Source organism: Micromonospora sp. TSRI0369 (assembly GCF_001905625.1).
GTDB classification, from domain to species: Bacteria; Actinomycetota; Actinomycetes; order Mycobacteriales; family Micromonosporaceae; genus Micromonospora; species Micromonospora echinospora_A.
Window position 1 is genome coordinate 322,167 of record NZ_LIVU01000003.1, and the last position, 55,997, is coordinate 378,163.

Annotated in this window: 53 protein-coding genes (2 of these 53 cut by a window edge); 28 read left to right on the forward strand and 25 right to left on the reverse strand. The window is 72.6% G+C overall.

What is annotated here, in order from left to right; genetic code table 11:
* On the forward strand, positions 1 to 237 hold the final stretch of the coding sequence (locus AMK25_RS10310; RefSeq protein ID WP_073827945.1) for an SDR family NAD(P)-dependent oxidoreductase. The gene continues 465 nt to the left of window position 1, outside the view; the window shows 237 of its 702 coding nt (coding positions 466-702); its start codon lies off the left edge, out of view; it ends in the stop codon at positions 235 to 237.
* Here AMK25_RS10310 and AMK25_RS10315 read toward each other — a convergent pair.
* Entirely contained in the window at positions 230 to 970 is a 741-nt protein-coding gene (locus AMK25_RS10315) for a DUF6081 family protein (protein WP_073827946.1), read from the reverse strand. The genes AMK25_RS10310 and AMK25_RS10315 overlap by 8 nt on opposite strands.
* A 194-nt stretch (positions 971 to 1,164) precedes the next feature.
* Here AMK25_RS10315 and AMK25_RS10320 point away from each other — a divergent pair, with 194 nt between their 5' ends.
* The 8 genes from AMK25_RS10320 (at position 1,165) to AMK25_RS10355 (ending at position 10,642) form a co-directional block, all read left to right on the forward strand.
* The gene (locus tag AMK25_RS10320) at positions 1,165 to 1,500 is read left to right on the forward strand and encodes a DUF485 domain-containing protein (protein WP_073827947.1); all 336 of its coding nucleotides are present in this window, start codon (positions 1,165 to 1,167) and stop codon (positions 1,498 to 1,500) included.
* Positions 1,497 to 3,176: a solute symporter family protein gene (locus AMK25_RS10325; protein ID WP_073827948.1), complete on the forward strand. Its 1,680-nt coding sequence runs from the start codon at positions 1,497 to 1,499 to the stop codon at positions 3,174 to 3,176. The genes AMK25_RS10320 and AMK25_RS10325 overlap by 4 nt, the downstream gene beginning before the upstream one ends.
* A 59-nt stretch (positions 3,177 to 3,235) precedes the next feature.
* Positions 3,236 to 4,834: an FAD-dependent monooxygenase gene (locus tag AMK25_RS10330; protein WP_198937499.1), complete on the forward strand. Its 1,599-nt coding sequence runs from the start codon at positions 3,236 to 3,238 to the stop codon at positions 4,832 to 4,834.
* A gap of 133 nt (positions 4,835 to 4,967) precedes the next feature.
* The gene (locus AMK25_RS10335; RefSeq protein WP_206744911.1) at positions 4,968 to 6,185 is read left to right on the forward strand and encodes a 3-deoxy-7-phosphoheptulonate synthase; all 1,218 of its coding nucleotides are present in this window, start codon (positions 4,968 to 4,970) and stop codon (positions 6,183 to 6,185) included.
* Between the two features lie 358 nt (positions 6,186 to 6,543).
* Positions 6,544 to 7,482: a ParB/RepB/Spo0J family partition protein gene (locus tag AMK25_RS10340; RefSeq protein WP_198937500.1), complete on the forward strand. Its 939-nt coding sequence runs from the start codon at positions 6,544 to 6,546 to the stop codon at positions 7,480 to 7,482.
* 180 nt (positions 7,483 to 7,662) lie between these two features.
* Entirely contained in the window at positions 7,663 to 9,144 is a 1,482-nt protein-coding gene (locus tag AMK25_RS10345) for a vanadium-dependent haloperoxidase (protein WP_198937501.1), read from the forward strand.
* Positions 9,145 to 9,251: 107 nt separating this feature from the next.
* The gene (locus tag AMK25_RS10350) at positions 9,252 to 9,590 is read left to right on the forward strand and encodes a PadR family transcriptional regulator (protein WP_073827950.1); all 339 of its coding nucleotides are present in this window, start codon (positions 9,252 to 9,254) and stop codon (positions 9,588 to 9,590) included.
* Complete coding sequence (locus tag AMK25_RS10355) at positions 9,587 to 10,642, forward strand: DUF1700 domain-containing protein (protein WP_198937502.1); 1,056 nt, start codon at positions 9,587 to 9,589, stop codon at positions 10,640 to 10,642. The genes AMK25_RS10350 and AMK25_RS10355 overlap by 4 nt, the downstream gene beginning before the upstream one ends.
* Here the strand turns inward: AMK25_RS10355 and AMK25_RS10360 are convergent.
* Entirely contained in the window at positions 10,639 to 12,630 is a 1,992-nt protein-coding gene (locus AMK25_RS10360; protein ID WP_073827951.1) for an acyl-CoA dehydrogenase family protein, read from the reverse strand. The two genes, AMK25_RS10355 and AMK25_RS10360, sit on opposite strands and share 4 nt — an antisense overlap.
* 176 nt (positions 12,631 to 12,806) lie before the next feature.
* Here AMK25_RS10360 and AMK25_RS10365 point away from each other — a divergent pair, with 176 nt between their 5' ends.
* The 3 genes from AMK25_RS10365 to AMK25_RS10375 are packed head-to-tail and all read left to right on the forward strand — an operon-like array spanning position 12,807 to position 17,873.
* Positions 12,807 to 14,528, forward strand: coding sequence for an ABC transporter ATP-binding protein (locus AMK25_RS10365; RefSeq protein ID WP_073827952.1), 1,722 nt, complete (start codon positions 12,807 to 12,809; stop codon positions 14,526 to 14,528).
* Positions 14,525 to 16,315, forward strand: a complete 1,791-nt coding sequence (locus AMK25_RS10370; protein ID WP_073827953.1) for an ABC transporter ATP-binding protein — start codon at positions 14,525 to 14,527, stop codon at positions 16,313 to 16,315. The genes AMK25_RS10365 and AMK25_RS10370 overlap by 4 nt, the downstream gene beginning before the upstream one ends.
* A gap of 34 nt (positions 16,316 to 16,349) precedes the next feature.
* Positions 16,350 to 17,873 (forward strand): methyltransferase, encoded by a 1,524-nt coding sequence (locus AMK25_RS10375; protein WP_073827954.1) that lies wholly within the window; start codon positions 16,350 to 16,352, stop codon positions 17,871 to 17,873.
* A gap of 41 nt (positions 17,874 to 17,914) precedes the next feature.
* Here the strand turns inward: AMK25_RS10375 and AMK25_RS10380 are convergent, their stop codons facing one another.
* From AMK25_RS10380 to AMK25_RS10405, 6 genes are read right to left on the reverse strand one after another with little or no spacing between them, the layout of a single operon-like run.
* On the reverse strand, positions 17,915 to 18,613 hold the full coding sequence (locus tag AMK25_RS10380; RefSeq protein WP_073827955.1) for a LysE family translocator: 699 nt from the start codon (positions 18,611 to 18,613) through the stop codon (positions 17,915 to 17,917).
* Positions 18,606 to 18,989, reverse strand: coding sequence for a hypothetical protein (locus AMK25_RS10385; protein ID WP_073828624.1), 384 nt, complete (start codon positions 18,987 to 18,989; stop codon positions 18,606 to 18,608). Before AMK25_RS10385 ends, AMK25_RS10380 begins: the two co-directional genes overlap by 8 nt.
* Positions 18,990 to 18,994: 5 nt before the next feature.
* On the reverse strand, positions 18,995 to 20,254 hold the full coding sequence (locus AMK25_RS10390; RefSeq protein ID WP_073827956.1) for a lysine N(6)-hydroxylase/L-ornithine N(5)-oxygenase family protein: 1,260 nt from the start codon (positions 20,252 to 20,254) through the stop codon (positions 18,995 to 18,997).
* Between the two features lie 16 nt (positions 20,255 to 20,270).
* Positions 20,271 to 21,299, reverse strand: coding sequence for an NAD(P)/FAD-dependent oxidoreductase (locus AMK25_RS10395; protein ID WP_073828626.1), 1,029 nt, complete (start codon positions 21,297 to 21,299; stop codon positions 20,271 to 20,273).
* Positions 21,292 to 22,656, reverse strand: a complete 1,365-nt coding sequence (locus AMK25_RS10400) for a class I tRNA ligase family protein (protein ID WP_073828625.1) — start codon at positions 22,654 to 22,656, stop codon at positions 21,292 to 21,294. The genes AMK25_RS10395 and AMK25_RS10400 overlap by 8 nt, the downstream gene beginning before the upstream one ends.
* Complete coding sequence (locus AMK25_RS10405; protein ID WP_073827957.1) at positions 22,649 to 23,026, reverse strand: cupin domain-containing protein; 378 nt, start codon at positions 23,024 to 23,026, stop codon at positions 22,649 to 22,651. Before AMK25_RS10405 ends, AMK25_RS10400 begins: the two co-directional genes overlap by 8 nt.
* A 298-nt stretch (positions 23,027 to 23,324) precedes the next feature.
* Here AMK25_RS10405 and AMK25_RS10410 point away from each other — a divergent pair, with 298 nt between their 5' ends.
* Positions 23,325 to 24,230: a helix-turn-helix domain-containing protein gene (locus AMK25_RS10410; RefSeq protein WP_241826318.1), complete on the forward strand. Its 906-nt coding sequence runs from the start codon at positions 23,325 to 23,327 to the stop codon at positions 24,228 to 24,230.
* Positions 24,231 to 24,279: 49 nt separating this feature from the next.
* Here AMK25_RS10410 and AMK25_RS10415 read toward each other — a convergent pair whose 3' ends face one another.
* The 6 genes from AMK25_RS10415 to AMK25_RS10445 form a co-directional block, all read right to left on the reverse strand.
* On the reverse strand, positions 24,280 to 24,900 hold the full coding sequence (locus AMK25_RS10415; protein WP_198937513.1) for a pyridoxamine 5'-phosphate oxidase family protein: 621 nt from the start codon (positions 24,898 to 24,900) through the stop codon (positions 24,280 to 24,282).
* Between the two features lie 179 nt (positions 24,901 to 25,079).
* Positions 25,080 to 25,442 carry an ArsR/SmtB family transcription factor gene (locus AMK25_RS10420; RefSeq protein ID WP_073827960.1) on the reverse strand — a complete coding sequence of 121 codons (363 nt, stop codon included), beginning with the start codon at positions 25,440 to 25,442 and terminating at the stop codon, positions 25,080 to 25,082.
* Positions 25,443 to 25,607: 165 nt separating this feature from the next.
* Positions 25,608 to 26,015, reverse strand: coding sequence for an arsenate reductase ArsC (locus tag AMK25_RS10425; protein ID WP_073827961.1), 408 nt, complete (start codon positions 26,013 to 26,015; stop codon positions 25,608 to 25,610).
* 102 nt (positions 26,016 to 26,117) lie between these two features.
* Positions 26,118 to 27,191: an ACR3 family arsenite efflux transporter gene (gene arsB / locus AMK25_RS10430; protein WP_073827962.1), complete on the reverse strand. Its 1,074-nt coding sequence runs from the start codon at positions 27,189 to 27,191 to the stop codon at positions 26,118 to 26,120.
* A gap of 124 nt (positions 27,192 to 27,315) precedes the next feature.
* On the reverse strand, positions 27,316 to 28,002 hold the full coding sequence (locus AMK25_RS10435; protein ID WP_073827963.1) for an arsenate reductase/protein-tyrosine-phosphatase family protein: 687 nt from the start codon (positions 28,000 to 28,002) through the stop codon (positions 27,316 to 27,318).
* A gap of 424 nt (positions 28,003 to 28,426) precedes the next feature.
* Positions 28,427 to 28,810: an ArsR/SmtB family transcription factor gene (locus tag AMK25_RS10445; RefSeq protein ID WP_073827964.1), complete on the reverse strand. Its 384-nt coding sequence runs from the start codon at positions 28,808 to 28,810 to the stop codon at positions 28,427 to 28,429.
* Positions 28,811 to 28,898: 88 nt separating this feature from the next.
* Between AMK25_RS10445 and AMK25_RS32190 the strand changes: the two genes are divergently transcribed.
* From AMK25_RS32190 to AMK25_RS10475, 7 genes are all read left to right on the forward strand, one after another.
* Complete coding sequence (locus AMK25_RS32190; RefSeq protein ID WP_158070667.1) at positions 28,899 to 29,048, forward strand: hypothetical protein; 150 nt, start codon at positions 28,899 to 28,901, stop codon at positions 29,046 to 29,048.
* A 13-nt stretch (positions 29,049 to 29,061) separates the two neighbouring features.
* Positions 29,062 to 29,310 (forward strand): hypothetical protein, encoded by a 249-nt coding sequence (locus AMK25_RS10450; protein WP_073828627.1) that lies wholly within the window; start codon positions 29,062 to 29,064, stop codon positions 29,308 to 29,310.
* Positions 29,307 to 30,551 (forward strand): M28 family metallopeptidase, encoded by a 1,245-nt coding sequence (locus AMK25_RS10455; RefSeq protein WP_073827965.1) that lies wholly within the window; start codon positions 29,307 to 29,309, stop codon positions 30,549 to 30,551. The genes AMK25_RS10450 and AMK25_RS10455 overlap by 4 nt, the downstream gene beginning before the upstream one ends.
* A gap of 11 nt (positions 30,552 to 30,562) precedes the next feature.
* Entirely contained in the window at positions 30,563 to 30,889 is a 327-nt protein-coding gene (locus AMK25_RS10460) for a winged helix-turn-helix domain-containing protein (RefSeq protein WP_083664719.1), read from the forward strand.
* Positions 30,889 to 31,383, forward strand: coding sequence for a GNAT family N-acetyltransferase (locus AMK25_RS10465; RefSeq protein ID WP_073827967.1), 495 nt, complete (start codon positions 30,889 to 30,891; stop codon positions 31,381 to 31,383). Before AMK25_RS10460 ends, AMK25_RS10465 begins: the two co-directional genes overlap by 1 nt.
* Positions 31,384 to 31,460: 77 nt before the next feature.
* Complete coding sequence (locus tag AMK25_RS10470; protein WP_073827968.1) at positions 31,461 to 32,876, forward strand: FAD-dependent oxidoreductase; 1,416 nt, start codon at positions 31,461 to 31,463, stop codon at positions 32,874 to 32,876.
* Positions 32,876 to 34,099, forward strand: coding sequence for an MFS transporter (locus AMK25_RS10475; RefSeq protein ID WP_073827969.1), 1,224 nt, complete (start codon positions 32,876 to 32,878; stop codon positions 34,097 to 34,099). Before AMK25_RS10470 ends, AMK25_RS10475 begins: the two co-directional genes overlap by 1 nt.
* On the opposite strand, the gene AMK25_RS10480 is transcribed toward AMK25_RS10475, so the two are convergent.
* The 4 genes from AMK25_RS10480 to AMK25_RS10495 form a co-directional block, all read right to left on the reverse strand.
* Complete coding sequence (locus tag AMK25_RS10480) at positions 34,096 to 34,878, reverse strand: DUF2470 domain-containing protein (RefSeq protein WP_073827970.1); 783 nt, start codon at positions 34,876 to 34,878, stop codon at positions 34,096 to 34,098. The two genes, AMK25_RS10475 and AMK25_RS10480, sit on opposite strands and share 4 nt — an antisense overlap.
* A 151-nt stretch (positions 34,879 to 35,029) precedes the next feature.
* A complete protein-coding gene (locus AMK25_RS10485) occupies positions 35,030 to 35,326 on the reverse strand; it encodes a DUF1540 domain-containing protein (RefSeq protein WP_013286940.1) in 297 nt (98 codons plus the stop codon).
* Between the two features lie 436 nt (positions 35,327 to 35,762).
* Positions 35,763 to 36,134, reverse strand: coding sequence for a hypothetical protein (locus tag AMK25_RS10490; RefSeq protein ID WP_073827971.1), 372 nt, complete (start codon positions 36,132 to 36,134; stop codon positions 35,763 to 35,765).
* Positions 36,131 to 36,586: a MarR family winged helix-turn-helix transcriptional regulator gene (locus AMK25_RS10495; protein ID WP_073827972.1), complete on the reverse strand. Its 456-nt coding sequence runs from the start codon at positions 36,584 to 36,586 to the stop codon at positions 36,131 to 36,133. Before AMK25_RS10495 ends, AMK25_RS10490 begins: the two co-directional genes overlap by 4 nt.
* Before the next feature lie 149 nt (positions 36,587 to 36,735).
* Here AMK25_RS10495 and AMK25_RS10500 point away from each other — a divergent pair, with 149 nt between their 5' ends.
* Positions 36,736 to 37,317 (forward strand): VanZ family protein, encoded by a 582-nt coding sequence (locus AMK25_RS10500; RefSeq protein WP_073827973.1) that lies wholly within the window; start codon positions 36,736 to 36,738, stop codon positions 37,315 to 37,317.
* A gap of 111 nt (positions 37,318 to 37,428) precedes the next feature.
* On the opposite strand, the gene AMK25_RS10505 is transcribed toward AMK25_RS10500, so the two are convergent.
* On the reverse strand, positions 37,429 to 40,149 hold the full coding sequence (locus tag AMK25_RS10505; RefSeq protein ID WP_073827974.1) for a sugar-binding protein: 2,721 nt from the start codon (positions 40,147 to 40,149) through the stop codon (positions 37,429 to 37,431).
* Between the two features lie 528 nt (positions 40,150 to 40,677).
* Here AMK25_RS10505 and AMK25_RS10510 point away from each other — a divergent pair.
* The 7 genes from AMK25_RS10510 to AMK25_RS10540 all read left to right on the forward strand — a co-directional run bounded on the left by AMK25_RS10510 (position 40,678) and on the right by AMK25_RS10540 (position 49,314).
* Complete coding sequence (locus tag AMK25_RS10510) at positions 40,678 to 41,826, forward strand: ROK family transcriptional regulator (protein WP_073827975.1); 1,149 nt, start codon at positions 40,678 to 40,680, stop codon at positions 41,824 to 41,826.
* A 250-nt stretch (positions 41,827 to 42,076) separates the two neighbouring features.
* Positions 42,077 to 43,129: an extracellular solute-binding protein gene (locus AMK25_RS10515; RefSeq protein ID WP_073827976.1), complete on the forward strand. Its 1,053-nt coding sequence runs from the start codon at positions 42,077 to 42,079 to the stop codon at positions 43,127 to 43,129.
* A 60-nt stretch (positions 43,130 to 43,189) separates the two neighbouring features.
* Positions 43,190 to 44,263, forward strand: a complete 1,074-nt coding sequence (locus tag AMK25_RS10520; RefSeq protein WP_073827977.1) for an ABC transporter ATP-binding protein — start codon at positions 43,190 to 43,192, stop codon at positions 44,261 to 44,263.
* Positions 44,260 to 46,008, forward strand: a complete 1,749-nt coding sequence (locus AMK25_RS10525) for an ABC transporter permease (protein WP_073827978.1) — start codon at positions 44,260 to 44,262, stop codon at positions 46,006 to 46,008. The genes AMK25_RS10520 and AMK25_RS10525 overlap by 4 nt, the downstream gene beginning before the upstream one ends.
* Positions 45,996 to 46,817: a creatininase family protein gene (locus AMK25_RS10530; RefSeq protein WP_073827979.1), complete on the forward strand. Its 822-nt coding sequence runs from the start codon at positions 45,996 to 45,998 to the stop codon at positions 46,815 to 46,817. Before AMK25_RS10525 ends, AMK25_RS10530 begins: the two co-directional genes overlap by 13 nt.
* A 47-nt stretch (positions 46,818 to 46,864) precedes the next feature.
* A complete protein-coding gene (locus tag AMK25_RS10535; RefSeq protein ID WP_073828628.1) occupies positions 46,865 to 48,319 on the forward strand; it encodes an argininosuccinate lyase in 1,455 nt (484 codons plus the stop codon).
* Between the two features lie 95 nt (positions 48,320 to 48,414).
* The gene (locus AMK25_RS10540) at positions 48,415 to 49,314 is read left to right on the forward strand and encodes an ROK family protein (RefSeq protein WP_073827980.1); all 900 of its coding nucleotides are present in this window, start codon (positions 48,415 to 48,417) and stop codon (positions 49,312 to 49,314) included.
* Between the two features lie 163 nt (positions 49,315 to 49,477).
* On the opposite strand, the gene AMK25_RS10545 is transcribed toward AMK25_RS10540, so the two are convergent.
* The 6 genes in view from AMK25_RS10545 to AMK25_RS10570 are tightly spaced (at most 31 nt apart) and all read right to left on the reverse strand, a layout consistent with a single transcriptional unit that may run on beyond the window.
* A complete protein-coding gene (locus tag AMK25_RS10545; protein WP_073827981.1) occupies positions 49,478 to 50,338 on the reverse strand; it encodes an HpcH/HpaI aldolase/citrate lyase family protein in 861 nt (286 codons plus the stop codon).
* Positions 50,339 to 50,349: 11 nt separating this feature from the next.
* A complete protein-coding gene (locus AMK25_RS10550) occupies positions 50,350 to 51,813 on the reverse strand; it encodes a dihydroorotase (RefSeq protein ID WP_073827982.1) in 1,464 nt (487 codons plus the stop codon).
* 22 nt (positions 51,814 to 51,835) lie between these two features.
* Positions 51,836 to 53,242: an MmgE/PrpD family protein gene (locus AMK25_RS10555; RefSeq protein ID WP_073827983.1), complete on the reverse strand. Its 1,407-nt coding sequence runs from the start codon at positions 53,240 to 53,242 to the stop codon at positions 51,836 to 51,838.
* Positions 53,235 to 54,074: a cyclase family protein gene (locus AMK25_RS10560; protein ID WP_073827984.1), complete on the reverse strand. Its 840-nt coding sequence runs from the start codon at positions 54,072 to 54,074 to the stop codon at positions 53,235 to 53,237. Before AMK25_RS10560 ends, AMK25_RS10555 begins: the two co-directional genes overlap by 8 nt.
* A gap of 31 nt (positions 54,075 to 54,105) precedes the next feature.
* Positions 54,106 to 55,305 (reverse strand): CaiB/BaiF CoA transferase family protein, encoded by a 1,200-nt coding sequence (locus AMK25_RS10565; protein ID WP_073827985.1) that lies wholly within the window; start codon positions 55,303 to 55,305, stop codon positions 54,106 to 54,108.
* On the reverse strand, positions 55,298 to 55,997 hold the 3' portion of the coding sequence (locus AMK25_RS10570; protein WP_073827986.1) for an IclR family transcriptional regulator. The gene runs 161 nt beyond the window's last position; 700 of the gene's 861 nt are visible here — the last part of the coding sequence; its start codon lies off the right edge, out of view; its stop codon occupies positions 55,298 to 55,300. Before AMK25_RS10570 ends, AMK25_RS10565 begins: the two co-directional genes overlap by 8 nt.

Sequence of the window (55,997 nt, forward strand, 5' to 3'; positions counted from 1 at the left end):
CGGACCCTGGCTGTGGAACTCTCGCCGGTCCGGGTCAACGCCCTGCACCCGAGCATCGTCTCCGACACGCCGTTCTGGAGCGACAAGCCCGCCGCGCGGGAGGCCGCCGCGACCCGTGCGCTCAGCCGGCGGCCGGTCACCATGCAGGACTGCGCCGAGGCGATCGACTTCCTGCTGACGAACCGCTCGATAAACGGGGTCAACCTGAACATCGACGGCGGGGACGTGCTCATCTGACGCCTGCGGCGATCCGCCACGGCCCCCACCACCCGGTCGCGCCCTGCCCGTGCTCCCGCTGCTCGCGGGAGTACCGGGCCAGGTCGCGGGCGGAGAAGAGCGCCATGCCGGCGTGGAATCCGGTCACCGGCACCGGGACCCGCGCCCAGTAGGCGAGCCGGCCGTCGACGTGGAACTCCACCTCCGACGTCGGCGCCCGGTAGGTGATGGCGTATCCGTGCGCCCGGCCCGGCTCGGTCGGCACGTCCAGGACCACCCGGTGGATGTAGTGCTCGTGCGGCTGGGTGACGCCGGGCAGCACCAGGCGCTCGACAGTCGCGTACACGGTGTCGTTCGTGGCGGCGGCGTTGAACACGACGCCGGTCTCCAGGTCGAACAGGTTCACCGTGCCGAACGCGTCCAGCAGGTCGTGCGGGATCTGCCGGTACGTCCGCACGCCCATCTCCACCTCGACGGTCAGCGAGCCCTCCGCCGGCACGGCGAAGCGCCGCACCGACCGGTACATCTGCTTGGCGTTGTTCTGCCGGGGATCGGTGTCGTGGAAGCGGGTGAACGGGTCGACGGTCAGCTCCAGCCGCCCGTCGCCGGTGCGGACGCGGGCGTTGCGGTCCTGGTACCTGTGGGTCTGCCCGTCCGCGCCGGCGATCGACATGATCGCCCAGCGGGCGGGGTCCAGCTCGGGGCTGGTGAAGTCGTCGTACGTCCACGCGCTGGTTCTCAGTGCCGACGTCATGCAGTCACCATCGGACGCCGGCCGGGCGCGGGCATCACCCGTTCACGCGGTTCGGCCGGACCCGGCACGCCAATGCGCCGGCCACGCCCCGGAAATCCCGTGATTAAGCCATGCCGGAGCGTGAACGGTCGCCGAGACTGACGCCGCACCCATCTCCGCATCGTCTGCGACGTTCTCACCAGGGGGAGAGAGCAATGGACACGGCAGCTCCGGCAACGGACGGCGGTCGCTACCTCGCCGTCCATCACAGCGCAGAGTTCAGGGAACTACGGCGACGATCGAGCACGTTCACGCTCTGGGCCAGCATCGCCTTCTTCGGCTGGTGGTTCCTCGGCAGCCTGCTCGCCACCTACGCGCCGGACTTCTTCCGGGAGAAGGTGGCCGGCCCGGTCAACGTGGGCCTGCTCTTCGTCTTCCTGTCGTTCGCCTTCGTGGTGACGCTCGCCGCCTTCTACCTGCGTTACGCCCGCACGCATCTCGATCCGCTCAGCGAGAAGATCCGTGCCGACCTGGAAGGAGCGGCCCGATGAGCGTCATCCTCGCCGACCCGCCGCCCCCGGTCGACAACACATGGGCGACGCCCGCGATCGCCGTGCCGGTCACCATCGTCCTCGCGCTCGCGGTGCTCTACCTGGTCCGGTCGGCGCGCGCCAGCACCACCACCGCGGACGGCTTCCTGCTGGCCGACCGGCGGATCGGGCCGGTGCAGAACGCGCTGGCGGTGGCCTCCGCGCCGCTGATGTACTCGACGATGTACATCATCACCGGCCACATCGCGCTCAGCGGCTACGACGCCATCCTGCTGATGACCGCCTTCACCATGGGCACCATGCTCGCGCTGTTCCTCTTCGCCGGGCCGGTGCGCAACGTGGGCGGCTACACGCTCGGTGACCTGCTCGCGGTCCGTACCCGGGAGCGGCCGGCGCGGATCGCGTCGGCGGTGCTCACGCTGCTGACGTACGTCATGCTGACGGTGATCATGATGGCCGCCATCGCGTTCATCTTCAACCGCTGGTTCGGCGTCGACGCCCTCGTCGGCCTGGTCCTCCCGGTGTTCGTCGTCGGCCTGATCACGGTCGGGTACGTGTACCTCGGCGGGATGCTCGGGGTCACCCGCATCCTGGTGTTCAAGCTGGTGCTGTCGGTGGTCGTGGTGGGCGTGCTGACCGCCTGGGTGCTGGCACGCTTCGACCTGAACCTCTTCAGCCTGCTGGAGCGGGCCGAGGCGAACGCGGCGCCGGTGCCCAGCGGCAGCGACCTGCTGGGCCCGGGCCGGCTGTTCGGCGAGGGCGCGACCACGCTCGTGCACCTGTCGAAGCTGTTCGCCATCGCCGTCGGAGTGGCGGCCATTCCGTTCCTGTTCATGCGCAACTTCGCGGTGACCAGCGGGCGGGATGCGCGCCGGTCGACCGGGTGGGCGTCGATGATCATCGTCGGGTTCTACCTGTGCCTGTCCGTCGTCGGGCTGGGCGCCGTCGCGATCCTCGGCCGGGACAACATCGGCGTCATCAAGGCCCACCGCGACATCAGCTTCCCCAAGCTCGCCGACGAGCTCGGCGGTCCGGTGATGGTCGGCTCCCTGGCCGGCGTCGCGGTCCTGACGATCGTCGGCGTCTTCGCGCCGCTGCTGCACAGCGCCGTGACGACGGTGACCAAGGACCTGAACGTGATCCGCGGCCGGCGGCTGGATCCGGCCGCCGAGCTGAAGGACATCAAGCGCAACACCCTGATCATCGGCGTCGGCTCCGTCCTGCTGGCGGTCGCCATGCTGCCGGTACGGACCCACATCTTCATCCCGACTTCGATCGACGTGGCCGGCGCGGTGGTCCTGCCGATCGTCGTCTACGCGTTGTTCTGGCGGCGTTTCAACACCCGCGGACTGCAGTGGACGGTCTACGGCGGCCTCGCGCTCACCGCGTTCCTGGTGCTGTTCTCCAACGGTGTCTCGGGCGAGCCGGACGCCATTTTCCCGGACCGCAACTTCAAGTTCGTGGACGTCGAGCCCGCGCTGATCACCGTGCCGGTCGGCTTCCTGCTCGGCTACCTCGGCTCGATCACCAGCCGGGAGCGCGACGACGCCGCGTTCGCCGAGATGCAGGTCCGGTCCCTCACCGGAGCTGTCGTCACGGGACCGCCGCGGCCGGCCGCCGTGGACGACGAGGACCGCGACGGCCGCCAGGACCGGGCGCCCAGCCCGGTGAGCTGAACATCCGCAACGGTGTGGGGCGGCCCCCTCCGCCGCCCCACACCCCTCGGGAGGCAACTGTGGATCCGGTACCGGTTCTGGTCGTGGGCGCGGGCCCGGTCGGCATGGTCACCGCGCTGGCGCTCGCCCGTCACGGCGTCGCCTGCGTCCTCGTCGACCAGGGCTTCGAGACGTCGGTCCATCCCAAGCTGGACTACGTCAACGCCCGCAGCATGGAGTTCCTCCGCCAGTTCGGCCTCGCCGACGACGTCCGTGCCGCCGGCGTCGCGCCCGAGCACCGGGCCGACGTCATCTGGTCGACCGGCCTGGCCGGTGAGCCGATCACCAGGTGGGGCCTGCCCTCGGTGACGCAGGAGTGGCGCCGCATCGCCGAGCACAACGACGGCACCGAGCCGGCCGAGCCCGGCCAGCGGATCTCCCAGATCGACCTGGAACCGGTCCTGCGGGCCCGCTGCCGGCGGGAGCCCCTTGTCGACCTGCGCCTCGGCGTGCGGTTCGACTCGCTGACCCAGGACGACGCGGGGGTCACCAGCGTCCTCGCCGACGACACCGGCGGCGAGGTCCGGGTGCGGTCGGAGTACGTGGTCGGGTGCGACGGCGCGTCGAGCCAGGTCCGCCGGTCCGTGGGCATCGGCGAGGAGGGCTTCGACGTGCCCGGCCTGCCGGGCGCCTTCATGGTGCACTTCACCAGCCGGGACCTGGACAGCCTGCACCGGCACGGCCGGTTCTGGCACTACTTCGCGTTCCGGTACGTGATCATCGCGCAGGACGAGGTGGACACCTGGACCGCGCACGTCAACGGCGTCGACCCGAACGAGTTCGACGAGCCGCCGGCCGACCCGGAGGCGTTCCTGCTCGACACGATCCGCACCGAACTGCGGATCGACAAGGTGCTGCTCACCTCGCGCTGGCGTCCCGGCTTCATGCTCGCCGACAGGTACCGCGCCGGCCGGGTGCTCCTCGCCGGTGACTCGGCGCACCGGATGTTCCCCACCGGCGCGTACGGCATGAACACCGGCATCGGTGACGCCGTCGACGTCGCCTGGAAGCTCGCCGCGGTGCTCCGGGGCTTCGGCGGCCCCGCGCTGCTCGACAGCTACGACGCCGAACGCCGCCCGGTGGGGCGGCGCAACATGCACACCTCGCACCGGCACCTGGGCGTGCACCTGCGGGCGGGCGAGCTGCTGCGCGGCGGCGCCCCGCTGCCGTCCGTCGCGGCCTTCCTCGACGCGGAGCGGGGCGAGAACGAGTACCGGGGGATCGAGCTCGGCTACCGCTACTCCGGCTCGCCGGTGCTCTGGCCGGAGGGCCCGGGGGGACCCCCGGACGACCCGCGGGCGTACACCCCGACGACCTGGCCCGGCGCCCGCCCGCCCAGCCTCCTGCTGAGCGACGGGCAGCAGATCTTCGACCGGTTCGACCCGGCCTCGTTCACCCTCGTGGACTTCACCGGTGACGGCGCCGCCGGCCCGCTGCTGGCGGCGGCTGCCGCGCGGGGGCTCCCGGTCACCCACACCGTGGTGACCGACCCCCGGGCTCGTGAGCTGTGGGAACGCGACCTCGTCCTGCTGCGGCCGGACCACCACGTCGCCTGGCGGGGAAACACCGCGCCGCCGGACCCCGACGCCGTGGTCCAGCGCGTGCGGGGTGGCGGATAGGCGCGACGTGCCGTCACCGGCGGCCGGGTCACGCGCACACGCGACGGGCCGGTCCGGCTGACTCTCGACTGGAGGACAGATGCAGCAATCCGGTTCAACGGCGGAACGCAGCCCACTCGGGCCGTGGGAGGGCATGCCGGCGGTCCAGCAACCGGACTGGCAGGACCACCCGGCGTACGCGGAGACCTGTCAGGCGTTGGCGTCGGCCCCGCCGCTGGTCCCACCCGGGGAGGTACGGGGGTTCCGGCAGCTGTTGTCGGAGCTGGCGTCGACCGACGGGCTCCTGCTGCAGTTGGGCGACTGCGCCGAGAGCCTCTACGAGTGCACCCCCCGGCACACCTCGGACAAGATCGAGGTCATCGACCGGCTGGGGGACCGGCTCAGCGAGCTCACCGGGCGCAACGTGCTGCGGGTGGGCCGGATGGCCGGGCAGTTCGCCAAGCCCCGGTCGCAGGCGACGGAGTGGCACGACGCGCTGAGGATCCCCTCCTTCCGCGGCCACATGATCAATTCCGAGCTGGCCGCGCCCGGTACGCGCAAGGCCGACCCGCGCCGCATGTGGTGGGCGTACGAGGCGAGCGACCGGGTGCAGCGGGTCCTGCGCGCCCACCGGGAGGGCAACCGGCGTGCCGCGCGGACCGAGGGGCCGTGGTCGAGCCACGAGGCCCTGGTCGTCGACTACGAGTCCCGCCTGATCCGCCGGGACCCGGACACGGGCGAGCACTACCTGGCGTCGACCCACCTGCCGTGGGTGGGGGAGCGGACCCGCCGGTCCGCCGAGGCGCACGTGGCCATGCTGTCCACAGTGGCGAACCCGGTCGGCTGCAAGATCGGGCCGGACGCCGACCCGGACGACGTCCTGCGGGTGTGCGAGGCGCTCGACCCGCGGCGCGATCCGGGCCGTCTCGTCCTGATCCCGCGGATGGGCCGGGACCGGATCCGGGAGTCCCTGCCGCCGATCGTCCGCGCGGTGGTGAACGCGGGGCACCCCGTGCTCTGGCTGAGCGATCCCATGCACGGCAACACCGTCAAGGCCTCGGTCGGCCTGAAGACGCGCCACCTCTCCGACGTGGTCAGCGAGGCACTGTGGTTCCGCGACATCCTCGACCAGCAGCGGCAGCACGCCGCCGGGCTGCACATCGAGGTCGCCGCCACCGACGTGACCGAGTGCGTCGGCGGTTCGGTGGCCGGCGAGGAGGACCTGGCGCGGCACTACACCTCGCTGTGCGACCCGCGGCTCAACCCAGGTCAGGCCACCGAGCTGATCGAAGCGTGGGCCAAGGACACCGCGACGGTCGGCCCGGGGCCGCGGCGCTGCGGCCCTTCGGCGCGGCCAGAGGTCGCCGCCTGACGTCGCCGGTCTTTGCGCCGGCCGTTTCCGAACTGCGGGAAAATTGACAGAAGGAGACCTGCCGGAGCAAATTCGGCCAGGCTAGCCGCGCCGTAGTTCGTCGTCCACTACTTGCGTGGGTAGTGTCAACTACCCGTGCCGGGACCGTCGGTGGTGTTGCTCAGCAGGAATCCCATCGCAATGATGTGTGAGAAGGCGTAATCCTTCGATCGGTGACGCGCGTACCTCATCCTATCCGCACTGAATCCTGTCTCAGCTGAAGCGAGTGTTTCCAATGTGGGGCAGCTCAAACACGCTGGAAGTGAAGGGCAACGACGAGAGATTCCCCCTGCCCGATGCAGCTACGGAGGATCGGTCTGTGCTTGGCGAGACGGTTCCGGTTTCCGCGCTGCTGCCCGGTGACTCCCCGCGGCTGGCGGGCGAGAACGTCGAGCACATCCGGCTGCTGGCCGCGATGCACGACCTCCCGCCGATCCTGGTGCAACGCGGCACGATGCGGGTGATCGACGGCATGCACCGGCTGCGGGCCGCCAAGCTGCGCGGCGACGAGACCGTGCGGGTGACGTTCTTCGACGGCGACGACGCCGCGGCGTTCCTGCTCTCGGTCGACGCCAACATCAAACACGGGCTGCCGTTGTCCCGCGCCGACCGGGAGGCCGCCGCCACCCGCATCCTGCGGTTGTATCCGCAGTGGTCGGACCGCGCCGTCGCCGCGGCGGCCGGGCTGTCACCGACCACGGCGAGCGGCATCCGGCGCCGCCTGCTGCAACCGGCGGCGCGGGAGGGCAGCCGGGTGGGACGGGACGGGCGGGTGCGCCCGCTGGACGGCTCGGCGGGCCGGCGGCGGGCCAGCGCGGTCATCGCGCTCCGGCCGGACGCGCCCCTGCGTGCCATCGCGCAGGAGGCCGGGGTGTCGGTGGGCACGGCGCGGGACGTGCGCGCCCGGTTGCAGGCGGGCCGGGACCCCGTCCTGACCCCGCAGCGACCGGCGGCCGAGCCCGAGCCAGCCGCCGACGACGGGCCGGAGGCGCGCAGACGCCGGCTCGGCCAGCCCTCCGCGCCGCCTGTCGACTGGCCGGCGGTACGGGGCAACCTGATCCGGGACCCCGCGGTGAAGTACGCCGAGGTGGGCCGGGCCTTCGTCCGCTGGGCCGACGGGCACGTGGTGGACCCGGCGGCCTGGCGCGAGTTCGTCGACGCCGTGCCGCCGTACTGGCGCAAATCGGTGGCCGAGCTGGCCCGTTCGTGCGCCAGTGCCTGGCTGGCGTTCGCCCAGGAACTGGAGGACCGGGCGTGAAAATGCGGCCGGCATATTTACGGCGGTTGCCGACAGTGCGTCGCATTCCACTGTCGCGGCCACTACCCGATCGAGTAGTGGACCGGCTTGAATAACGCGCGTTAATGTTCCTTCGATCCGCTGCCCTCATTTTTCGGTGAGCACATTTTTGCGGCGGTCCAATGGAGAGGAGAATTCCCGGTGAACATTCTGAGGCGGCCGCGGAAACGGCATCTCGGGGGTGTCGCGGCCGTCGCCGCGGCGATCGCCCTGGTGGCGTCGCTGACAAACGGTGTGGCGGCTGCCCCGCAGGCGCCGACCTTCGACCTCGACAACGGGAACGCCCTGACCGACGTCATCTACCCGGCCCTCAACACCGAGCCGCGGGTCGAGTACAGCGGCCGGCCCGGGTCCTGGGCCGCGGACCGCGCCATGCTCATCGAACTGCCGTGGTTCGACGCCCTGGCGGCGTACCACCCCACCGCGGTCGGCATCTTCTCCACCATCGGCCGCCGTCCCGCCGAGGAGCACACGACGCGCAACAAGAACATCGCCGTCATCTACTCGGCCTACACCTCGCTCAGCAACCTCTACCCCCAGCACGAGGCGACCTGGCAGCGGATGATGGCCACCGCGGGCCTGGACCCGGCCGTCACCGCGGAGGACCGGACCACCGCCAGCGGCATCGGCATCCTCGCCGCGAAGAACGCGATGGCGGCGCGCCGGAACGACGGCACGAACCGCGACGGCGACGCGGGCGGCCGTCGCTACAACCGTGAGCCGTACGCCGACCACACCGGCTACCGGCCGGTCAACAGCCCGTACGAGCTGCGCTTCCCGTCGCGCTGGCAGCCGAACACCATCTCCAAGCGCGAGGTCGTCCTGACGCAGGAGTTCGCGACGCCCCAGTTCGGCCGGGTCAAGCCGATCACCTTCGAGCGGCCCGAGCAGTTCCGGCTCACCCCGCCGCCGAACCACCACCTGTTGAACCCGAAGGGCTACCGGAAGCAGGCCGACGAGGTGCTGCGCGCCTCGGCGGGCCTGGACGACCGCAAGAAGATGAGCGCGGAGATCTTCAGCGACAACATCACGCCGTACGGCGCCATCGCGCACACGCTCCTGCGAGGCCGGTACAACACCGAGGACTCCGTCCGGTTCATCGTGATGACTGACGTCGCCGGGTTCGACGTGGCGATCGCGTCCTGGTACTACATGCGCAAGTACGACTCGGTGCAGCCGTTCAGCGCGATCCGCCACCTGTACCCGAACAAGAAGCTGACCGCGTGGGGCGGCCCGGGCCGGGGCACCGTCAACGACATCACCGGCACCCAGTGGCGCAGCTACCTCAGCTCGGTCGCCATCGCGGCTCCGGATTACCCGTCGGTCAACGCGGCGGTCTGCGTCGCCTACGCCCAGGTCGCGCGCCGGTTCACCGGCACGGACAAGCTGACCGTCGTGATCCCGGTCCGCAAGGGCTCCTCGATCGTGGAACCGGGCGTGACCCCGGCCGCCGACATGATGCTCACCTGGAACAGCTACTCGGAGTGGGCCGCCGAGTGCGGGCAGAGCCGGGTCTGGGCCGGCGAGAACTTCCCCGCCTCGGTCGCGGCCGCCGACCAGTACGCGCCGCAGATCGGCGACCGTGCCTTCGACTTCGTCCAGAGCAAGCTGAACGGGCGCTGACGCCCGCGTACCGGTCCACGCTGCCGGCCGCGCCCACGGGCGCGGCCGGCAGTACGCGTTCCGACCCCCTCGCAAGATGGCTTGTATAGCAAGGTATCTTGCGATGCATGGACGGGGCACGTGAGCGGATCACCACGAACATCCGCAAGGGCGTGCTGGAGTGCTGCGTGCTCGCCCTGCTCTCGCGGCGCGACATGTACGGCCTGGAACTGGCCGACTGGCTTGCCGTCCGCGGTCTGACCGCGAGCGAGGGCAGCCTGTATCCGCTGCTCGCCCGCATGCGGCAGGCCGGCTCCGTGCAGACCCGGTGGGTGGCCCCCGAGCAGGGGCACGCCCGGCGGTACTACGCGATCACCGACCAGGGGCGGGCGCACCTGCGGGTGTTCGCGGCGGTGTGGCAGGAGATCCAGCCGCACGTGGACGAGCTGATGGGGGAGGAAGCATGAGCGACGACGGCCTCCCGGAGGCGGCGTGGACCTATCTGCGCGCGCTCGACGCGGAGTTGTCCGACGTCCCGTCCGGCACGGCGGAGGAGATCGTCGCGGATGTCCGCGCGCACATCGCCGACGCCCTCGACAGCGGACGGAGCGCCGACGAGATCCTCGCCGGCCTCGGCGCCGCGCGGGACGTGGCCCGGCAGGCGCGGGAGGAACTGGGGCTGCCGGCCCAGGACCGCCCGGCCCGGGCCGGACGGACCCTGTCCCTGGTCGCGGTGGCGGTCGGCGTGCTGATCGCCGTGTGCGTGAGCTTCCTGCTGCCGTCCGCAGTGCCGGTGGAGCCGATCCAGGCCGACCCCGGCGAGCAGGGCGTCCTCCGCCGGCTCGGCCCGGGAATCGCGCTGCTCACGCTGCTGCCGGCGCTCGTCGCGGCCGCGCCGCTCGTGGCGCCCGCCCGGGTGCGTGCCGGGGTACGGTTCGCCGGCGCGACGGTCCTGACGATGTTCGCCTGCGCGGCCGGTGAGACGGGCCTGTACTACTTTCCGCTCGCGCTGATGGCCTGGGCGGCGGCGATCGTGCCGTGGGCCCTGCGGCGCGGAGCCGGTGGACGGTGGTGGCGCTATCTGACCGGTGGGTTCGTGGCGATGCCCGGCGTGCTGGTGGCGGTCGCGTCGGCCGGTGGCTCGGTCGGCATCGGCTGGGTCGGCGCGGCGCTGTGGATCGCCGGGCCGCTCGCGGCCGGCGCGCTGTGCGCCTACGGGATCCGGGCCGGCTACGCCGTGACCGCGCTGGCCGGCGCGCTGGTCATGGCGCTCTCGATGGCCGAGCGTGGCTTCCTGTTCGCCGCCTTCTGGCTCTTCGGCGGGCTGTACCTGGCGCTCGGCGCCGCCGGGTACGCGGTGGCGCGGCCGCCCGAGGGCGACCCCGCCACCTCGCGGGCGGCCGACGGCGACCCCACCTCATCGCCCGCCGACGGCGACCCCGCCGGGACGCCCGGCCCGCCGGCCCGACCCGCGCCGGCCGCGGAGGTGGACCCGCCCGCCGCGGCGCCGGCCGGCTAGGCCGCGACGGCCTGCGGGTCGCCGGCGGCGTCGTGCGCGGCCATCGCCTCCTGGCGTCCGGGCTCCTCGCGCAGGATCGCGGCGTGCAGCCAGGCGTCCGGGATGGCGAAGCCGTCCACGAGCGTGCGCATGTACGGGCGCAGCTCCTTGAGCAGCCCGTTCACCACGCTGGTGATCGTCTTCGAGCGGGCCGGCGTGAGCCGGCCGTGCTCCAGCAGCCAGCCCTTGTTCGCCTCGATCACGCTGAGCGCGTACAGGTCGCAGACCCGGGAGAGCAGCTCCTTGACCGCCGGGTCGGTGGTGGCGTCGATCCCGGCGACGAACGCCTCCAGCGTCACCCGGTCGATGTGCGCCGCGGCGACGGCGAGGACGTGGTCCTGGACGTCGTTGAAGATGTCGAAGGGACGGTCCTTCTTGGTCGACGCGCCACCGCGCAGGCGGCGCACCGCGCTGTCGAGCAGGTGCTCCTCGCGGTCCTCGAAGAGCTTGAGCTGCCAGCCCCGGTCGGTGACGGCGACCTCGTCGTCGCGGCCCGGCACCGCGCTGACCAGACGTGCGATCAGCGCCCGCGCGGCGGTGCGTTCCAGCACCATCTCGCGTACCTGCTCGGCCACGAAGGAGGCGCGTCCCCAGCCGTCGAGCGAACCGAACTCGTCCCGGTAGCCGGTCAGCAGCCCCTTGGCGACCAGTTGCAGCAGCACCGTGTTGTCGCCCTCGAAGGTGGTGAAGACATCGGTGTCGGCCTTGAGGCTGGGCAGGCGGTTCTCGGACAGGTAGCCGGCGCCGCCACACGCCTCCCGGCAGATCTGGATGGTGCGGGTGGCGTGCCAGGTCTGCGCCGCCTTGAGGCCGGCGGCCCGGGACTCCAGCTCCCGCTGCCGGTGCTCGTCGACCGGCCCGTCGCCGCCCTGGATGTCGTCGAGCGCCGCGACCAGCTCCGCCTGGGCGAAGGTCAGCGCGTACGTGGTGGCCAGCGCGGGCAGCAGCTTGCGCTGGTGCGCCAGGTAGTCGTTGAGCAGCACCTCGCGGTCGCCGTCGGCGTCGCTGAACTGCCGGCGGATGTCGCCGTAGCGCACCGCGATGGCCAGCGCCGACTTGGTGGCCGCCGCCGCCGCGCCGCCCACGCTCACCCGGCCCCGCACCAGTGTGCCCAGCATGGTGAAGAAGCGCCGGGAGTCGTTCTCGATCGGGCTGGAGTACGTGCCGTCCTCGGCGACCTGCGCGTACCGGTCCAGCAGCATGTCCCGCGGCACCCGCACGTGGTCGAAGCTGAGCCGCCCGTTGTCCACGCCGAGCAGGCCGGCCTTGGGTCCGGCGTCGCCGATGGTCACGCCGGGCATCGGCTTGCCGTGCTCGTCGCGGATCGGCACCAGCCAGGCGTGCACCCCGTGGCGTCGCCCGCCGGTGACGAGCTGGGCGAAGACGACAGCCATCCGCCCGTCCCGGGCCGCGTTGCCGATGTAGTCCTTGCGTGCCGCCTCGTGCGGGGTGTGCAGGTCGAAGGTCTGCGTCTGCGGGTCGTAGACGCAGGTGGTGCGCAGTTGCTGCACGTCCGAGCCGTGGCCGGTCTCGGTCATCGCGAAGCAGCCGAAGAGCCGGCCCGCGACGATGTCCCGCAGGTAGGCGTCGTGGTGCCGCTTCGTGCCGAGGGCGGCGACCGCGCCGCCGAACAGGCCCCACTGCACGCCGGCCTTCACCATCAGTGACAGGTCCACCTGGGCCAGCATCTCGGTGGCGACGATCGACGCGCCCACGTCGCCGCGGCCGCCGTACTCGGCGGGGAAACCGGAGGCGATGCCCAGCTCGACGGGGAGTTCGGACAGCAGCCGGGTGATGCGCTCGCGGGCCTGGTCACCGGTCTCGCCGTACACCGGGAGGAAGCGTTCGTCGAGGTGTTCGCGGTGCGCCCGGCGGACCTCGGCCCACCGGCCGTCGAGCGCTTCCCGCAGGCGTGTGATGTCGATGCGGCCGGATGCGTGATCGAGCATTGTCACTCCTCGGGGCAGCGGACATTTGCGTATACTCTCGGCCTGATCAACATTACCGGCGGTGATCGCGTCCCGCTGGCGGAGCGCGTGGTGAGCCCGGCCACCCCCGGCGGTTCGGCCACCCGTGAAGCTGAGGTTAGGCTGTCCTCACTTCACAGCACTGGAGGCATCCCCTCGTGTCCCCGCTTCCCCCCGGCAGCGCCGTCACCGCCCGGCACGTGCTCCGCCAGGCGCTGCGCCGCCAGCGCCGCCCGGTGCTGATCGGCGTGACCCTGCTCGGGCTGCACCAGGTCACCGAGGCGCTCGTGCCGGTGGCGATCGGCGTCATCATCGACCGGGCCGTGGTGACCGGCGACCCGTGGGCGCTCGCGTACTCCGTCGCCGGCCTCGCCGCCCTGTTCACCGTGCTGGCGTTCGCCTACCGCAACGGCGCCCGCCAGGCGTTCGCGGCGGTGGAGCGGGAGGCGCACCTGCTGCGTGTCGAGCTGGCCGAGCGCGCGCTCGACCCGCGCGGGCACCGCTCCGGCCTGCGCGACGGCGAGCTGCTCTCGGTCGCCGCCTCCGACGCCGAACTCTCCGCGTACGTGGTCCGGGTGGCCGGCTTCGGCGTCGCCGCGGTGAGCGCGCTGACCGTCGCGGCGGTCGCGCTGCTGGTCATCGACGTCCCGCTCGGACTCGGCGTGCTCATCGGCGTACCGGTGCTGGTCCTGGCGCTGCAACGGATGGCGCCGCTGCTGTCCCGGCGCAGCGCCTCCCAGCAGGAGGCCCTCGCGGAGACCACGGCGCTCGCCGTGGACCTCGTCTCCGGCCTGCGCGTGCTGCGCGGCATCGGCGCCCAGCACCACGCCGCCGGCCGGTACGCCGAGGCCAGCCGGCGCGCCCTCGCCGTGACGCTGCGTGCCGCCAACACCAAGGGCCTGCACCTCGGGCTCACCACCGCCGTGAACGGCCTCTTCCTCGCCGCCGTCGCCGGGGTCGCCGGCTGGCTCGCGCTGCGCGGCCGGCTCACCATCGGCGAGCTGGTCACCGTGGTCGGTCTCGCGCAGTTCGTCGCCGAGCCGGTGCAGACGCTGGGCTACTGCGTACAGCTGTTCGCGATGGCCCGCGCCTCCGCCGCCCGGGTCGGGCGCGTGCTCGGCGCCGAGCCGCTGACCCGGCCGGGCAGCGCGCCCCGGCCGGACCGCACGGACGGGCCGCGGCTCGTCCTCGACCACGTCGGCCACGCCGCGCTGGACGGGGTGTGCCTGCGCGTCGACCCGGGAGAGATCGTCGGCGTCCTGGCGTACGACCCGGCCGACGCGGACGCGCTGGTGGCGCTGCTGTCCGGGCGGGTGCCCGCCGACCGGCGCCGGGGCACGGTACGCGTCGACGGCGTACCCGCCGACGACCTGGACGTCGACGCGCTGCGCGGCGCCGTCCTGGTCGAGCCCCACGACGTGACGCTGTTCGAGGGAACCGTGGCCGCCAACCTCGCCGCCGGGAGCAGGACCGAGGAGGGGCGCCTGCGCGCCGCGGTCCGGGCGGCCGCGGCGGACGACGTGGTGGACGCGCACCCCGGCGGCCTCGGCCACCGGCTCGTCGAGCGGGGCGCCAACCTCTCCGGCGGGCAGCGCCAGCGGCTCGGGCTGGCGCGGGCGCTGCACGCCGACCCGCCGGTGCTGGTGCTGCACGACCCCACCACCGCCGTGGACGCGGCCACCGAGGCCCAACTCGCCGACGGACTGGCCGGCGCGCGCCGCGAAGCGCCCCGGGGCACGCTGCTGGTCACCAGCAGCCCCGCCCTGCTGCGGATCACCGACCGGGTGGTGGTGATCGCCGACGGCCGGGTGGCCGCCGAGGGGACGCACGAGCACCTGCTGGCCACCGACGCCCGCTACCGCGAGGAGACACTGCGGTGACCGCTGACCCGCGTACCGCCGAACCCACGCGGGTGTTGCTGCCCACCGCGACCGCCCGGCGGACCTGGACGACGCTCGGCGCGGAGTTCCGCCGGCGACCCGGCCTCAGCGCCGCCGCGACCGCCGTGCTCGTCGCCGCCGCCACCGGCGGGCTGGTCGCGCCCTGGGTGCTCGGCCGCCTCGTCGACGACGTCATCGCCGACGCCCCGGTCTCCCGGATCGCCGGCCGGGTGGCGGTGATCGCCGGCGCGGCAGTGCTCACCGGGCTGCTCACCGCCGCCGGGGCCGCGCTCGCGTCCCGCCTGGGGGAGACGGTGCTGGCCCGGCTGCGCGAGCGGGTCCTCGACCGGGCGCTGCACCTGCCCTCGGCGACGCTGGAACGGGCCGGCACCGGCGACCTGCTGGCCCGGGTCGGTGACGACGTGGCGGTGGTGACGAACGTGATCGCGGTCAGCGGCCCGGCGTTCGTCGGCGCGCTGCTGTCCGTGGTGCTGACCGTGTTCGGGCTGGTCGCGCTCGACTGGCGGCTCGGCCTCGCCGGGCTGGTCGCCGCGCCCGCCTACGCGCTGGCGCTGCGCTGGTACCTGCGCCGGTCGGCGCCGTACTACGCCCGCGAGCGCGTCGCCACCGGCGAGCGGACGCAGGCGATGGCCGGCGCGCTGCGTGGCGCGGCCACCGTGCGCGCGTACCGGACCGAGGACGCGCACGTCGCGGCGATCGCCGAGCGCTCCGGCGTGGCGCGCGACCTGTCGCTGGAGATCTTCAACCTGCACACCCGGTTCGGGCTGCGGATCAACAGGTCGGAGTTCCTCGGCCTGGCCGCGGTGCTCGTCGCCGGGTTCTTCCTGGTCCGCGCCGACCTGGTCACAGTGGGCGCGGCGACCACCGCCGCGCTCTACTTCCACCGGCTGTTCAACCCGATCGGCCTGCTGCTGATGGAGTCCGACTCGGTGCTGCAGGCCGGCGCGAGCCTCGCCCGGCTGGTCGGCGTGGCCACGCTGCCCGACACCGCCCCGTCCGGGCCCGCGCCCTCGTCGGCCGGGCGGCGCGGCCCGGCGGCGCTCGACGTCACGGTCCGCCGGCACCGCTACGACGACGACGGCCCCCTGGTCCTGGCCGACGTCGACCTGCGCCTGGCCCCGGGGGAGCGGGTCGCGCTCGTGGGCGCCAGCGGCGCGGGCAAGAGCACGCTCGCCGGCATCGCCGCCGGGATCATCGCGCCCACCGACGGGTCGGTGCGCCTGGGCGGCGTGCCGCTGACCGAGCGGGGCGAGCACGCCGTGCGGCGCGACGTCGCGCTGGTCAGCCAGGAGGTGCACGTCTTCGCCGGGCCGCTCGCCGAGGACCTGCGCCTGGCCGCCCCGGACGCCACCGACGCCGAACTGCTCGACGCGCTGGACCGGGTCGGCGCCACCACCTGGCTGCGCGCGCTGCCGGACGGGCTGGCCACAGCGGTCGGCGAGGGCGGCCACCGGCTCACCGCCGCGCAGGCCCAGCAGGTCGCCCTGGCCCGGCTGGTGCTGGCCGCGCCCGCCGTCGCCGTGCTGGACGAGGCCACCGCCGAGGCCGGCAGCGCCGGAGCGCGTGACCTGGACCGGGCGGCGCTGGCCGCCACCGAGGGACGGACCACGCTGATCGTGGCGCACCGGCTCAGCCAGGCGGTCGCCGCCGACCGGATCGTCCTGCTCGACCACGGGCGGATCGTGGAGCAGGGCACGCACTCGGAACTGCTCGCCGCCGACGGCCGGTACGGGCATCTGTGGCGCTCCTGGAGCGTCCCGGTATGATCGCGCACCGCCCATCGGCCCAGGTGAGGGGAACATGACCGACGCGCCGGCCCGCTTCGTGCTCTTCCCGGGGCGGCACCACCTGCTGACCCGGTTCCAGGCCGGCTACCTGCGGCGGCTGGCCGGGGACGACGCCACAGTGGTCTGGGCGGTGACGTCGGCCAACCACGAGAACACCAGGCGCAACCCGGTGCCGTACCACCGGCGCGAAGCCGCGATCGAACGGTTCAGCGTGCTGAGCGGGCTGCGCTCGGTGGTGGTGCCGGTCTTCGACACCGCGTACACCGACGCGTTCGCCGAGGTGACGCTGAAGTCCATCGCGGTGGCCACCGGGCTCGAACTCACCCCCGCCGACACCGTGCTGGCCTGCTCCACGCCGGAGGTCGCGAAGCTGTACGAACGTCTCGGCTTCCCGATCGCGCAGGTCGAGGCGGACCCGGACCTGCCCGAGCCGCCCGAACGGCCGTGGGACGTGCTGCTGCGCCTGGCCGCCGGGGACGAGACCTGGCGCGCGCTCACCCACCCGGCCACCATCGACGTGTTCGAGCGCTACCGCCTGGTCGAGTCGATCCGGTCGGTGGTGAACGACCCGCTCGTCGGCGACGAGGGCGGTCTCACAGTGACCCGCGACTACCGCACCTACGTCGAGGCGTTCGCCACGGCCGCGCAGCGCAAGTGGGACTCGGTACGCCGGTACGTGCAGCCCGGACGCATCGTGGACATCGGCTGCGGCGCGGGCGCGGTCCTGGAACTCGCCGACCGGGAGGCCGCGCTGCGCGAGAGCGACCTGATCGGCGTGGAGGTCGCCCGCCACCTCTACCAGGAGTGCCTGCACAAGAAGGCGCAGGGCGTGTTCCGCAACGCCAACGTCTACTTCTTCCACCGCAACGTCCTCGGCGGCGCGGTGTTCAAGGACCGCTCGGTCGACACCACGCTCACCTTCGCGCTGACCCACGAGATCTGGTCGTACGGGCGGCGGCGGGAGTCGCTGCTGCAGTTCGCCCGCCGCATCCACGACCACACGGTGCCCGGCGGCGTCTGGATCAACAGCGACGTCTGCGGTCCGGACGACCCCCGGCGGCAGGTGCTCCTGCGGCTGTCCACCGACGACGGCGACAACCCGGCCGCGCCCCGCACCGACCTCGCCGAGCTGACCTCGGCGGAGGTCCGGCGTTACGTCGGCGGGCTGTCGACGCGGGCGCGGCTGGACCAGTTCGCCGTCGACTTCGCGTTCGGCTTCGACCACGAGCCGCTCCCCGACGGCGCGGTACGCCTGGCGCTGGGCGCCGCGATGGACTACCTGACCCGCAAGGACTACACGGACAACTGGCTGTCGGAGACGCAGGAGCAGTTCTGCGGCCTGAGCTTCGCCGACTGGACGGACCTGCTCACCGAGGCGGGGTTCGAGATCGGCCCGGCCTCGGCGCCGGTGCGCAACCAGTGGGTGATCGACAACCGGATCGCACCAGTGGCGTCCCTCACCGACCTCGACGGCGGGCCGCTGGACTGGCCGACCACCCACGTCCTCACCGTCGCCCACCGCCCCCGCAACCAGTGAGACCGACGGCGCCCGCCGCGTTCGGCGGGCGCCGTCGTCGCTCACCGGCTCAGCGCGATCCGGATCGCCAGGACGATCAGGATGAGCCCGGTCAGCCGTTCGATCACCAGCAGCACCGACGGCCGGGTCAGCCAGGGCTGCAACCTGTCGATGAGCATGATGTAGCAGGCCCACCAGAGCACCGCGAGGCCGATGAACGTGGCGGCGAGCACCGCCGTACGGGCCGCCGCACCGTCGCCGGGCTTGACGAACTGCGGCACGAAGGAGACGTAGAAGACGACCACCTTGACGTTCAGCAGCTGGCTGGTGACGCCCATGACGAACGAGCGGCGGGCCACGTGCGGCTCGTCGGCGGCCGGGGTGTCCGGCACCGGCGCGGGGCCGGTGTCCGTGTCCGGCCCGGCTCCGCCCGCGCCGACCGTGACCGGCTGCGCCGCCGGGACCGTCCGGCGCGGCCGGGTCGCCCAGAGGATGGTGCCGCCCAGGTAGAGCAGGTACAGCGCGCCGGCGACGCGCAGCACCGTGTAGAGCGTCGGCGAGGAGACCAGCAGGGCGGACAGGCCGGCGGTCGCGAACGACGCGTGCACCAGCGCGGCGACGAACAGCCCGGCCAGCACCACGAACCCGGCCCGCCGGCCGTACCTGACGGTCTGCCGGGTGACGAGCGCGAAGTCGACGCCCGGCACGATGATGATGAGCAGGCTGGCGGCGACGAAACTGATGATCTGGATGTCAGACACGACGCCGGCTCTCCTGTCCTCCGGCGAGCGCCGGCACTGCCTCCTCGATGACGGAGACGCCGCTGTCCTGGCGTGGTCCGTGCCGGCGCCACTGTTCCCGCAGCCGGATCCGGCCGTCCGGCAGCCGTTCGGGCCGGGACTCGCACTCGCCGACCACTATGGTGCCGTCGGTGAGCACCTCCAGGTAGGCGAAGCGCACCACGCCCTGCGCGTCGCAGGTGCCGGCCAGCCGGCCGTGCCGGACCGGGCCGCCGGTGATCTCCGCCCAGACCAGGTCGCCACGCTGGTGGTAGTGCCCCCGCAGCGGCTCGGCGCCGTCACCGGCGTCGTGGTCCACCGAGACGAAGACGCGGCCGTCGTAGTCGAATGTCGTCATCGCGCTCACGCCCACCGGGTGCTCACGTAGTCGTCACGGAACCGGCAGACCGTGCGGCCGGCGATCGAGTTCAGGATCATCGCGCTGCGGATCGGCAGGATGCTCAGGTTGGAGTCGACGAGCCCCTGCACGTACCGCCCCCGGTTCAGCACGAAGATCTTGTGGTCGTCGGCGTGCTTCCACCGGATCGAGTAGTCCGACTCGATGACCGGTTCGCCGCGCTCGTCCACGTCGATGAGCGCGGACAGCTCCGGATCGAAGGGCAGCGGGGCCAGCCGCCGTCCCGCCGCGACGATCACGTTCACCGCCCGGTGCCGTTCCTCGCCGCTGCCGGCGGTGAGGCACTCCAGCTCGACCTCCCCGTCGAGCTGCCGGGCGCCGGTCACGGTACGGCTCGGCATGATCGTGACCGGGAACCGTCCGGTCCGCAGCCGCTCCTCGTAGTTGTGCTGGTAGACGCCGCGCAGCGTGCCGGGGGAGATGCCGTCGCTGGTCAGGATCTGCCCGGAGACCAGCCGTTCCCGCACGTCGCGGGACAGGTTGAGGAACGCCTCCTGGTAGGCGGGCCGGTACAGGTCGTTCGCCGAGGGGGAGTCCTCCAGCGGCGCGAACCAGGACCGCCGCCCGATCCACTTGATGTCGCGGCAGCCGCGGGCGAGCAGGGCCGCGACGCACTCCGCGCTGGTCTGGCCGCTGCCGATCACGATCCACGGCAGGTCCGGCTCGTCGGGCACGCCGGCCAGGCGCCGGTTCAGCTCGTCGGCGACGAACAGGTGCCGGGGATCCAGGGCGTCCAGGAAGTCCGGTACGAAAGCGACGGTCCCGCTGCCGAGCACCAGGTGCTGGGAGCGGGCGACCTCCGTGCCGCCGCTGCGGGTGACGATCGCGCCGTCGAACTCGACCCGGTCGACGCGGGTGCCGTAGGTGATGCGCGGCAACTGTTCCGCCGCCCACACCAGGTACTGCTGGTACTCGATCCGGGGGATGGTGTCGAACCCGGCGCCCAGCAGGGCGTAGACCCGGCCGGTGGTGACCAGGTAGTTGAGGAACGACAGCGGGTGCGTCGGGTCGTAGAGCGAGACCAGGTCCTTGACCCAGCCGGTCTGCATGCGTACGCCGCTGTGCAGCATCCCGTCGTGCCAGCCCGGCTGGTCCCGCGCCTCGAACAGCGCGATGTCGTGCGGCGCGAGCGCATCGTACATCGCGGCGAGGCTCAGGTTCGCCGGCCCCGCGCCGATTCCCACTGTGTGATAGGTCTGCGTCATCAGTCTGCCTCTGTGTCTAGCCGTGCGGGACACGGATCGCGGATCGGGAGTTCAGCAGGGCGGTGGCGGCGAGCCGGCTGGCGGCCAGGACGGTCTTGGCGGCGCCGCCGCTGCCGCCGGTGAAGGTGTGCACGGTGCCGGCCACGGCGCGCAGGGCCAGGCCGGGCGGGTCGCTGTAGCAGTCGGCGGCGCTGACCGGCGGGCCGTCCGGGCGCGGGTCCAGGCCGGGCAGCCGCCGTGCGGCGACCGCGAGGACCCGCGCCGCCAGCCCGGTGTCCGGCGCGGGCGCCGGCGGGTCGACGTCCCAGCGGTCGCTGGGCAGTCCGAGAAGGACGCGCCCCGGACCGGCGGGCCGCCCGTACAGGCCGCTCGTCTCGTCGACGAAACACGGCAGGTCGGCCCGGCCGGTGCGGAGGTGGGCGTACTGGATGTGCTTGGTGCGCAGCGTGGTCGGCAGCCCGGCGGCGCGGAGCAGGCCCGGCGTCCAGGCCCCGGCCGCCACGACGACGAGGTCGCCGGTGAGCCGGCGGCCGTCGCGCAGCTCGACCGCGCCGTCGCCGAGGCGGGCCACCGGCGTGGTCTCGGTCCGGTCCAGGCCCCGCAGGACGCTGCGCCGCAACCGGTCCGGGTCGAGGTAGCCGGCCCCGGGCTCCCAGACCGCCACCGTGCCGTCCGGCAGCCGGTCGAAGCCGAACCGCCGGGCGACCTCGTCGCGGGTCAGCACCTCGGCCCCGGCCACGCCGGCCGCCGTCCCGGCGTCGAGCAGGTAGAGCGATCCGGTGGCCCGCCACCCGGCGGCCGTGGCGAGGGCCGGGTCGTCCAGCAGTTCGGCGAGGCTCGCGGTGGCCAGGGACCGGGCGGCCGGATCGGGCTCGAAGGCGCGTACCAGCCCGCCGGAGGCGGCGGTGGCGTCGGCGTGCCGGCCGCCCGGGCCGCCGCCGTGCGGGCCGATCAGCACCGCCTCGGCGCCCGCGTCCCGCAGCCGCCGGGCGAGCAGGGCGCCGGCGAGGCCGGCGCCGACGACGAGCACCCTGGGTTCACCCATCGGAGGCCGCCGGTTCCGCGCCGCCGACGACGCCGAGCAGGCGGGCCGCCCGGCCCGGGTCACCGGGGTACGCGGCCAGCGCCGCCCGGACGACAGTGGCCGGGTCGAAGTGCGCCAGGCGCAGCGCCTGCTCGCCCCGGGTCAGCTCGACGTCGGCGAGCACACCGTCCAGGCCGGGTACGGCGCCGGCGAGCGTGGCGGTGTAGCGAGCCTTGAACGCCTCGTACACCTCCGGCCGGAAGTCCGACTCGTAGCTGTCCGGCCGGTCCCAGCTCAGGAACGCCCGCACCACTGCGGGGTCCTCGCCGGACAGGAACTCGTGCGCCCAGATCGCGTGTCCCCGGCTGGTGGAGAACTTCGCGCCGGTGAGCCGGTAGAACTCGTTGACGACCAGGCCGGTCGGCCGGTCGGGCAGCCCGGCGGCCAGGTGCAGGGCCGGGATGAGCAGCGCGTAGTAGAAGGCGTTGTCCACCCCGAGGAAGATCCACTGCTCGTCCACGTCCCGCCACGCGTCGAGGTACCCGGCCAGCGTGTCCGCGTCCGGCCGCAGGTGGCGGGCGGGCAGCAGCAGGTTCGCAAGCGCCATCTCGGCCCAGACGTCGATGCGCAGGCCGTCGTCCCACTCGATGCCCCAGTCCGTCGGGTACGCCAATGGCACCTCCGGCAGCCCGCCGTCCAGGTACGACGCGACGAGCCGGCGCAGCCGGGGCGGCAGCACCGCCCCTGACCAGAACTCGGCGAGCCGTTCCCGGTGCTCGTCCAGCCGCAGCACCGGCACCGTGTGGGTGACCGGCTCCGGTGGCGCGTCGCAGCAGGTCGACAGCGCGTCGACCAGGTTCGCGGCGGTGCAGAAGCCGCCGCACCCCTCGCAGGTGCCGCCGTTCGCGCCGGCCCCGCAGGCCGGGCAGCGCCCGGCTACCCGGACGTGGTGCAGGGTCCGCCGGCAGGCCGCGCAGGCGCGCAGCGACACCGGGGCGACCTCGACCACCTTCGCCGCGACCAGTTCGGTGAGCAGGCCGGCCACCGCCCGGCGGTACGCCTCGTCGGCCAGCGGGTCGGCCATCACGTCGTAGCGGATGCGCGCGGCGCGCAGCGCGGCGTGGATCAGCGACCCGTAGCGGGCGACGGTGTCGGCGGGCGTCTCGCCGTGCGCCTCCGCCCGGGCGAGCACGTAGTTCTGGTGGGCGTCCAGCCCGCACTGGGTCACCACCCGGCGGCCGGCGGCGCGCAACGCGCGGGCCGCGACGTCCCCGGCGACGTACGGGCCGCTGAGGTGCCCCAGGTGCAGCGGACCGTTGGGGGTCGGCGGCGGGGTGACCAGGAGCACCGCGCCCCGCCCGGCCGGACCGTCAACCACGGTCGGTCCCGTCACCCGCGTCCGGCTGCCCGGTCTCGGGGCGCGGCATCCAGTAGACGCTCAGGATGGTGAGCGGCTGTTCGGGGGAGGGGTTGTGGATGACATGGCGCTGCTCGGGTTCGAGCAGGATCACCCCGCCGGTCGGCACCTCGACCTTCTCGCCGCCCGCCTCGTAGATGGCGGTGCCGCGGGTCACCACGGCGAACTCCACCTCGGGGTGGACGTCCTCGGTGCTGCTGCCGCCGGGCGGGATCACGCACCACATGGCGTCGAACGGCAACGGGCCGAGATCGCGGTACTGGGTCCAGCGGCCGATCTGGATGCCGTACTCGTCGGTGAGTTCGGCGGTGTCGCTGACGTACCTTCGCATGTTCGTCCTCCTGGACGGCGCGACGCCCGTCGGGCGCGCCGGACGGATCAGGGTTTGCGGAGAGTGACCGGAAGTTGTGCTTCTGCGACGCCGAGCCAGCCGCCTGCCGGAGTAGCAATTCGACTTCGGTCGATAGCGTCGGTCCCACTGTGGACCTAACCTCGTCTGGCCAACAGGCGCTTCACCGGCAGATCACCGGCAATGGCGCCGCTGACTGCCCGCTCAGTGGCCGCGGCGTGGTGGTCCTCCTGCACGAATCCACCAGAACCGGTACGGAGACGACGCTGTGATCGGCTACATGGATACGTTGGGTGACGAAATTGCTACCGCCCGGCGACGGGCCAACCTGACTCAGGAGGAACTGGCCGCCCGCACCGGACTGAGCGTCCGGAGCATCCGGAACCTGGAGTCGTCGCGGGTGACGCGCCCGCGCCCGGCGACCGTCCGGCTGCTGCGCGACGTGCTCGGCCTGCCGGCCCATCCGGCGCCGGCCCGGATCCGCCCCATGCAGTTGCCGCTGGAGATTCCCGGCTTCACCGGCCGGTCGGCACAACTGCGGCAACTCGACCGGCTGCTCGACGGCGGACCGCGGCGGATGTCCAGCGTCGTGGTGTGCGTCGTGATCGGACGTTCCGGGATCGGCAAGACGGCGCTGGCGCTGCGCTGGGCCCACCGGTCCGCCGCCCGGTTCGTCGACGGTGTGCTGCACGTCCAGCTCGGCGGCAGCGACCCGCGCCGGCCGGCGGTGACCCCCGCGGAGGCGCTCGGCAGCCTCATCGAGGCGCTCGACGTGCCCGGCGGCATTCCCTGCGGTCCGGCCGCGCGCGCCGGGCTGTACCGCAGCGTGCTCGCCGGGCGCCGGATGCTGATCGTGCTCGACGACGCGCGCGACGCCGACCAGGTGCGGCCGCTGCTACCCGGCGTCCCCGGCTGCATGGTGGTGGTGACCAGCCGGGACCGCCTCACCGGGCTGGTCGTCGGCGAGGCCGCGCGTCCGATCGTGGTGGACGAGCTGGCCGCCGGCGAGTCGTGGGAGCTGCTGGCGGCCCGTCTCGGCGAGCGTCGCCTCACCGCCGAACGCGAGGCGGTACGGCAGATCATCGCCCACTGCGCGGGCGTGCCCCGGGCGCTGGCGGTGGTCGCCGCCCGCGCCGCCGTCCAGCCCCGCCTGCCGCTCGCGGAGGTCGCCCGTCAACTGCGGTAGGACGCCACCGGTGGACCGGGGCGGTCGCGTGGCGGCGCGGCCGCCCCGGTCAGCGCCGGTCGGCGCGAGTGCCCGCGCGGGCGGCCACGTGGGCCGGCACCGGCGCGGTCGGCGGGAGCGCCGGATCGGTCACCGGCTGCTCCCAGCGGGCCACGAGCGGAAGCTCGCCGGCCCAGAGCCCGAGCGCGGCGTCCGGGCTGTCACCGTCGTCCGGCGGGCCGCTGCGCGTCTTCACCGACGCCTCGGCCAGCGGCAGCGCCAGCAGCGCGGTGGCCGCCAGTTCCCGCCGATTCGGGCGGCGGGCGTGGTCCCACTGGCCGGGGGCGGCGTGCTCGGTGAGCAGCCGCAGTCCGTGCAGCTTCTCCTCGGCGTCGGTCACCCACCGGGGCCGGCCGTAGACCATCGCGCTGCGGTAGTTGACGCCGTGCTCGAACACCGAGCGCGCCAGCACCAGGCCGTCGACCACGGTGACAGTGACGCAGACGTCGGTGTCGGTGGTGAGGCTCCGGCTGGCCACCGAGCCGTGCAGGTAGAGGTGCCGGTCGTCGAAGCCGTAGACGGTCGGCACCACCATCGGAGCGCCGTCGACGAGCACGCCGAGGTGGCAGACGAAGGCGGCCCGGAGCACGTCGAACAGGGCGGCGCGGTCGCGGTGCCCCTTCTCCTTCATCCGGCGCAGGGTGGTACGCGGTGTCGCGGACAACCGCTCGTCGGCATCGGTCACGGCTGATCTCCCGTCGGTCCCGCCGTTTCTACCGGGTCCGGCCGCGCTCCTCAAGAGCGGGCGGACGATCCGGGACGCGACGCGGTCGGGTCAGCGGGTGCGCGGGCGGTCCTGCGGCCGGCTGCTCAGCGGACCTTCTTCGTCGGTCGTTTGCGCGGCGGGGTCAACAACTCGGCGATCGCCGAGATCGCGGACGGCACCAGGCGGTAGTACGCCCACACACCTCGCTTCTCCCGCTCGATCAGACCGGCCTCGGTGAGGATCCGAAGGTGATGGCTGACGGTCGGCTGGGACAGCCCGAGCGGCGCGGTGAGGTCGCTGACGGACGCCTCGCCCTCCGGAGCGGACTGGATCAGGCTGAGCAGGCGTAGCCGGGCCGGGTCGGCGAACGCCTTCAGCACTCCCGCGAGCCGTTCGGCATCGGCGCGCTTGATCGGCTCGCCGGCAAGCGGCGAGATGGCAGGGGTGACAGTTTTCGCAGTTCCCACGCCTGCATCGTTGCACCAACGGCGGCCACCTGCCCGTGCAACCAGGACCGGATCATCGTCAGATGCACGCCGGGAGCCTGCTGACCTCCGTCCGGCCGCGGAACAACTCGCTGCGCGGGTCATGTCCGATGGCCCCGAAGCGCCGACGGGCGACGAGGGCGGGTGTCAGGCGGTGGGGTGCAGTTCGGCGAGCAGCCGTTCCACCCGGGTGCGGATCTCGTCCCGGATGGGGCGTACCGCGTCGACGCCCTTGCCGGCGGGGTCTTCGAGCTTCCAGTCCTCGTACCGCTTGCCCGGGAAGACGGGGCAGGCGTCACCGCAGCCCATGGTGACGATGACGTCGGAGGATTCCGCCGTCTCGTACCGGAGGAGCTTGGGGGTCTGGTCGGTGATGTCGATGCCGACCTCCCGCATGGCCTCGACGGCGGCGGGGTTGACCTGGCCGGCGGGCGCGCTGCCGGCGGAGCGGACCTCGACGGTGTCGCCGGCGAGGTGGCGCAGCCAGCCGGCGGCCATCTGGGAACGGCCGGCGTTGTGCACGCAGACGAACAGGACGCTGGGCTTGTCGCTCATCGGGTCTCCATGAATCTGGTGGTTGCCGCGCGGCGTGCCGCAGCGCAGTGGACGATGCCGGTGACGGCTTCGGAGACGCAGCCACGGCATCTCATGGCCGGGTTACCGGGGTGGGAACAGGCGGGCGCGGGCCCACAGCGACACGTAGACCAGTCCGACGAGAACCGGGACCTCGATCAGGGGGCCGACGACGCCGGCGAGGGCCTGGCCGGAGGCGATGCCGAACGTGCCGATCGCGACCGCGATGGCCAGCTCGAAGTTGTTGCCCGCCGCGGTGAAGGCCAGGGTGGTGGTGCGTTCGTAGTTCAGGCCGATGGCCCGGCCGAGCAGGTAGGACCCGGCCCACATGAGGGCGAAGTAGGCCAGCAGCGGCAGGGCGATGCGGGCGACGTCGACCGGCCGGTCGGTGATGGCCTCGCCCTGAAGGGCGAAGAGGATGACGATGGTGAACAGCAGTCCGTACAGGGCGACGGGTCCGACCTTGGGCAGGAACCGCTGCTCGTACCAGTCGCGGCCCTTGGTCCGTTCGCCGAGGCGGCGGGAGAGGAAGCCGGCGAGCAGCGGGATGCCGAGGAAGACGAGCACGTTGCCGGCGATCTCCCAGCCCGAGACATGCAGCACGGCGCCGTCCAGACCCAGCCAGCCGGGCAGCACCGACAGGTAGAACCAGCCGAGCAGGCCGAACGCGAGGACCTGGAACACGGAGTTGAGGGCGACGAGGACGGCGGCGGCCTCCCGGTCGCCGCAGGCGAGGTCGTTCCAGATGATGACCATGGCGATGCAGCGGGCCAGGCCGACGATGATCAGGCCGGTGCGGTACTCCGGCTGGTCGGCCAGGAACACCCACGCCAGGGCGAACATGAGGGCGGGGCCGACGAGCCAGTTGAGGACCAGCGATGAGACCAGCAGGCGCCGGTCGCCGGTGACGGTGTCGAGGCGGTCGTAGCGGACCTTGGCCAGCACCGGATACATCATGATCAGCAGGCCGAGGGCGATGGGCAGGGAGATGCCACCGACCTTGACGGCGTCGAGAGCGTCGTCCAGGCCGGGAACGATCCGGCCGAGCAGCAGGCCGGCGACCATGGCCAGGCCGATCCAGACCGGCAGGAGCCGGTCGAGGCGCGACAGGCGTGCCACCACCGGTGCGGCATGGTCGGCTCGGGTGGCGGTGCTCATGGACACTCCCGGGGGTTGTCGGTGCTGGCGCGTGCGCGTCGAGCGAGGTCACCCAGGTGGTGGGCTGCTTCCTCGAGCTGCTGGTCGAGGGTGATCTCCTGGCGTGGGTGGACGGTGGTGTGGGTCATCGGGGACCTCCGGGCAGGGTGGCGGGGGCGAGCCGGTCGACGCGGTCGGCCAGGTCGGCGTAGGCGGCTTCGAATGCCTCGTCGGTGTCCACCCGCACCGGGTCCGGGACCGACCAGTGCAGGCGAGGGCGGAGCGGGCCGGTCAGTTCCTCATGGGCGTTGTCACAGACGGCGATCACCAGGTCGTCGCGACGGACGACATCGGCGACGTGGGCGGTGCCGGTCGGGTCGAGGTCGAGGTGGTGGCGGTGGGCCACGGCCACGGCGCGGGGGTGTACTCGGGTGGCGGGCCTCGTTCCGGCGGAGGCGACATCGCCGTACGCGCGCTGCTTCCACAGCGCGGCTGCCAGTTGCGAGCGGGCCGAGTTGTGGGTGCACACGAACACCACCCGGCCCACGCCGGTCAGCCGCGGGGTGGCGAGAGCGGCCAAGGCCTCAGGGCGTAGCCGAAGGTAGGTGCGGCGCCGGTCGCCCTCGGAGCGGCCCTTGACGACCAGGCCGGCGTCGTCGAGGACCTTGACGTGGTGGGCCACCAGATTCGTCGGCATGTCGAGCCAGTGTGCGATCTCCCCGGGAGAGGCGTCACCGAAGGCGAGCGCGTCCACGATCGCCAGGCGCACCGGGTCACCGAGGGCGGCGTGGGTGCGAGCTCGCCCCTGGAGAGAAGAATACTCAACATTCATTGAGTCAACTATCACTGAGTTACTTTGCCGAGTCAAGCCGACCTCGTGAATGCCTGGATCTCACCGCGGCCGGTGTTGGTGCCGGCTGATCAGCAGCAGGTCGCCAGGTAGGACTGAAGATCCGTCAGGGCGGCGATGGCGCCGTCGCGGTCGGCTCGGTAGAACACCGTCCTGCCGTCTCGCCGCGAGGTGACCACACCGCCGCGTCGCAGCAAGGTCAGCTGCTGCGACGCCGTGGCCTGGCTGATGCCGACCCGCTCGCGCCGCGCACGTCATGGCCGCCCTCGCCGCACGCGTGGACCGGCGTCCGCGTCTGTCCCGTCGGGTACGTCCCGGGGCCTGAGTGCCGAGCGTTCGACGTCGTCCGTGCACGTGGATCGAGCCACGGACGGTGCGGGCGGATGACGGCGATGGGGCAGTGAGGTCAGGCTTTGGCCGCGGCCGCCGGCTCGATCGACAGTAGTGCGGCGAGCTGGCGCAGGATCTGCGGCCGAGCCCGGTAGTAGACCCACGTGCCTCGCCGCTCGGCGTCGACCAGGCCCGCCTCGCGCAGCGTCTTGAGGTGGTGCGAGATCGTCGGCCCGGTCAGGTCGAACGCCGGCGTCAGGTCGCACACGCACGCCTCGCCATCCTCGGCGGAGGCGATCATCGACATCAGCTGTAGCCGCACCGGGTCACCGAGGGCCTTGAACGCGGGCGCGAGGACCGCGGCCGTCTCCGCCGGGACCCGACGCTGCGCCAGCGGGGGGCAGCACGGCGCGTCGGCGTTGAGATCGACGACCGGAAGAGGCGCCTGTTGCTTAGACATGCCTCTAGGTTGACATCTATCTAATCACCGTGCAAGTCTCTGATTCGACGGACGTCAAGACAGGCGTTCCGAGAAAGTGAGGACGAGCATGTTCGGCCCCACCCGCCGCTCGCGCAGATCCCTGCCCGGTGTCCGCTTCTGCGACTCCTGCGCCCAGGTGTCCACCCCCGCGCAGCGCGCCGAGCACCGCTACGACACCACCCGCGCCGCCGTCTACACGCTGATCAGCCCTCGTTGAGGAGATGACCGACATGAGCGAGAACACCTTGACCGCCGGCGGGTTCACCGGCGACCCCGCCGCAGCCCTGCAGGTCACCGGCTCCGGCGCCTGCTGCGGCAGCCCCGCCCAGGCCGTCGGCGGCATCCTCCCGCCGGCCGGCGAAACCACAAGCGGTGACCCGTGCTGCGGAACCCGGCAGGCAGCCCAGGCGGCTGACTCGTGCTGCGGCACCGAGGCCAGGGCCGACGCCGTCGCCACGGGACAGGGCTGCTGCTCATGACCGCCTCAAGCAACCTCGCAGACCTGCTCGAGCAGGTCAGCGTCGACCGGATGGCCGTCACCGTCGCCGCCCTCGCCTCCGACCCGCTGGCCGGACGGCGGGTCGGCTCGACGGGCGGGGCGGCAGCCCGCGACTGGCTTGTCAACCGGTTCACCGCCCCCGGCGCCGACGTCCGCACCGAGGAGTTCCCGGTCCGCGCCGTGCCGCAGGTGTACGAGGCGCCGACGGTCACCTGGGGCGAGGGGGGCCGCACCGACGAGTTGGTGTTCGGACGGCAGGTCGCGATCCACCCGGCCTCCGCCGACACGCCGAACATTCGCCGGGGCGCCCTCGCCGTCGCCGGCAAGGACGACCCGACGGGGCGGTGGCTGGTCGTGCCGGCCGACATGAGCCTGTTCGACGCCTACCGCGACACCAACCGCGCCGCCGGGTTGCTGGTCCGCCGCCCGGTCGATGCCGAGGGGTGGCAGTTCACCATGCTCGCCGGCCCGGATCCGGGTCCGCTGCCGGTGCTGACCCTCGACCCGGACACCCACCACGCCGTGCTCACCGCCGCGACTGCGGGGGACGGTTGGCTGGCCGGCGCGACGCCGCTGCGCCGCGACGACGTCACCGGTGCCAACATTCACGCCTGCCTCCGGCAGCCCGCCCCGGCTGGCGCCGACCTGCTGCTGACCGCGCACTACGACGGCGTCGGCGACCACCCGGGGCTTCGCCTGCCCGGCGCCTCGGACAACGCGACCGGCGTCGCCGTGGTCCTCGAAGCCGCCCGCGTTCTCGCTACCGCGCTGCCGGCTGGTGCGGGACTGTCCGTCGCGCTGCTCGACGGGGAGGAAGTCGGCGCTCTCGGCTCCGCCCACCACGCCAGTCAGCTCCACGCCGCAGGTGCCGCGCCGATGGTCCTCAACGTCGACGGCGTCGGCCGCTTGGAGAGGGCGGCCGCGGTGGAGGCCGGCGGCCCTGCCCACCGCCTCCTCGCCCTGCTCGACCAGGCCGGGCGCCACACCGGTATCCCTCTGGTGGCGGGTCCGGTGGCATCGGACAACCGCCGCTACGGGGGTGCCGGTTTCGCCGCAGTGGGGATCGGTGCCGGCATGGGCGGCTACCACAGCCCCGCCGACACCCCCGACAAGGTCGACCCCGCCACCCTGGCTGCGATCGCCCGTCTCGTCGTCGCGACCGCTCACCTCGCCGCGACCGCACCCGCTACACTTTCATCGTCAATCGGCGATAAACGATAGAGGGAGTGGCGGTGGGCGACCTTCTCGACCGGGACACCGCGCAGACCTACGCCTCGTGGTTCCGGGCCCTCGCCGACCCGACCCGGGTGCAGATCGTCGAGTACCTCGCCCGGCACGCCCGGCCGATGAGCGTGGGGGAGATCGTCGCCGCCGTCGGTCTGGCCCAGTCCACCGTCTCCCAGCACTTGAAGATCCTGACCGAGGTGCGGTTCGTGCTCGTCGAGCCGGTCGGCACCGCACGCCACTACCGCATCAACGGCGCCTGTGTCGGCTGCTTCCCGTCCGCCGCCGATGTCGTCATGGGCCGTCCCGCCCCCAACCCGATCGGAGGCTGCTGATGACCGACATCACCGTCCGACCGATGACCGCGGACGACGCCGACCGGGTCCGCGCCATCTACCAGGCCGGCCTCGACGGCGGCGACGCCAGCTTCGAAACCACCGCCCCGACATGGACCGCATTCGACGAGGCCAAGCTGCCTGATCACCGCATCGTGGCCGTCGACGCGGACGACACCGTCATCGGGTGGGCGGCGGTGTCACCGACCTCGAGCCGGGCGGTCTACGCCGGGGTGGTCGAGCACTCCGTCTACATCGACCCCGCCGCCCGCGGGCGTGGCGTGGCCCGGCTGCTGCTGGACGCGCTGATCACCTCCACCGAGGCCGCCGGCATCTGGACCATCCAGTGCGGCGTCTTCCCGGAGAACACCGCCAGTCTCGCCCTGCACGAGCGGGTCGGTTTCCGCGTCATCGGCACCCGCGAGCGGGTGGGACGGCACTACGGGCGGTGGCGCGACGTCGTCCTGCTCGAGCGGCGCAGCCCTGTCATCTGAACCCCCTCGGCCTCCGCCAGCCCCAGCACCACTGCACCTTCTTGATTCGACACTTTTCAACACAGAGGAGTTTTTCGATGAGCATCCCGAACGAGCTGCCCGTCGCGGTGATCGGCGCGGGCCCGGTGGGTCTGGCCGCCGCCGCCCACCTGCACGAGCGTGGCCTGCCCTTCCTCGTCCTGGAGGCCGGTAACACCGCCGGCGCGGCCGTGCGGCAGTGGGGGCACGTGCGGGTGTTCTCCCCGTGGCGCTACAACGTCGACCCGGCCGCCCGCCGGCTCCTCGACGACGCCGGCTGGGCCGCCCCGGTCGAGGACGCCCTGCCCACCGGCGCCGAGCTGGTCACCGACTACCTCCAGCCCCTCGCGGACCTGCCGCAGCTCAAGCCCCACCTGCGCTACGGTGCGCGGGTAGAGGCGATCAGTCGGCTCGGCCTGGACCGGCTGCGCACCGCCGGCCGCGAACAGACGCCGTTCCTGATCCGCCTCGCCGACGGCGACGAGCTGCTCGCCCGCGCCGTCATCGACGCCTCCGGCACCTGGGGCACCCCCAACGTCCTCGGCGCCTCCGGCCTGCCCGCCCGCGGCGAGACGGACGCCGCGGCGTTCCTCGAGCACGCCCTGCCCGACGTGCTCGGCAGCGACCGGCACCGCTTCGCCGGCCGGCACACCCTCGTCGTCGGCGCCGGCCACTCCGCTGCGAACACCCTGCTGTCACTGGCCGAGCTGGCCACCGCCGAAGCCGGCACCGAGGTGACCTGGGCGATCCGCTCGGCCAGCCCGGCCCGCACCTACGGCGGCGGAGACGCCGACGCCCTGCCCGCCCGCGGCGCACTCGGCGCCCGGCTGCGCGACCACGTCGACGCCGGCCGGATTCGGCTGCTCACCGGATTCTCCGTACACGCCCTCACCCCGACCGAGGGCCGGGTCACCGTGGTCGTCCGGCACGCCGACGGCACCGACGAGTCCATCACCGTGGACCGCGTCGTCGCCGCCACCGGCTTCCGCCCCGACCACTCGATCGCGGCTGAGCTGCGCCTGGACCTCGACCCGGTCATGGGAGCCACCCGCGCCCTCGCCCCGCTGATCGACCCGAACGAGCACTCCTGTGGCACCGTTCCGCCGCACGGCGCCGCCGAACTCGCGCACCCCGAGGCCGGCTACTACGCCGTCGGCATGAAGAGCTACGGTCGCGCGCCGACGTTCCTGATGGCTACCGGCTACGAGCAGGTCCGCTCGGTCGCCGCCGCCCTCGCCGGCGACTGGGACGCGGCCCGCGACGTCCAGCTCGACCTGCCCGAAACCGGCGTCTGCAACAGCAACCCCGCCGACTCCACCGGCGCCGACAGCTGCTGCGGCCCCGACCCTGCGGCCGCGCCGGCCGCACAAGGGCTGGCGACCGGAATCTCCGGGGGCCTGCTCTCCGCACCGCTCAGCCTGGTCAGCCTCGACACCCCGACCGGAGGCCAGACCGGCGGCTGCTGCACCAGCTGATGAGCACCACGACGGCGTCCGCCGGCCCCACGGTCGGCGGGCGTCACGGGTGGCGCGTCGTCGCCGCCCTCGCCGTCACCAGCACCATCGGGTACGGCACCCTCTACTACGCCTACGCGGTCCTCCTCGGCCCCATGGCCGCCGGGCTCGGCGCCTCCACCACTGCCGTCACCGGCGCGCTCACCGCCAGCGTCCTCGCCGGCGCGCTGATGGCCATCCCCGTGGGCAGGTGGCTCGACCGGCACGGCGGACGAACCCTCATGACCTCCGGCTCGATCGCCGCCACCGCCCTCCTGATCGCCTGGTCCCAGGTCCGAACCGTCGGACAGCTCTACGTCGTCATGGCCGGCATCGGCATCACCGGCGCGATGGTCCTCTACGAACCCGCCTTCGCCGTCGTCATCTCCTGGGTCACCCCCGACAGGCGCCCCACCGCGCTGCTCGCGATCACCGTCGTGGCGGGATTCGCCAGCACCATCTTCATGCCGCTCACCGGCGTACTGGCCGCCCACCTCGGCTGGCGCGACGCGCTCCTCGTTCTTGCCGCCATCCACGGCACGGTGACCATCCCTCTGCACGCCCTCGCCATCCGCACACCGCCGCACCTCGCCCGCGCCACCCCTGCGGCGTCACCTGTCGTCCCGCGACAAACGGCGGCCCGCGCCGCGATACGCGACCGGCGGTTCTGGATCCTCGCCGCATCCCTCATCGCCCACGGCGCCGCGACCGGCGCCATCGGCGTCCACCTCGTCGGCTACCTGACCAGCCGCGGCCACCCCGCGACCTTCGCCGCCGCCGTCGCCGGTCTCCTCGGCGTCCTGTCGGTCGCCGGACGACTCGTCCTCACCGGCGCCCGACGCCGCCTCCCGATCACCACCGTCGTCGCCACGGTCTTCGCCGTCCAATCCGCCGCGGTCCTCGCCATGCCGTTCACTGCGGGAATCCGGGTGGGCGCCGTCCTCACCGTCACCGGATTCGGCCTCGGCTTCGGCATCGCCAGCCTCGCCACCCCCGCGATCCTCGCCGACCGCTACGGCACCGCCGCCTACGCCACCATCGCCGGACGCCTCACCGCCCCCGTCACCACCGCCAAAGCCGGCGCACCCCTGCTTGCCGCCGTGCTCCTGGCGTACGGGGGCTACCACCTCCTGCTCGCCGCGGTCACCACCGCCTGCCTTCTCGCCGCCGCCGCGATGCGCTCCGTAGGAAGCGGAAGGCCCTAGGCGAGCAGCCTCCGCAGCGCCCCGGCCAGGCCGGCACCGACGGTGACCGGGTGGAGGAAGGACAGCCGGATGTCGGCGTGACCGTCCGGCCGCTCCGCGCGCAGCACGATGCCTTCGGCGTCGAGCGCGACCGGGACGATCCGCGTCGAACCGGCGCTGACGGCGGGGTCGACGCGCGCACCGAGCCGGTCGAGGATGTCGCCGTGGCACCGCGTCAGGTGGGCGAGGTGGGCCGCCTCGTCGACGGCGATCGGATCCGGGTGGACGGCACGGTACGTGCCGAGGTCCACCACGACGGGTTCGGCGGCCCGGTCGAGGACGATCTCGTCCGGTTCGATCGCCCACAGCGCCACCGGCGGCAGGTCGAGCAGCGACATCACGGTGGCCGGGTCGCAGGCGTCGAGCGCGGCCGGGTCGAAGCGGCGGGCGGTGCCCAGGATCCGCAGCCGGTCCCGCACCCGCGAGCGTACGGCGACCGGAGCGAGGTGGGTCACGTCCACGCGTACCGCACCGCGCTGGCCGCGCGCGGCCACCAGCAGGCCGCCGGTGCGGCTCATCGCGTCGACCGCGAGGACGATCGTGCCGTCGGGGAGGACGGCGTGGGCGGAGAGGAGGTCGGCGGTGGTGTCGCCGAGTGTCAGCCGCAGCGAGGAGGCAGCGCTCAGCACGCACCGGGCGGCGACAGCGTCGCGGGGCGTAGGGGTGACCGCCGACGGCCCGGCGGCGACCGGGGCGACACCGGCCGACGGGGCCGGGCGCCCGGCGGGGTGCAACGCCATGTCTGTCTCCTCGGCCGGGAAGGGTGAAGTCGGCCCAGGTCAGACGGTAATAGGTAAGGCTTACCTGTGCAACGGCGGGTCGGGTGCCGCAGACGCCGGACGGGTCACGACGGTGACCGTCGTAACCCGTCCGGGCGCGGTGTCCGGTTTGTCAGGCGGGCTGGTAGGTCAGGCAGTCGCTGACCGTGGCGCCGGGGCCGACCGTGATCGACTCGGCGGTGCAGGCGAGGTTGGTGTTGAACACGCACTCGGCGCGCGCGCACGCGCCCACCGCGCCGGTGACCTCCGCGATCCCGCCGCTCAGGGACGACTCGACGAACGTCGCGCAGGACGCCGCGTCGGCGCTCGCCGCCACGGTGATCGCGGGAGCGTGACAACCGTTGTCGTTGAAACTGCACGCGGTGGCGGCGCATTCACGTACCGGCGGAGACTGCAACAGGGTCTTCATGGTGCCTCCAAGTCATGCGGGCCGGCGGAAGTAAAGGGCCGGCCTCGTGGTGCTCGAATGCCATTCGGTATTAGCCGTGCGGGCCGGGCTTCAAACCTGTCCGCCCGAAGCGAGGATCATGCTCACCATAGCAGCGGAATGCGGCGTCGGCGGCGGTTGGCAGCCGTTCCCGCACGAAATTCCGGACCGACCAAGATGAGGCTTACCTTCGTTAGGAAAGGCTTTGTTTGCCGGCGCATGATGGGCGTGCGGCGCCCCGTTCGCGCTGCTCCAGGCGCCGTTACGGTACGCGAATTGGTGCGCGGAAATCGACGGGCCGGAACCGGTAGTCGGCTTCGCCGCCGGTGGCAATCGCATTACCGTGCGCGGTGTCGGAACGGTAGCCAACGCATCCCGGCGGCGCGCAACTCCTGGCCGCTGGCCCAGGGGGTCGGGTTCAGCTGAGGGCGACGGTGAGCGAGCACGCTGCCAAAACCACGCATGCCGGCGTCATCACCAGGCGTTCGGCGCGGCTTCGCGAGATTGCGTTGAGTGCGATCCCGATTGCGAAGTACCCGAAGAGCACCCAGGTCGCGATGCCGACGAACGGCCTGAAAGGCCCGAAGATTTCGGCGCGCGCGAGCAACACCCAGGCTATGGCGGCGTAGACGACGACCGACACTGCGCTGCCGATGCGGAGTCGCCGCGGCAGTGTCTCGTGCTGCCCACCCCATACCAGCCGCCCGTACGGCCGGCCGGCCGCGACGAGCACCTGGAGCGCAGCGAGTGCGGTGAGCACGAGAGTGGCCACGACGGCGGCGACGCTCATGCCGTCACCTCCTGGCCGGCGAGATGGCGTGTGGCGTTGGCGACAAGCGTGTCCAGCGCGCTCTGCAGCGCTTCGAGATCGACACCGTCCTCGATGCCGTCGTCGATCTCGGCGAGCCCTTTCCATGCCGCGTCGAGGAGGTCCCGACCCTTTCTCGTGACGGCGACGCGATTCGCGCGCTGGTCGGTGGCGTCCGGAGCGACCTCGACGAGCCCGCGCGCGACGAGCTCGACCAGGCGCTGCGTCACAGCCGCTCTGGACACGTCGAGGGCTTGGGCGATCTTGCTCTGCCGCGCGGGGCCGATTGCGTGGATCGTCACCAGCGCGGCGAACATCGAAAGGGTCACGTCGTGCGTGTTCCGCAGGTGCGTGTCAGCGACGCGGTCGACGAGCGTGGTGGCGCGGTGAAGCGTGAGTACGAGGCGTCGTGCCGAGAGCGTGGCGAGATCCATAATGTTAAGGTCTTACCAAAAGCGAGGTGGGGCGTCAACCGTGGCCGACGGCGGGACCGCCGGGGGCAGGATGGCACCCTGAGCGAGCCGGGGGAGCCGGCCCGCGCCGGCCGGGAGCGGATCCTCGGCCGTACAGAAAGTGGGGCGGCGTGATCAAGGGGTGGCACGGCTGGCTCGGCACGATCAACGGGGTCGTGCTCATCACGGTGGCCGCGCTGCCGTTTGCCGCGCTTGTGGTGTGGCTCCTGGCGCGCCGGCGCGGCGGCGGGCCGGCCTGGCACCGGTCGCTGGCCGAGGTCGGCATGGTCTACGGGACCGTGCCGTGGGTCTGGATGATCATGTTGCCGGGGGACGGCGCCGGTGTGGTTCCCGGCCGGGTGAGCCTGGTGCCGCTGCGGGACCTGCTCACCGTCCTGGCGAGCGGGCCGCTGACGGTCACCGTCCAGATCGTCGGCAACCTGCTGGTGTTCGCGGCGCTCGGATTCTTCGGCCCGCTGCGGTTCGCGGCCCTGGCGTCGGTGCCGCGGATCCTGGCCCTCGCGGCGGCCTGCTCGATCCTGGTCGAGGTCGCGCAGTACGTCCTGCGGCTCGACCGCGTCTCCTCTGTGGACGACGTCCTGCTCAACACCGTCGGCGCCGGGCTGGCCGCGCTGGCCTCGCGACGCTGGTGGCGGGCCCCGGCCGCGGCGTCGCCGGGCCGGCCCCGGCCGGTCCCGGCGGCGGAACGCTGAGCGGCCCGGAGACGGCCGCCTGCTGAGCCCTGCCCGGAGACGGCACGATGGGCCGGACCTCACGGCCCGGCCCATCGCGTCAGCGCGTCAGGTCGACGCGTTCACCGTCCGTCAGGAGAGCTTCTTCCCGAGAGCGGTGGTGGCGCCGCCGCTCTCGTACGAGACGAGCAGCGAGGTGCCGGCCGGGAGCGACCCGCTCAGCGGCAGGACGACGGTGCCGTCCTTTCGCAGGCTGGCCTGGGCCTGCGCCACGACCTGGTTGCCGTCCCAGACGAAGACCCGGGCGGTGCCGGCCTTCTTCACCTGGAGGTCCACCGAGACCTTGCCGGCCTTGCGGGTGACCTTCTTGATCTTCACGGTGTTGTCCGCCAGCTTGGCGTACCCACCCGGCGCCACCCCGTCCGAGACCGACTGCAGCAGGGTCTGCGGCGAGTCGACGCTCAGCGCGGCGGTGTCGGGCATGATCGGAGCCTTCGGCGCCGACGGCCTCGCCGGCAGGTCCGGCAGGAGCGCGTTGCCCCAGCGCCACGGGTCGGCCCGTACGCCGCTCCAGGTCGACCAGCCGACCCGGGTCTGCGAGCTGAGGTCCTGCGTGTCCGAGTCGTTGACCAGGATGTTCAGGCCCATCCGGCTCGGGTCGATGGTGTCCGGCAGCACGCTGAACGGAATCTTGACCTCGATCCGGTACCCGGTGTACGGGTTGCTGGTCACCACGGAGGCGATCTCCACACCCGGCGCGGTCTCCGGACCGCCCTGGTGGTTGTCCCGCTCCCGGGCGAAGCACGGCGGGTTGCCGTTGGCCGGGTCCCGCGTGGCCGGGAAGAGCGCCATGTTGAACACCGTGGAGGTGTTCGCCGAGTTGCCGCGCGGGTCGATGCCGAACTCGATGTTGTCGTTACGCCGCGGACGCTTGCAGTCCTCCGGCGGCAGGACGGTGCCGAGCACGTCATCGGTGATGTTGAAGATGGCGTACAGGGCGTCGTCGGTGTGGGTCAGCTGGGCGGTGCCGGAGATGTCCGACGCCGGGGCGGCGGTGCCCTCCCAGCGGGTGGAGATGTCGATGACCTCGCCGGTGTACTCGTGGTCGTGACCGTGACCGTCCACCGTCGGCGCGGTGGCCGCCTTCGGGATCGTGGTGGTCGGGACCAGGTTGAACACGCCCGGCTCGGTGGCGCTGCCACCGACGTAGCTGGTCTCGATCTGCACCCGGTAGGCGCCGTTGTCCGGCGCCCGGTTGGCAGTCGGCAGCGACGTGTCGGTGTTCGTGACGGTGAACGTCACCGAGGTGGTGGCGCCCGGCTGGAGCCCGCTGTACGGCAGCTGCTGCTCGGCCACGGAGAAGCCCGCGGGAACGTTCAGCTTCGCCGTGCCGGACTGGACCCGGGTGCCGTGGTTGGTCAGGTTGACCTTGACACTGCGGGTGCCGCCGCTGGGGATGTTCAGCAGCGACTCGATGAGCGCGTCGAGCTGCTGCGTCTTGTTCCGCACCGTCCAGGCGCGGAAGTCGGCGATCTCCTCCAGCGGCTCCAGGGTGCCGCGCACCGGAGCGGTGCCCTGCACTCGGGCGCTGCTGGTGCCGCTGCCGTCCTTCTTGCTGGTCAGCGTGGCGTCGAGCTTGAAGCGGGTGCCCACCTCGACCTGCGCCGGCGGGGTGACCGTGAAGGTCTTCACGACCTCCTTGCGCGGGCTGAGCGTGCCGACGTTGCCGTTACCGGTCACCGTCCAGCCGGCCGGGACGTCCAGGGTGACCTTGGCGCCCGGGATGGCCTTCTCGGCGTAGAGGACGGTGTCCACCGTGATGGGCTGGCCGCCGACGGCCTCCCAGGTGCGCGGACGCACGTGGACCTCGGTGCCGAGCGGCAGGCCGCCCGGGGCACGCAGGGTGGCGCCCTGCAGCGCGCCGGTGCCGGCGCCCACGTTCGGGTCCGGGTACGGGGTGCGGGTGTCGATCAGCGTCAGCCGGTTGCAGCCGATGTTGTCGGGGTTGGTCGTCGGGAAGGAGCTGTTGCCCCAGCCCTGCGACACGTACTCCCGGCGGGCCCAGGTCTGGACCGTGTTCCACCGGTTGCCGTCGTGCCGCGCCGACTCGTAGCCCTGCCAGGTGCCGAAGATGACGTTGCTGGCCTCGGCCGGCGTGAACGTGGTCTCGCAGGCGGGGCCGTTGGTGCCGGTGGTGCCGCTGCCGCCGGTCTGGAAGATGCGGGAGACCCGCCAGGGCTGGAGCCCTTCCTGCTTGATCTGCTCCGGGAACGCCTTCGGGTCGGCCGCCGCGTAGAAGGCCTCCACGGCCAGCATGGCCGCCTTCTGGTGGTTGCCGTGGTTGCCCTGCGTCGCCGAGGGGTTCATCGTGAGGATGACCTCGGGCTTGGTGGTGCGCAGGACCCGCACGATCCGGGACAGCGTCTCCTGGTGGCCCCAGACCTCTTCGGTCAGCGGGGCGCTCGCGGTGTACCAGAAGTCGAGCGCGTCCAGGTTGTAGATGTGCTCGACGCCGGCCCAGCCGACGGCCTTGCGCTCCTCGGCCTCCCGCAGGATACCGAGCTCCGGGCCCTCCTCGAGACCGGTGGCGTTGCCACCGCCCTCGCCGCGGGTGGTGGTGATGACGCCCGCCTTCATGCCGTGATACTCGTTCCAGTATCCGAGCATGCCGAGCTGGCCCGCCTCGTCGTCCGGGTGCGCGCCGATGAACATGATGTCCAGGTCGACGGGCTTGTCGGACTTCTTGGCCTGTGGCTTCGGTGCTGCGTTCTGGGGGTTGGCCTGGGCCGGAGTGGCCAGGCCCAACGACAGCAGACCGCACATGGCGATCGCTGCCGTGGTGCGCCATCTCATGGGCATACCTCTTCGTCTCGAAGCGAGAGTGCTGCGGCTGGGGGACGGTCACGGGCCCGGCGCGGGCCGGCTGACACGTGGCTCGCGCCGGGTCGTGACGCGGACAGCTGTCCACTGAGGACCGTGAGGTCCTCGCTGGTCGTGGTGCTCGACAACGGGATGGTGGTGTACACGCACCGTCACGGTGTGAGCGGTGCAGACGGTGGGAACGGGTCGATCCACCGGAAGGCCTTCGGGCCGTAACCTAGGGATCTTGCGGAGGCGTCGTCAATAGGCCCGGACGACTTTCTTCCTTATTCGAAGAAACAATCTGCGCAGCTCAGCGACTCGGCTTCCGGGTCGGCGTCGGCCTGAGAGGACTCTTTGCCCAGCTTTGGGTACCCGATGTGGACGCGACGGCCCAGTTTTGTGCGCCATGTCGGGGTGGCCCGGCGCGCCCGGCTTGCGGCTTCCCAAAATTTCCCTGGTCGGAGCTTCGAGATCATCTCGTTACTTGACGCCGCACTTTTTTCTCACTAGGAAGAAAGCGTGTCTGACAAAGCCCCGACCAGCCCGGTCAGCCGTGAGCGGTCCCGTGAGATCAAGCGTCTCTCGGTGATTCTGGCCGCCCGGCAGGCCCGGCGGCTGTCCCGAGTGGACCTGGCCGAGATGACCGGCCTCTCGGCGGCCACGGTGACCGCGCTCGTGCGGGAGCTCGTCGCCGAGGGCTACCTCATCGAACGCGGGCCCGGCGCGCCCACCACCGGCCGCCCCCGGGAGATGCTCGAGTTCAACCCCCGCGCCGAACTCGTCGCGGCGGTGTCGCTGGAGCCGCCCCGGATCAGCTGCGAGATCGCCGACAGCGAGGGCGCGGTCATCGCGCACCGCGTCGCGCGGCTCGGCGCGAACGTGGTGGAGACCGTCTGCGAGTTCGTCCTCGACCTGGTCGGCGACAACCTGCCCTCGCTGCGCGGCGTCGCGATCGCGGTGCCCGGCGTGTCCAGCAACGGCGCGGTACGCCTCGCGCCGTCGGTCGGACTGGTCGAGGCGTGGCCGATCGGCGAATCCGTGCAACGGCGGCTCGGCGTACCCGTGGTCGTCGACAACGACGTCAACCTCATGGCCGCCGGCGAGTGCGTCGCCGGCGCCGGCGCGGACGTGGCGAACCTGCTGCTGATCCACGTCGCCGACGGCATCGGCGCGGGCCTCGTGCTCGACGGCAAGGTCCGCCGCGGCGCCAGCGGAGCCGCGGGCGAGGTCGGCTTCCTGCCGCTGGGCGGCACGACCGAGCGCCGCTACAGCGGCGTCGGCGACTTCGAGGCCCGGTGGTCGGTGAACGCCATCGCGGAGCGGGTCGTCGCGCTCAACCCGGGCCGGCGGCCCGAGTCGCCGGTACGGGAGCTGAGCCGGCTTGCCGCGACGTCGTCGCCCGCCCGCGAGTACCTGGACGAGGTCCTCGGCGCCTGGGCCGGGCTCATCCTCTCCTGCGCCTGCGTTGTCGATCCGGGACTGGTGCTGCTCAGCGGCGCCGCCGCGGAACTCGACGACGCGGCCCTCGACCAGCTTCAGACCCTCGTCTCCGCCCGGACCCCGGCCCCCACCGAGGTACGCCGGGCCACCCTCGGCGACCAGGCAGTGCTGCACGGAGCGATCAGCTACGCGCTCTCGGCCGCGGTGCCCCGCTCCTCGCTTCCCTGACCACCACCCGACCCCGGCCCCCGACGACCCCGACTCCCTCCGACCCGACACCCCACTCCACAGTCACCGTCGCGGCGACCGCGTCCGTATCCCGGACGACCGGTCGCGGCGCGATGCGGCGCGCCCCGCCCCGGGCGCGACCCGCGGACCTTCGACCCCCTCCCCGGGGAGCCGGCGCACGCCGCCGGCGCCCCCGGCACACACCGTCTTTCTCCGCTTCCGATAGTTCCCCCGCAAAATGGAGGTACCAATGAAACGTCGTTTGGCCCTGGCCGTCGCGTTCAGCGCGCTGCTGGCCGTGACCGCGTGCGGCAGCAGCGACGACGACAAGGACACCGGCTCCTCCGGCGCCGCGCCGGCCGAGAAGGTCGTCATCTACAGCGCCCGCGACAAGTCGGTCACCGACTACGTCGTGGAGCAGTTCACGACCAAGAACCCCGAGTACAAGGGCAAGGTCGAGGTGCTCAACATGGGCGCCCAGGAGGTGCTCGAGCGGGTCCGCGCCGAGAAGGCCAACCCGCAGGCGTCGGTCTGGTGGGGCGGCACCCAGCAGGGTCTCGCCGCGGGCGCGTCCGAGGGGCTGCTGGAGTCCTGGCAGCCGTCGTTCGCCTCGAAGATCGACGCGCGGTACAAGGACGCCGAGGGCCGCTGGTTCGGCGAGATCCTGCTGCCCGAGGTCATCATGTACAACAACAAGGCGCTGACCCCGGAGACCGCGCCGAAGGACTGGGACGACCTGGTCGACCCGAAGTGGAAAGACAAGATCATCATCCGGGACGTGGCCGCCTCCGGCACCATGCGCTCGATCTACGCCTCGATGATCCAGCGCTACACCCCCGACGGGTCGAACCCGCAGCCCGGCTACGACTGGCTGCGCAAGCTCGACGCCAACACCGTCGAGTACGCCGCCAACCCCAGCGACCTCTACCTGAAGATGTCGCGTGAGCAGGGCGTGGTCAGCGCCTGGAACCTCCAGGACATCCTGCTGCAGGCCAACGAGAAGATGCCGTTCGGCTACGTCATGCCGGCCTCGGGCGCGCCGGTGCTCGTCGACGGCGTGGCCGCCGTCAAGGGCGGCAACACCGAGGGCGCGAAGAAGTTCCTCGAGTTCCTCTTCGACGACTCGCTGCGGGCCAGCCTGGCCAAGGACTACTTCCAGATCCCCGCGGTCGAGATCGCCGAGAAGCCCGAGTGGCTGACCAAACTCGACCTCAAGCCGATGGACGTCAACTGGGACGTGATCGGCAAGAACGAGACCGCCTGGATCACCCACTGGAACGCCCAGATCAAGGGCAAGGGCTAAGACGCTCAGGACCGGGCCGTGCTCCGGCACGGCCCGGCTCCGTCCTGGAAGGACCACGAAATGATCGATGTCCGACTGACGGCGGTCAGTAAGCGCTTCGCCAAGTCGAGCGACTCCGCGGCGGTCGATGACGTCACCGTCACCATCGGAGCCGGCGAGTTCTTCACGCTGCTCGGGCCGAGCGGTTGTGGCAAGACGACGACGCTGCGCATGGTGGCCGGCTTCTACTTCCCGACCTCCGGTCACATCCACTTCGGCGACGACGACGTCACCCACTGGACGCCGAACAAGCGGGACACCGGCATGGTGTTCCAGAACTACGCGCTGTTCCCGCACATGACCGTGGCGCAGAACGTCGCGTACGGGCTCAAGGTCCGCCGGGTCTCCCGCGCCGACCAGGCCCGGCGGATCGAGGAGGCGCTCGCCCAGGTGCACCTCTCCGGGTACGGCGACCGGCGCATCGACGCGCTCTCCGGCGGCCAGCAGCAGCGGGTCGCGCTGGCGCGGGCCCTGGTCATCCGCCCGCGCACCATGCTGCTCGACGAGCCGCTGTCCAACCTCGACGCGAAGCTGCGCGAGGAGACCCGCGCCGAGATCCGGCGCATCCAGCGCGAGAGCGGCACCACCTCGATCTACGTCACGCACGACCAGGCCGAGGCGATGGCGATGTCGGACCGGATCGCGGTCATGGAATCCGGCCGGGTCCAGCAGGTCGGCACCCCGCACGAGATCTACTACAAGCCGGCGAACGCGTTCGTGGCCCGGTTCATCGGGCGCAGCAACGTGCTGAGCCTGCCGGTGACCGGCGCGACGGACTCAAGCGTCGCGGTACGCCTGCCCGGCGGCGCCACCATCGACGTCGGCGCCCCCGCCGGGCACGGGCTCGGCGCGGGCGACACCGCGCTCGTCTCCGCGCGTCCCGAGCACGTCGCGCTCGGCGGCGACGACGACACGGCGGCCATGCGCGGCCGGATCAGCCACGTCGAGTTCACCGGCATGGCCACCAACATCAGCGTCGACGTCGACGGCAACGAGGTGATGGCGGCCCTGATCGACGCGCCGGCCGGCCTCCAGCTCGGCGACGTCGTGGGTCTGCGGCTCGTACCGGAGCGCCTCTGGGTGGTCAAGCCGTGACCGCTGCGACCCGAACCGCCCCCGGCTGGGCGGTGGCCCTCGGCCGGCGCCTGGCCGGCGGGACCAACGCCCGGTGGTTCCCGTACGTGCTGGTGCTGCCGCTGGTCCTGGTGCTCTGGGGCTTCGTCGTCCAGCCGATGTTCGCCACCTTCCGCGAGAGCGTGAGCGCCAACGGCACGGACAACTACCTCCAGTTCCTCTCCTCCTCCGGGGTGGCCCGCGAGTCGCTGTTCACCTCGCTGTTCATCTCGGCCGCGAGCGTGCTGCTCTGCGGCATCGTCGGCGTGACGATGGCGTTCCTGCTCAAGCGGTTCCACTTCCGCGGCCGGCGGCTCATCGAGGCGATCATCCTGGTGCCGGCGGCCCTGCCGCCGCTGATCGGCGCGGTCTCCTTCCAGTTGCTCTACAGCAACATCGGCATCGTGCCGCGCGGCCTGCAGGCGCTGCTCGGCACCGAGAAGCCGGTCCTTGCCTTCGACGGCATCGCCGGGGTGCTCGTGGTGCACACGTTCACCATGTACCCGTTCTTCTTCCTGGCCGCGTCCGCGGCGCTGGCCGGGATGGACCCGTCGGTCGAGGAGGCGGCGTACAACCTCGGCGCGGGCCGGTTCCGCGTGTGGCGCACGGTCCTGCTGCCGATGCTCACCCCCGCGCTGATCTCGGCGTCGCTGCTGGTCTTCATGACGTCACTGGCGTCCTACACGGCGCCGCTGCTGTTCAACGTCAGCCAGACCATGACGATGCAGATCTACATCAACCGCACCAACGGCGACCTGCCGATGGCCTCGGCGTACGCCTCGGTGCTCGGCATCGTCTCGATCATCTTCCTGCTGGCGATGCGCTGGTACGAGGGACGGCGCAACTACCAGTCGCAGTCCAAGGGCATCTCGGCGGTCCGGCGGGAGATCACCAACCCGATCGGCCGCTGGCTCGCCCCGCTCGCCTCGGTGCTCGCCACGCTGGTCCTGCTCGCCCCGGTCGCCGCGATCGCGCTCGTCGCCTTCTCCGCGGACCGGTCCTGGACCACCGAGGTGCTGCCGCCGACGTACACGTTCGAGAACTTCGTCACCATCTTCACCGACCCCAAGGCGTTCGAGCCGATCCTCAACTCGGTGCAGATGAGCCTGCTCGCGGTCGTCGGCTGCGTGGTGATCGGCGTGCTCGTCGCGTACGCGGTGCGGCGGCTGAAGTTCGTCGGGCGCGGCCTGCTCGACGTGGCCGTGATGATCGCCTGGGCGCTGCCCGGCACGGTCGTGGCGATCAACCTGATCTCGGCGTTCAGCACCGGCAACGCGTTCAGCTTCGGGCAGGTGCTGGTGGGTACGTTCTGGATCCTGCCGCTGGCCTACTTCGTGCGGTTCCTGCCGATCGTGTTCCGGTCCAGCTCCGCCACGCTGGCGCTGATCGACCCGTCGCTTGAGGACGCCGCCCGCAACCTCGGCGCCTCCTGGCTGCGCGCGTTCTACACGATCACCGTGCGGCTGATGCTGCCGGGCGTGCTCGCCGGCGCGCTGCTGGCGTTCGTGCACGGCGTCGGCGAGTTCGTCGCCTCGGTGCTCATCTACACCTCGTCGACGGTGCCGATCTCGGTCGCCATCAACAACCGGATGTACAGCTTCGAGCTGGGCACTGCGGCCGCCTACGGCATGCTCCAGGTGCTGCTCATCTTCGTGGTGATGTGGTTCTCCGGGCGGCTGGAGACCAGCCGGACCGCGACCCGGAGGGCCGAGCAGTGGACGAACTGATCGAGCGGTGGCGGACCGGGGGAGGGCTGCTCCCGGTCACCCGGGTACCCGGGCACGCGTTCGCCGCCGTGACCGGGGCTGCCGACCTGGCGGTGCTGCCGGTCGGCGCGGTCGAGTGGCACGGTCCGCACCTGCCGATCGGTACCGACCTGATCCTGGCCGAGGGCTTCGCCGGGGAACTGGCCACCGGGTCGGCCCGGGCGGTGCTGTTCCCGGCCACGCCGTACGCCGCCTGCCCGGGCCAGACCCGGCAGTGGCCGGGCACCGTGGCGCTGCGGCCGGAGATCGCCGTCGGCTACCTCGCCGACGTGCTCGCCGGCATCGTCGAGGCGGGCTTCCCCCGGGTGCTCGTGGTCAACGGGCACGACGCCAACATGTCCACCGTCCGCGCCGCGATGGAGTGGGTGTCCGGCCGGCAGCGGGCCAGCATGATGCTGGTGAACTGGTTCCAGCTCGTCGGCCCGGACGAGACGGCCGAGATGTTCGGTGAGCTGCCGGCCCGGGGACACGGCGGCGCGTACGAGAGCTCAGCGGTGCTGGGCTTCGACCCGGACGCGGTGCGCCTGGACGCCGCGCCGGACCTGCCGCCGAAGCCGAAACTGCCCACCCCGTACCCGTACGTGCTCGTGGAGTCGCGGCCCGACCCGTGGCAGGGCTGGTCGGGGCATGTCTCGCTGGCCCGCGAGGAGGCCGGCGAGCGGATCCGCGTCACCGCGGGCGCCCGGCTGCGCGAACTGGTCGAGGCGTGGCTGGCCGCGCCGCTGCCCGGACCGCCCGGCGCCGACCGGCCGGGCCAGACGACCGGATGACCACGCGCGGTACGCCGCACGACAACGCACCACCTCGGGAGGCCACCATGAGCCCGTCACTGACCGTCTATCAACAGCACCACCTCCGCGTGGTGTTCGAGCACCACGTCGCAAACCTCTACCCGGCGATGGTCACGGCCAGCAAGGCCCACGTCGTCATGCTCGCCGAGCAGGGACTGATCTCCGACGAGGCCGCCGCGACGATGCTGCGCGGCCTGGTCGCCCTCGCCGGTGACCGGCCCGGGGAACTGGAGTACGACGGCAGCGTCGAGGACGTGTACTACACGCTGGAGAAGCGCCTCGCCGCCGCGGCCGGCATCGAGGTGTCGCAGCTCAGCGTGCAGCTCGCGCGCAGCCGCAACGACCTCGACGCCGGCGTCTTCCGGATGGTGCTGCGCGAGCAGCTGCTCCAGGTGCTCGACGCGCTGCTGGCCACCGGCCGTACCGTGCTGGACCGCGCGGACCGGCACGCCGACGTGGTGGTCACCGGCTACACGCACCGCCGCCCGGCCCAGCCGACGAGCATCGGGCACGTCTTCGCCGGCTACGCCGAGGCGCTGGCGGGCGAGGCGGCCGCGTACGCCGACCTGCTGGACGAGATGAACCGGTCGCCGCTGGGCTCCTGCGCCTTCGCCGGCACCGATCTGGACATCTCGCCTCGCCGGCTCGCGGACCTGCTCGGCTTCGACCAGCTGATCGTCAACTCGTACGAGGCCGTGGCCGGCGCGGACCACCTGGTCCGGGTCGCCACGCTCAACGCGCAGTCGCTCGCCACCGGCGCCCGGCTGGCCCGCACGCTGATGGACTGGCTGAGCTGGGGCTGGGTGGTCACGCCCGGCGAGTTCACCCAGGGCAGCAGCATCATGCCGCAGAAGCGCAACCCGGTGGTGCTGGAGCACCTCGTCTCGATGGCCGGCGCCGCGGCGGCCGACGCGGCGAGCGTGCTGAACAACGTCGGCGCCGCCTGGTGGGAGGACTCCAACAACGCCACCACCGACGTGCAGGCGCGGCTCTGGGACGGCGACGACCGGGCGTACCGGTTCTTCTCGCTGCTCGGCGGCCTGATCGCGAAGCTGGACCCGCTGCGCCCGCCGTCGGGCGAGGAGATCGTCGCCTCGGGCGCCACCACCACCGCCGCGGCCGACGCGCTGGCCCGCCACGGCGTGCCGTTCCGGGGCGCCCACTCGCTGCTCGGCCGCCTGGTACGCGGCGGCGCGCCCGCCACCTGGACCCGGGAGCTGGTCCGGTCCACCGCCACCGAGCTCGGTCTGACGCTCGACGACGCCGCGGTGCGGGATCTGCTGGCCGCCGCGGTCCGCCCCGAACTCGTGCTGCGCCGCGCCCAGGCCGACGGCCCCGGCGAGGCGGCCGTCCGGGACCAGGTCGGGCGACTGTCTACAATGCTCGACGCGGTGCAGGAGCGGGCGCAGGAGTTGCGCGAGCGGCTGACCCGTGCCGACACGGCTCTCGCCGAGGCGGTCGCGGCGAGGGTAGGCCCGTGACGGGGCGACAGACGCAGCTGGCCGTGGTCGCGGACGTCGTGTCGCGGCGACCACGTGATCTGGACCGACGGCCCGAAGGGCGATCTGACATCACCATGGAACGACCGGCAAATCCGCGCCTGCTCGGCATCGACTTCGGCGGCACCAAGATGGCCATCGGCGTGGGCGACGTCGACGGCCGGCTGCTCGTCTCCGAGCGCCTGCCCACCAATGCCGAGCAGGGCGCGCAGCAGGCCCTCACCCGGGCGCTGGACCGGGCCCGCGAACTCGCCGAGCAGACCGGCGGCACGATCGTCGCGGCCGGCATCGCCTCGCCCGGCGTGGTCCACGACGACGGCATCGAACTGGCGCCGAACGTGCCCGGCTGGGAGCAGCTGCGCCTGGCCGACGCGGTCCGCGCCCACCTGAGCCTGGCGCACGTGCGGGTCACCAACGACCTGAAGGCCGCCGCCTACGCCGAGCTGCGGCTCGGGGCGCTGCGCGACGCCGATCCGGGACTCGTCGTCGGGCTCGGGACCGGGGTGGCGGCGGCGGTCACCGTCAACGGCGAGGTGCTGCCGGGCCGCCACGGCGCGTCCGGCGAGATCGCGTACGGGCTGACCGACAACAGCTGGCCGCCCCGGTTGGAACCGATGCTGGAGGCGACGTTCTCCGGCCGGGCCCTGGACGAGCTGGCGCAGCGGCTGGGCGTGGACGGCCGCGCGGCCGGCCTGTGCGCGGCCGCGGAGCAGCCCGGCCCGGTCCGTGACCAGCTCCGCCTGCGCGTCGACGAGTTGGCCCGCCAACTGGTGACGTGCTGCCTGCTGCTCGATCCGCAGCGGATCGTGCTGGTCGGCAGCGTCGCGGGCAACGATCTGGTGCGGGCGCTGCTGACCGAACGGCTCACCCGGACGCTGCCGTACCCGCCGGAGATCGTGCTGTCGGACTTCGCGCAGGACGCCGCGCTGCTCGGCTCGCTCGCCATGGCCACCGAGGTCCAGCCCGCCGTGGTCTGAACGGGCCGGGCGCGCAGAACGGACCGGGCGGGGCGCGGTGGGGCGCCCCGCCCGGTCCGTTCTCGACGCAGGGGGAGAACCGGCGGCGTACCCGCGCTGGACGTGCGCCGGGCCGGGGACCGGCGGCGTCGCACCCGCAGACGGTCCCCGGCCCGGACGTGGTTCAGCCGGCGGACGCCTCGGCGCGGCGCACCACCTCGGCGGCGGCGCGTACCACCGCCCGGTCCAGCAGCCGCCCGTCGGCGTCGGTGGCCACCCCGGAGCCGCCACGTTCGGCCCGCTCCAGCGCCTCCAGCACGGCCCGCGCCGAGGCCACCTCGGCCTCGGTGGGGGTGAACACCTCGTTGATCGTCGCGATCTGCCCGGGGTGGATGGCGCTGCGGGCCCGGAAGCCCTGCCGTAGCAGCGCCCGGGTGGTCCGCTCCAGCCGTTCCGGGTCGCGCAGCGTCGTCTCGACCGGCCCCACCGGCGGGGCGATCCCGGCCGCGGCCGACGCGACGACGATCTGGGAGCGGACCGGCGCGAACTCCGCCCGGTCCGGCCCCGGCTGCAACCCCAGCTCACCGGCGAGGTCCGCCTCGCCGAGGCCGAGCCGCAGCACCCGCGGCGCGGCGGCCACCCGCGGCGCGGTGAGCACGCCCCGGGCGGTCTCGATCAGCGCCACCACCCGGAACGCCGGGGCGTCCGGGCCGAGCCGCCGCTGCACCCGGGTCAGCGCGGCGTCGACCTCAGCGAGCAGCTCCGGCTCGGCCTTCGGCACCCAGACCCCGGCCGCCGCGTTCGAGAGCACCTCGACGTCCGCCTCGACCTGGTCGCTGTTGATCCGCACCCACAGCTCAGGTCCGGACGGGGCGGCGGCGCCCAGGAACCCGGCGACCGTCTCCCGGGCCTGCGCCTTGCGGGCCGGCGTGACCGCGTCCTCCAGGTCGAGCACGAGCGCGTCCGCGCCCCGCCCGGCCGCCTTGTCCAGCAGGTCCGCCCGGTCGCCCGGCACGTACAGGTAGCTGCGCGCCACCGCCGCCATCAGTCGTTCCCCTACCGCTGCGGGCGGGCGAGGTAGCGGCCGGCCGGCTCGCCCGCGACCTTGCCGTCGACGAGCACGTGCTGCCCGCGGACGAAGGTGTCGGTGACCCGGGCGGTCAGCTCGAAGCCCTCGAACGGCGTGTACTCCTGCGTCGACTCGGAGTCCTCCGCGCGCACCGTCCAGGTCGAGTTCGGGTCGACCAGGCAGATGTCGGCGTCGTAGCCCTGCACCAGCGCGCCCTTGTTGCGCAGGCCGAAGCGCTGCGCCGGGTTCCACGAGGTCAGCTCCGCCACCCGCTGGTACGACAGGCCGCGCCGGTTGCCCTCGGTGACCAGGCCGGGCAGCAGGTACTCGGCGCCGCCGAAACCGGACTTGGCGACGAAGATGTCGTCGCGCGGCTCACCGAACTTGACCTCGTCCTTGCAGCAGGCGTGGTCGCTGACCACCCAGTCGATCTTGCCGTCCAGGAGGTACCCCCAGAGCGCCTCGACGTCGGCGCGCGGGCGCAGCGGCGGGTTGACCTTGCCGCCCAGGCCGTGCGCGGTGTCGATGTCGGCGACCAGGTGACCGATGGTCACCTCGCGGCGGAAGTCGATGTGCGGGAACGCCCGCGCCATCCGCAGCGCCGCGTCGACCGCCTTCTCCGAGGTCAGGTGCAGCAGGTTGATCTTCGGCAGCCCGGTCTCGTGCGCCAGGTACGACGCGATCGACACGGCCAGTCCTTCGGAGTGCGGCGGCCGCGACGCGTGGTACGCCTCCAGCCCGCGCAGCGTGCCGTCCTGCTCGACCTGCTTGGTGTACGCGCTCATGATCTCGGCGGTCTCGCAGTGCAGCGACAGCGAGATCTCGTCGGCCAGCTCGGGGAAACGCTCCCGGGCCGCCTGGACGCCCCGCATCACGAACTCGAAGTGGGCGTAGTCGTACCGCTCGCCCTCCGGGATCATCAGGAACGAGTTCTGGTCGGTGGACCGGCCGTGCAGGCCGTGGCTGCCGTAGAACATGAAGATCTTGAACGAGGTGACCCCGTGCTCCTCCACCAGCGACGGCACCTCGCCGATGTGCTCGCGCGACATCGGCGCCAGGTGGAAGCCGTAGTCGATGTAGGAGCGGCCCTCGGTCGCGGCCAGGACCTCGGGGAAGAAGTCCGCGTACCGGCCGCCGCGGTTGAGGTAGTACTGCCCGGTGCGCATGTAGTTCAGCGCCGTGGTGACGCCGCCCTGCACCGAGGCGCGGCTCTCCGAGACGGCGTCCTCGCTCAGCGGGTTGTAGATGCCCCAGTGCTGGTGGGCGTCGACCACGCCGGGGAAGGCGAGCCGGCCGCCGCCGTCGACGACCTGGGCGGCCCCGGCGGCGTCGATGCGCGGAGCGATCCGGCTGATCCGCCCGTCGGTGACGCCGATGTCCATCAGCTCGGGTTCGGGCCGGTCGTGCCGGACGACGCGGACGTTTGTCAACAGCAGGTCGTAGGTGCTCATGGTGTTGCTCCTCGTGCTCGGTTCAGCGGCGGTTGATCAGGCCCATCAGGCCGTGGACGTCGGGGGCCTGGTCGAGCCGGTGGACCTCGTCGGCGATGCGGGCGGCGGTGGCCTCGGGCAGGGCAGCGGCGTTGGTGCGGAACTTGACCGCCAGCTCGGCGTCGCTCAGCGGACGCTGCGGGCCGCCCCGGTTGGCCAGGACCTCCTGCACCCACTCACGTCCGTCCCGGGTGACGATGCGCAGGACCGCCGGGAACTGGTGCGGGAAGATCTTGTCGCACCGCTCGTCGGCCACCACGTCGACCCGCGCCATCAGCGCCCGCCGCTGCGGGTCGTGCGCCAGGGCGTCGGTGAAGTCGGCCAGCTCCACGCCGAGACCGCCGCCGCCGACCAGGCCGGCGGCGACCGCGTACGGGCCGCTGAACTGCGCCTCGTAGCCGGTCTGCGGAGCGCGCTTGCGCTCGATCGGCTGGCCGATGGTGCGCACCGTCGGCGTGGGCACGCCGAGCGTGATCGACTCGATCTCGTCCAGCGGCAGCCCGCGTTCGCGCAGCGCGATCGCCGCGTCGATGGCGGCGTGGGTGAAGTGGTTCGCCGGGTACGGCTTGAAGAAGATGCCGGGAACCGCCCACTCGGAGCCGAGCCCGCGGACGATCTCGTCGCCGTCGAACTCGCCGCGCAGGAACGCCTGGAAGAAGCCGAAGCGCCCCTCCAGCACGGTCGGCGGTCCGGTCACGCCGTGCCGGGCCAGCTGTGCGGCGCTGACCGCCGCGTGCGCGGCCCAGCCGCAGTGGATCCGCTTGACGGTGCCGCCGTTGCGGTTGGACTCGATCAGCCCGGCCGCCATCGAGGCGGACACCCCGAGCGCGTCGAGCGTGCCGCCCGCGTCCAGCTTCAGCAGCCGGGCCGCGGCCACCGCCCCGCCCAGCGTGCCGCAGATCGAGGTGGCGTGCTGGCCGTGCTCGAAGAAGACCGAGTTGCCGGCCGCCGGGTCGTAGCCGGCCATGCCGAGGCGTACGCACGCCTCCAGGCCCACCGCGATGGCGGCCACCGTCTCCTGCCCGGAGGCGCCGGACATCTCGGCGGCGGCGAGCGCGGCCGGCACCACTGTGGCGCTGGGGTGCAGCACCGACGGCAGGTGAGTGTCGTCGTAGTCGAGCGAGTGCGCCAGCACGCCGTTGGCGAACGCGGCCAGCGCGGCCGGGACCTTCTCGTCCACGCCGACGGCGGTGGCCTGGCCACGGCCGCCCTGCTCGGCGACGTAGGCCAGCGCGGCCTGGCTGGTCGGCAGCGGCTGCGCCGCCACGCAGAGCCCGAGCACGTCCAGCACGCGGGCCCGGACGCTGGCGACCACCTCGTCGGGCAGCGTCGCGGCGGAGGTGTCGGCGGCGAAGGCGGCCAGGTGCTGGCCCAGGGTCGGCTCAGCCATGGCTGACCACCGCCAGCGGACGCACCGGGGAGCCGGTGGCGCCGTACAGCGGCAGCGGGGCCAGGACGAAGGTGAACTCGTGCACCCCGTCGCGGGCCAGCTCCTCCAGCGCCATCGTCTCGATCAGGTAGATGCCGTGCTCCACCAGCAGGATCCGGTGCGCCGGCAGCGTGCTGTGGCCCTTGCCCGGCGGCAGGCACTCGAAGGCGATGGTGTCCGCGCCGGCCGCGTGCACGCCCCGCTGCGCCAGCCAGGTGGCGCCGTCCGCGCCGATCCCCGGTACGCCGGAGTCCTTGCCGATGTACTGGTTGCGGTCCTCGTGGTCGAACAGCCGGCCCCAGCCGCTGCGGATGAGCACCACGTCGCCCGCGCCCACCGGCGTGCCCTGCCGGGACACGGTGGCGTCCAGGTCGGCCGGGGTGATCTCGTAGCCGGCCTCGCAGCTGTCCAGGCCCAGCGTGGCGGGCACGTCCAGCAGCACGCCGCGGCGGACCATCGGCGCGACGGTGTGCACGCCCAGCTCGTCGAACCGGCCGCCGACCTGCGCCGCGGCGGCGTCGGCGCCGCCGTGCAGCCGGCCGTCCTGGGACACGTGCGCGAGGGCGTCGACGTGCGTGCCGACGTGCGTGCCCATGACCAGCAGGTCGTTGGCGGCGGAGCCGCCGTCGGCACGCACCATGTCACCGTGCCGGCGCGGCAGGGTGAGCCCGAACGCCGGGTGGTTCGGTGACTGCGGCATGCCGACGGTCAGGCGCCGGCCCAGGTCGTAGATCGTGACGCCGGCCTGCACGGCGTCGAGCAGGCGGTCGGCGGTTCTGGCAGTGGTGCCCACGGGGTTCCTCGCGTTTCGGCTGTCGGCGTCGTCAGGCGACGACGCCACGGGCTTTCAGGTCGGCGATCTCGGCCGGGTCGCAGCCGAGTTCCTCGACGAGCAGGGCGTCGGTGTCGGCGCCGGGGGAGCGGCCGGTGAAGCGGATCCGGCCCGGCGTCTCCGACATCCGCCACATGACGTTGTGCATCCGCATCGTGCCCAGATCCGGGTCGTCGACCTTCGTGATCATCTCGGTGGCCTGCACGTGCGGGTCCTCGACGATGTCCTTGGCGCTGTAGACCGGGGCCACAGCGGCGCCGGCCTCGGCGAAGGCCGCGGCCACCTCGTCGCGGGTCCGCTCACCGATCCAGGACCCGACGTACTCGTCGAGCAGGTCCGCGTGCGCCACCCGGCCGACGCCGGTGCGGAACCACGGCTCGTCGATCACCTCCGGGTGGCCCACCAGCCGCATGACCCGCTCGGCGATCGCCTGGGCGCTGGTGGAGATGGCTACCCACGAGTCGTCCTTGGTCCGGTACGTATTGCGGGGCGCGTTGTTCGTCGACCGGTTGCCCTGCCGCTGCTCCACCACGCCGAGCTGGTCGTAGACGGTGGGACCCGGGCCGACCGCGGTCATGATCGGCTCCAGCAGGCTCATGTCGATGACCTGGCCCCGGCCGCCGGAACGCTCCCGGTGCCACAGCGCCATCATCACCGCGGACGAGGTGGCGATGCCGCAGATGCTGTCGGCCAGACCGAACGCGGGCAGCGTGGGCGGGCCGTCCGCCGTGCCGGTCAGGTGGGCGAAGCCGCTCATCGCCTCGGCCAGCGTGCCGAACCCGGCGCGGGAGGCGTACGGGCCGGTCTGCCCGAAACCGGTGATCCGGGCGATCACCAGGCCGGGGTTGACCCGGTGCAGCTCCTCCGGGCCGATGCCCCAGCGCTCCAGCGTGCCCGGGCGGAAGTTCTCCACCAGCACGTCGGCCCGCTCGGCCAGCCGCAGCAGCAGCGCCGCGCCGTCCGGCGCGGACAGGTTCAGCCCGACCAGCCGCTTGTTGCGGGAGATCTCCTTCCACCACAGGGGATGGCCGTCCTTGGTCTTGCCGTGGCCACGCATGCTGTCACCCATGGTCGGGTGCTCGATCTTCACCACGTCGGCGCCGTAGTCGCCGAGGATCTGACAGCACAGCGGTCCGGCGAGAATCGTCGAGACGTCCAGCACGCGCAGGCCCGTCAGCGGTCCGTCACTCACCTGTTCCACCTCCCCAGTTCTGTTTCTGACCCGTTCGGCCGGCGGCACGCTGCGCCGGCGGCCGGAAACCCAGTTCGGCGGATATCTCCGCCGCCGCCGCGGCGACGAGCGCCCCGTGCGCGGCGCACACCTCCGGGGTGAACCGGTTCTGCGGCCCGCACAGCGAGATCGAGCCGAACACCTGCCCGGTCGCGTAGCGCACCGGCGCGGCCACGCTGCCCGCGCCGTTCTGCCGCTCGCCCATGCTCACCGCGTACCCCAGGCGGCGGACCCGGCCCAGCTCGGACCGCAACTTCGCGGTGGAGGTGATGGTGGCCGACGTGACCGCGTCCAGCGGGTGATGGTCGAGGTAGTCCTCGACCTCCGCGTCCGGCAGCGCCGCGAGGATCGCCTTCGACGACGACCCGGAGTGCAGGGCGTGGCTGGTGCCCAGGGACACCGACATGCGTACCTCGTGCGGCGAGAGCACCTGGTCGATGTAGACGCGGGTCCAGCCCTGCCGCACCGACAGCGTCGCGGTCTCGCCGGTGTCGCGCACCAGCCGGACCAGGTACCGGCGTGCGATGTCCGGCACGTCCAGCGCGCGCAGCGCGGCCAGGCCCACCGCCAGCGCGCCGCTGCCCAGCCGGTACCGCTTGGTCTCCTCGTTGAAGGTGAGGAAGCTGTCGGCCACCAGTTCCTTGAGGATCCGG

What these genes read in the sequence shown, in the direction of transcription:
- AMK25_RS10385 (WP_073828624.1), bottom strand. Translation starts at nt 18,989, where the DNA reads ATGACGACATTCGACTACGACGGCCGCGTCTTCGTCTCGGTGGACCAC.
- AMK25_RS10325 (WP_073827948.1), top strand. Translation starts at nt 1,497, where the DNA reads ATGAGCGTCATCCTCGCCGACCCGCCGCCCCCGGTCGACAACACATGG.
- AMK25_RS10535 (WP_073828628.1), top strand. Translation starts at nt 46,865, where the DNA reads ATGAGCCCGTCACTGACCGTCTATCAACAGCACCACCTCCGCGTGGTG.
- AMK25_RS10540 (WP_073827980.1), top strand. Translation starts at nt 48,415, where the DNA reads ATGGAACGACCGGCAAATCCGCGCCTGCTCGGCATCGACTTCGGCGGC.
- AMK25_RS10475 (WP_073827969.1), top strand. Translation starts at nt 32,876, where the DNA reads ATGAGCACCACGACGGCGTCCGCCGGCCCCACGGTCGGCGGGCGTCAC.
- arsB (WP_073827962.1), bottom strand. Translation starts at nt 27,191, where the DNA reads ATGAGCACCGCCACCCGAGCCGACCATGCCGCACCGGTGGTGGCACGC.
- AMK25_RS10480 (WP_073827970.1), bottom strand. Translation starts at nt 34,878, where the DNA reads ATGGCGTTGCACCCCGCCGGGCGCCCGGCCCCGTCGGCCGGTGTCGCC.
- AMK25_RS10545 (WP_073827981.1), bottom strand. Translation starts at nt 50,338, where the DNA reads ATGGCGGCGGTGGCGCGCAGCTACCTGTACGTGCCGGGCGACCGGGCG.
- AMK25_RS10495 (WP_073827972.1), bottom strand. Translation starts at nt 36,586, where the DNA reads ATGGATCTCGCCACGCTCTCGGCACGACGCCTCGTACTCACGCTTCAC.
- AMK25_RS10320 (WP_073827947.1), top strand. Translation starts at nt 1,165, where the DNA reads ATGGACACGGCAGCTCCGGCAACGGACGGCGGTCGCTACCTCGCCGTC.
- AMK25_RS10455 (WP_073827965.1), top strand. Translation starts at nt 29,307, where the DNA reads ATGACCGCCTCAAGCAACCTCGCAGACCTGCTCGAGCAGGTCAGCGTC.
- AMK25_RS10520 (WP_073827977.1), top strand. Translation starts at nt 43,190, where the DNA reads ATGATCGATGTCCGACTGACGGCGGTCAGTAAGCGCTTCGCCAAGTCG.
- AMK25_RS10435 (WP_073827963.1), bottom strand. Translation starts at nt 28,002, where the DNA reads ATGAATGTTGAGTATTCTTCTCTCCAGGGGCGAGCTCGCACCCACGCC.
- AMK25_RS10555 (WP_073827983.1), bottom strand. Translation starts at nt 53,242, where the DNA reads ATGGCTGAGCCGACCCTGGGCCAGCACCTGGCCGCCTTCGCCGCCGAC.
- AMK25_RS10550 (WP_073827982.1), bottom strand. Translation starts at nt 51,813, where the DNA reads ATGAGCACCTACGACCTGCTGTTGACAAACGTCCGCGTCGTCCGGCAC.
- AMK25_RS10490 (WP_073827971.1), bottom strand. Translation starts at nt 36,134, where the DNA reads ATGAGCGTCGCCGCCGTCGTGGCCACTCTCGTGCTCACCGCACTCGCT.
- AMK25_RS10410 (WP_241826318.1), top strand. Translation starts at nt 23,325, where the DNA reads ATGGATACGTTGGGTGACGAAATTGCTACCGCCCGGCGACGGGCCAAC.
- AMK25_RS10505 (WP_073827974.1), bottom strand. Translation starts at nt 40,149, where the DNA reads ATGAGATGGCGCACCACGGCAGCGATCGCCATGTGCGGTCTGCTGTCG.
- AMK25_RS10355 (WP_198937502.1), top strand. Translation starts at nt 9,587, where the DNA reads ATGAGCGACGACGGCCTCCCGGAGGCGGCGTGGACCTATCTGCGCGCG.
- AMK25_RS10425 (WP_073827961.1), bottom strand. Translation starts at nt 26,015, where the DNA reads ATGAGCGACAAGCCCAGCGTCCTGTTCGTCTGCGTGCACAACGCCGGC.
- AMK25_RS10335 (WP_206744911.1), top strand. Translation starts at nt 4,968, where the DNA reads ATGCCGGCGGTCCAGCAACCGGACTGGCAGGACCACCCGGCGTACGCG.
- AMK25_RS10470 (WP_073827968.1), top strand. Translation starts at nt 31,461, where the DNA reads ATGAGCATCCCGAACGAGCTGCCCGTCGCGGTGATCGGCGCGGGCCCG.
- AMK25_RS10450 (WP_073828627.1), top strand. Translation starts at nt 29,062, where the DNA reads ATGAGCGAGAACACCTTGACCGCCGGCGGGTTCACCGGCGACCCCGCC.
- AMK25_RS10315 (WP_073827946.1), bottom strand. Translation starts at nt 970, where the DNA reads ATGACGTCGGCACTGAGAACCAGCGCGTGGACGTACGACGACTTCACC.
- AMK25_RS10395 (WP_073828626.1), bottom strand. Translation starts at nt 21,299, where the DNA reads ATGGGTGAACCCAGGGTGCTCGTCGTCGGCGCCGGCCTCGCCGGCGCC.
- AMK25_RS10390 (WP_073827956.1), bottom strand. Translation starts at nt 20,254, where the DNA reads ATGACGCAGACCTATCACACAGTGGGAATCGGCGCGGGGCCGGCGAAC.
- AMK25_RS10350 (WP_073827950.1), top strand. Translation starts at nt 9,252, where the DNA reads ATGGACGGGGCACGTGAGCGGATCACCACGAACATCCGCAAGGGCGTG.
- AMK25_RS10375 (WP_073827954.1), top strand. Translation starts at nt 16,350, where the DNA reads ATGACCGACGCGCCGGCCCGCTTCGTGCTCTTCCCGGGGCGGCACCAC.
- AMK25_RS10360 (WP_073827951.1), bottom strand. Translation starts at nt 12,630, where the DNA reads ATGCTCGATCACGCATCCGGCCGCATCGACATCACACGCCTGCGGGAA.
- AMK25_RS10415 (WP_198937513.1), bottom strand. Translation starts at nt 24,900, where the DNA reads ATGAAGGAGAAGGGGCACCGCGACCGCGCCGCCCTGTTCGACGTGCTC.
- AMK25_RS10465 (WP_073827967.1), top strand. Translation starts at nt 30,889, where the DNA reads ATGACCGACATCACCGTCCGACCGATGACCGCGGACGACGCCGACCGG.
- AMK25_RS10515 (WP_073827976.1), top strand. Translation starts at nt 42,077, where the DNA reads ATGAAACGTCGTTTGGCCCTGGCCGTCGCGTTCAGCGCGCTGCTGGCC.
- AMK25_RS32190 (WP_158070667.1), top strand. Translation starts at nt 28,899, where the DNA reads ATGTTCGGCCCCACCCGCCGCTCGCGCAGATCCCTGCCCGGTGTCCGC.
- AMK25_RS10485 (WP_013286940.1), bottom strand. Translation starts at nt 35,326, where the DNA reads ATGAAGACCCTGTTGCAGTCTCCGCCGGTACGTGAATGCGCCGCCACC.
- AMK25_RS10405 (WP_073827957.1), bottom strand. Translation starts at nt 23,026, where the DNA reads ATGCGAAGGTACGTCAGCGACACCGCCGAACTCACCGACGAGTACGGC.
- AMK25_RS10445 (WP_073827964.1), bottom strand. Translation starts at nt 28,810, where the DNA reads ATGTCTAAGCAACAGGCGCCTCTTCCGGTCGTCGATCTCAACGCCGAC.